The 54,438-nt window shown below is 65.8% G+C and carries 59 protein-coding genes, 1 tRNA gene and 1 pseudogene (1 of these 61 only partly in view); 34 read left to right on the forward strand and 27 right to left on the reverse strand.

Features of this window, described 5'->3' with window-relative positions; all coding sequences use genetic code 11:
• Window positions 1-188: 188 nt before the first annotated feature.
• The 3 genes from hda to ACI2JH_RS09935 are packed head-to-tail and all read right to left on the reverse strand — an operon-like array spanning window position 189 to window position 3,201.
• Window positions 189-899, reverse strand: a complete 711-nt coding sequence (gene hda, locus ACI2JH_RS09925; RefSeq protein WP_042614654.1) for a DnaA regulatory inactivator Hda — start codon at window positions 897-899, stop codon at window positions 189-191.
• On the reverse strand, window positions 896-2,068 hold the full coding sequence (locus tag ACI2JH_RS09930) for an AI-2E family transporter (protein ID WP_042614653.1): 1,173 nt from the start codon (window positions 2,066-2,068) through the stop codon (window positions 896-898). The genes hda and ACI2JH_RS09930 overlap by 4 nt, the downstream gene beginning before the upstream one ends.
• Window positions 2,065-3,201 (reverse strand): DUF2066 domain-containing protein, encoded by a 1,137-nt coding sequence (locus ACI2JH_RS09935; protein ID WP_404736103.1) that lies wholly within the window; start codon window positions 3,199-3,201, stop codon window positions 2,065-2,067. The genes ACI2JH_RS09930 and ACI2JH_RS09935 overlap by 4 nt, the downstream gene beginning before the upstream one ends.
• Window positions 3,202-3,299: 98 nt before the next feature.
• Here ACI2JH_RS09935 and purM point away from each other — a divergent pair, with 98 nt between their 5' ends.
• The 5 genes from purM (at window position 3,300) to ACI2JH_RS09960 (ending at window position 7,145) form a co-directional block, all read left to right on the forward strand.
• Window positions 3,300-4,361, forward strand: a complete 1,062-nt coding sequence (gene purM, locus ACI2JH_RS09940; protein ID WP_349998545.1) for a phosphoribosylformylglycinamidine cyclo-ligase — start codon at window positions 3,300-3,302, stop codon at window positions 4,359-4,361.
• 137 nt (window positions 4,362-4,498) lie between these two features.
• Window positions 4,499-4,936: a hypothetical protein gene (locus tag ACI2JH_RS09945; RefSeq protein WP_157825128.1), complete on the forward strand. Its 438-nt coding sequence runs from the start codon at window positions 4,499-4,501 to the stop codon at window positions 4,934-4,936.
• Window positions 4,933-5,595: a phosphoribosylglycinamide formyltransferase gene (gene purN, locus ACI2JH_RS09950; protein ID WP_404736104.1), complete on the forward strand. Its 663-nt coding sequence runs from the start codon at window positions 4,933-4,935 to the stop codon at window positions 5,593-5,595. The genes ACI2JH_RS09945 and purN overlap by 4 nt, the downstream gene beginning before the upstream one ends.
• Before the next feature lie 66 nt (window positions 5,596-5,661).
• Entirely contained in the window at window positions 5,662-6,459 is a 798-nt protein-coding gene (locus tag ACI2JH_RS09955; protein WP_349998547.1) for a DUF3108 domain-containing protein, read from the forward strand.
• Between the two features lie 2 nt (window positions 6,460-6,461).
• Window positions 6,462-7,145 (forward strand): DUF3108 domain-containing protein, encoded by a 684-nt coding sequence (locus ACI2JH_RS09960; RefSeq protein ID WP_101100818.1) that lies wholly within the window; start codon window positions 6,462-6,464, stop codon window positions 7,143-7,145.
• Window positions 7,146-7,380: 235 nt separating this feature from the next.
• Here ACI2JH_RS09960 and ACI2JH_RS09965 read toward each other — a convergent pair whose 3' ends face one another.
• The 3 genes from ACI2JH_RS09965 to ACI2JH_RS09975 are packed head-to-tail and all read right to left on the reverse strand — an operon-like array spanning window position 7,381 to window position 9,200.
• Window positions 7,381-7,680, reverse strand: coding sequence for an EF-hand domain-containing protein (locus tag ACI2JH_RS09965; protein WP_182657382.1), 300 nt, complete (start codon window positions 7,678-7,680; stop codon window positions 7,381-7,383).
• Window positions 7,677-8,948: a UDP-N-acetylglucosamine 1-carboxyvinyltransferase gene (murA, locus tag ACI2JH_RS09970; protein WP_101100820.1), complete on the reverse strand. Its 1,272-nt coding sequence runs from the start codon at window positions 8,946-8,948 to the stop codon at window positions 7,677-7,679. The genes ACI2JH_RS09965 and murA overlap by 4 nt, the downstream gene beginning before the upstream one ends.
• 21 nt (window positions 8,949-8,969) lie before the next feature.
• Window positions 8,970-9,200 carry a BolA family protein gene (locus tag ACI2JH_RS09975; RefSeq protein WP_005408396.1) on the reverse strand — a complete coding sequence of 77 codons (231 nt, stop codon included), beginning with the start codon at window positions 9,198-9,200 and terminating at the stop codon, window positions 8,970-8,972.
• A gap of 53 nt (window positions 9,201-9,253) precedes the next feature.
• On the opposite strand from ACI2JH_RS09975, the gene ACI2JH_RS09980 reads away from it, so the two are divergent.
• The 14 genes from ACI2JH_RS09980 to ACI2JH_RS10045 all read left to right on the forward strand — a co-directional run bounded on the left by ACI2JH_RS09980 (window position 9,254) and on the right by ACI2JH_RS10045 (window position 20,194).
• Entirely contained in the window at window positions 9,254-10,279 is a 1,026-nt protein-coding gene (locus ACI2JH_RS09980) for a KpsF/GutQ family sugar-phosphate isomerase (protein WP_404736105.1), read from the forward strand.
• A 61-nt stretch (window positions 10,280-10,340) separates the two neighbouring features.
• Window positions 10,341-10,889, forward strand: a complete 549-nt coding sequence (locus tag ACI2JH_RS09985) for an HAD family hydrolase (RefSeq protein ID WP_042614645.1) — start codon at window positions 10,341-10,343, stop codon at window positions 10,887-10,889.
• Window positions 10,886-11,446 (forward strand): LPS export ABC transporter periplasmic protein LptC, encoded by a 561-nt coding sequence (gene lptC / locus ACI2JH_RS09990; RefSeq protein WP_101100823.1) that lies wholly within the window; start codon window positions 10,886-10,888, stop codon window positions 11,444-11,446. Before ACI2JH_RS09985 ends, lptC begins: the two co-directional genes overlap by 4 nt.
• 68 nt (window positions 11,447-11,514) lie before the next feature.
• On the forward strand, window positions 11,515-12,024 hold the full coding sequence (lptA, locus tag ACI2JH_RS09995; RefSeq protein ID WP_042614643.1) for a lipopolysaccharide transport periplasmic protein LptA: 510 nt from the start codon (window positions 11,515-11,517) through the stop codon (window positions 12,022-12,024).
• Window positions 12,024-12,743 carry an LPS export ABC transporter ATP-binding protein gene (lptB, locus tag ACI2JH_RS10000; RefSeq protein ID WP_404736106.1) on the forward strand — a complete coding sequence of 240 codons (720 nt, stop codon included), beginning with the start codon at window positions 12,024-12,026 and terminating at the stop codon, window positions 12,741-12,743. The genes lptA and lptB overlap by 1 nt, the downstream gene beginning before the upstream one ends.
• 82 nt (window positions 12,744-12,825) lie before the next feature.
• Window positions 12,826-14,223 (forward strand): RNA polymerase factor sigma-54, encoded by a 1,398-nt coding sequence (locus tag ACI2JH_RS10005; RefSeq protein ID WP_404736163.1) that lies wholly within the window; start codon window positions 12,826-12,828, stop codon window positions 14,221-14,223.
• Between the two features lie 54 nt (window positions 14,224-14,277).
• Window positions 14,278-14,610, forward strand: coding sequence for a ribosome hibernation-promoting factor, HPF/YfiA family (gene hpf, locus ACI2JH_RS10010; protein ID WP_042614640.1), 333 nt, complete (start codon window positions 14,278-14,280; stop codon window positions 14,608-14,610).
• Window positions 14,611-14,631: 21 nt separating this feature from the next.
• Window positions 14,632-15,084 carry a PTS sugar transporter subunit IIA gene (locus ACI2JH_RS10015; protein WP_042614639.1) on the forward strand — a complete coding sequence of 151 codons (453 nt, stop codon included), beginning with the start codon at window positions 14,632-14,634 and terminating at the stop codon, window positions 15,082-15,084.
• Complete coding sequence (hprK, locus tag ACI2JH_RS10020; RefSeq protein WP_101100825.1) at window positions 15,081-16,031, forward strand: HPr(Ser) kinase/phosphatase; 951 nt, start codon at window positions 15,081-15,083, stop codon at window positions 16,029-16,031. The genes ACI2JH_RS10015 and hprK overlap by 4 nt, the downstream gene beginning before the upstream one ends.
• A gap of 89 nt (window positions 16,032-16,120) precedes the next feature.
• Window positions 16,121-17,002: an RNase adapter RapZ gene (gene rapZ / locus ACI2JH_RS10025; protein ID WP_042614637.1), complete on the forward strand. Its 882-nt coding sequence runs from the start codon at window positions 16,121-16,123 to the stop codon at window positions 17,000-17,002.
• Window positions 17,003-17,162: 160 nt separating this feature from the next.
• Entirely contained in the window at window positions 17,163-17,555 is a 393-nt protein-coding gene (locus ACI2JH_RS10030; protein WP_101100826.1) for a PTS sugar transporter subunit IIA, read from the forward strand.
• Entirely contained in the window at window positions 17,548-17,817 is a 270-nt protein-coding gene (locus ACI2JH_RS10035; RefSeq protein ID WP_042614635.1) for an HPr family phosphocarrier protein, read from the forward strand. Before ACI2JH_RS10030 ends, ACI2JH_RS10035 begins: the two co-directional genes overlap by 8 nt.
• A 2-nt stretch (window positions 17,818-17,819) precedes the next feature.
• Window positions 17,820-19,577 carry a phosphoenolpyruvate--protein phosphotransferase gene (ptsP, locus tag ACI2JH_RS10040; RefSeq protein WP_101100827.1) on the forward strand — a complete coding sequence of 586 codons (1,758 nt, stop codon included), beginning with the start codon at window positions 17,820-17,822 and terminating at the stop codon, window positions 19,575-19,577.
• Window positions 19,578-19,747: 170 nt separating this feature from the next.
• Window positions 19,748-20,194, forward strand: coding sequence for an REP-associated tyrosine transposase (locus ACI2JH_RS10045; protein ID WP_404736107.1), 447 nt, complete (start codon window positions 19,748-19,750; stop codon window positions 20,192-20,194).
• Window positions 20,195-20,284: 90 nt separating this feature from the next.
• Here the strand turns inward: ACI2JH_RS10045 and ACI2JH_RS10050 are convergent, their stop codons facing one another.
• From ACI2JH_RS10050 to ACI2JH_RS10075, 6 genes are all read right to left on the reverse strand, one after another.
• Complete coding sequence (locus ACI2JH_RS10050) at window positions 20,285-21,085, reverse strand: prolyl oligopeptidase family serine peptidase (RefSeq protein WP_404736108.1); 801 nt, start codon at window positions 21,083-21,085, stop codon at window positions 20,285-20,287.
• Window positions 21,086-21,155: 70 nt separating this feature from the next.
• Complete coding sequence (locus ACI2JH_RS10055; RefSeq protein WP_101100830.1) at window positions 21,156-21,422, reverse strand: hypothetical protein; 267 nt, start codon at window positions 21,420-21,422, stop codon at window positions 21,156-21,158.
• Window positions 21,423-21,434: 12 nt separating this feature from the next.
• Window positions 21,435-22,796: a magnesium transporter gene (mgtE, locus tag ACI2JH_RS10060; protein ID WP_042614633.1), complete on the reverse strand. Its 1,362-nt coding sequence runs from the start codon at window positions 22,794-22,796 to the stop codon at window positions 21,435-21,437.
• Window positions 22,797-23,056: 260 nt separating this feature from the next.
• Window positions 23,057-24,007, reverse strand: coding sequence for an aspartate carbamoyltransferase catalytic subunit (locus tag ACI2JH_RS10065; protein WP_182657387.1), 951 nt, complete (start codon window positions 24,005-24,007; stop codon window positions 23,057-23,059).
• 18 nt (window positions 24,008-24,025) lie between these two features.
• A complete protein-coding gene (ruvX, locus tag ACI2JH_RS10070; protein WP_042614628.1) occupies window positions 24,026-24,493 on the reverse strand; it encodes a Holliday junction resolvase RuvX in 468 nt (155 codons plus the stop codon).
• Complete coding sequence (locus tag ACI2JH_RS10075) at window positions 24,486-25,052, reverse strand: YqgE/AlgH family protein (RefSeq protein WP_182657388.1); 567 nt, start codon at window positions 25,050-25,052, stop codon at window positions 24,486-24,488. The genes ruvX and ACI2JH_RS10075 overlap by 8 nt, the downstream gene beginning before the upstream one ends.
• A gap of 76 nt (window positions 25,053-25,128) precedes the next feature.
• On the opposite strand from ACI2JH_RS10075, the gene ACI2JH_RS10080 reads away from it, so the two are divergent.
• Window positions 25,129-26,922, forward strand: coding sequence for a DUF4153 domain-containing protein (locus tag ACI2JH_RS10080; RefSeq protein ID WP_404736109.1), 1,794 nt, complete (start codon window positions 25,129-25,131; stop codon window positions 26,920-26,922).
• Window positions 26,919-27,452: a DNA-3-methyladenine glycosylase I gene (locus ACI2JH_RS10085; protein ID WP_404736110.1), complete on the forward strand. Its 534-nt coding sequence runs from the start codon at window positions 26,919-26,921 to the stop codon at window positions 27,450-27,452. The genes ACI2JH_RS10080 and ACI2JH_RS10085 overlap by 4 nt, the downstream gene beginning before the upstream one ends.
• A gap of 147 nt (window positions 27,453-27,599) precedes the next feature.
• Here ACI2JH_RS10085 and ACI2JH_RS10090 read toward each other — a convergent pair whose 3' ends face one another.
• From ACI2JH_RS10090 to ACI2JH_RS10105, 4 genes are all read right to left on the reverse strand, one after another.
• Window positions 27,600-28,307, reverse strand: coding sequence for a YitT family protein (locus ACI2JH_RS10090; RefSeq protein ID WP_042614624.1), 708 nt, complete (start codon window positions 28,305-28,307; stop codon window positions 27,600-27,602).
• Between the two features lie 299 nt (window positions 28,308-28,606).
• Entirely contained in the window at window positions 28,607-30,331 is a 1,725-nt protein-coding gene (gene pilB / locus ACI2JH_RS10095) for a type IV-A pilus assembly ATPase PilB (protein WP_101100949.1), read from the reverse strand.
• 179 nt (window positions 30,332-30,510) lie between these two features.
• Window positions 30,511-30,798 (reverse strand): CcdB family protein, encoded by a 288-nt coding sequence (locus tag ACI2JH_RS10100; RefSeq protein ID WP_404736164.1) that lies wholly within the window; start codon window positions 30,796-30,798, stop codon window positions 30,511-30,513.
• Window positions 30,687-31,031, reverse strand: coding sequence for a type II toxin-antitoxin system CcdA family antitoxin (locus ACI2JH_RS10105; protein ID WP_404736165.1), 345 nt, complete (start codon window positions 31,029-31,031; stop codon window positions 30,687-30,689). Before ACI2JH_RS10105 ends, ACI2JH_RS10100 begins: the two co-directional genes overlap by 112 nt.
• A 356-nt stretch (window positions 31,032-31,387) precedes the next feature.
• Here ACI2JH_RS10105 and ACI2JH_RS10110 point away from each other — a divergent pair, with 356 nt between their 5' ends.
• Window positions 31,388-31,729: a hypothetical protein gene (locus tag ACI2JH_RS10110; RefSeq protein WP_404736111.1), complete on the forward strand. Its 342-nt coding sequence runs from the start codon at window positions 31,388-31,390 to the stop codon at window positions 31,727-31,729.
• Window positions 31,726-32,313 (forward strand): annotated as a pseudogene (locus tag ACI2JH_RS10115) (zeta toxin family protein); the annotation flags it as partial. The gene ACI2JH_RS10110 and the pseudogene ACI2JH_RS10115, both read left to right, overlap by 4 nt.
• 432 nt (window positions 32,314-32,745) lie before the next feature.
• Here ACI2JH_RS10115 and ACI2JH_RS10120 read toward each other — a convergent pair.
• Window positions 32,746-35,712 carry a fused MFS/spermidine synthase gene (locus tag ACI2JH_RS10120; RefSeq protein WP_404736166.1) on the reverse strand — a complete coding sequence of 989 codons (2,967 nt, stop codon included), beginning with the start codon at window positions 35,710-35,712 and terminating at the stop codon, window positions 32,746-32,748.
• Between the two features lie 323 nt (window positions 35,713-36,035).
• Window positions 36,036-36,437, reverse strand: coding sequence for a pilin (locus ACI2JH_RS10125; protein WP_404736112.1), 402 nt, complete (start codon window positions 36,435-36,437; stop codon window positions 36,036-36,038).
• Between the two features lie 354 nt (window positions 36,438-36,791).
• Between ACI2JH_RS10125 and ACI2JH_RS10130 the strand changes: the two genes are divergently transcribed.
• Genes ACI2JH_RS10130 through coaE form a run of 3 tightly spaced genes read left to right on the forward strand, consistent with a single transcriptional unit; the run spans window position 36,792 to window position 39,532 of the window.
• Complete coding sequence (locus ACI2JH_RS10130) at window positions 36,792-38,051, forward strand: type II secretion system F family protein (RefSeq protein ID WP_404736113.1); 1,260 nt, start codon at window positions 36,792-36,794, stop codon at window positions 38,049-38,051.
• Window positions 38,052-38,054: 3 nt separating this feature from the next.
• Entirely contained in the window at window positions 38,055-38,918 is an 864-nt protein-coding gene (locus ACI2JH_RS10135) for an A24 family peptidase (protein WP_057687384.1), read from the forward strand.
• Window positions 38,915-39,532, forward strand: a complete 618-nt coding sequence (gene coaE, locus ACI2JH_RS10140) for a dephospho-CoA kinase (RefSeq protein WP_404736114.1) — start codon at window positions 38,915-38,917, stop codon at window positions 39,530-39,532. The genes ACI2JH_RS10135 and coaE overlap by 4 nt, the downstream gene beginning before the upstream one ends.
• Window positions 39,533-39,559: 27 nt before the next feature.
• Here the strand turns inward: coaE and ACI2JH_RS10145 are convergent, their stop codons facing one another.
• The 8 genes from ACI2JH_RS10145 to ACI2JH_RS10180 all read right to left on the reverse strand — a co-directional run bounded on the left by ACI2JH_RS10145 (window position 39,560) and on the right by ACI2JH_RS10180 (window position 47,255).
• Window positions 39,560-40,306, reverse strand: coding sequence for a hypothetical protein (locus ACI2JH_RS10145; RefSeq protein ID WP_404736115.1), 747 nt, complete (start codon window positions 40,304-40,306; stop codon window positions 39,560-39,562).
• A 387-nt stretch (window positions 40,307-40,693) separates the two neighbouring features.
• On the reverse strand, window positions 40,694-42,037 hold the full coding sequence (locus ACI2JH_RS10150) for a HAMP domain-containing sensor histidine kinase (protein ID WP_101100953.1): 1,344 nt from the start codon (window positions 42,035-42,037) through the stop codon (window positions 40,694-40,696).
• Window positions 42,030-42,707, reverse strand: a complete 678-nt coding sequence (locus tag ACI2JH_RS10155; RefSeq protein ID WP_057687381.1) for a response regulator transcription factor — start codon at window positions 42,705-42,707, stop codon at window positions 42,030-42,032. The genes ACI2JH_RS10150 and ACI2JH_RS10155 overlap by 8 nt, the downstream gene beginning before the upstream one ends.
• 146 nt (window positions 42,708-42,853) lie before the next feature.
• A complete protein-coding gene (locus ACI2JH_RS10160; RefSeq protein WP_319277727.1) occupies window positions 42,854-43,342 on the reverse strand; it encodes a hypothetical protein in 489 nt (162 codons plus the stop codon).
• 149 nt (window positions 43,343-43,491) lie between these two features.
• The gene (locus tag ACI2JH_RS10165; protein ID WP_404736116.1) at window positions 43,492-43,986 is read right to left on the reverse strand and encodes a hypothetical protein; all 495 of its coding nucleotides are present in this window, start codon (window positions 43,984-43,986) and stop codon (window positions 43,492-43,494) included.
• Window positions 43,987-44,236: 250 nt separating this feature from the next.
• Window positions 44,237-45,115, reverse strand: a complete 879-nt coding sequence (rimK, locus tag ACI2JH_RS10170) for a 30S ribosomal protein S6--L-glutamate ligase (protein WP_042614613.1) — start codon at window positions 45,113-45,115, stop codon at window positions 44,237-44,239.
• A 127-nt stretch (window positions 45,116-45,242) separates the two neighbouring features.
• Window positions 45,243-45,316: transfer RNA gene (locus tag ACI2JH_RS10175), tRNA-Gly, on the reverse strand.
• 124 nt (window positions 45,317-45,440) lie between these two features.
• Window positions 45,441-47,255 (reverse strand): autotransporter outer membrane beta-barrel domain-containing protein, encoded by a 1,815-nt coding sequence (locus ACI2JH_RS10180; protein ID WP_404736117.1) that lies wholly within the window; start codon window positions 47,253-47,255, stop codon window positions 45,441-45,443.
• A 186-nt stretch (window positions 47,256-47,441) separates the two neighbouring features.
• On the opposite strand from ACI2JH_RS10180, the gene thiS reads away from it, so the two are divergent.
• The 4 genes from thiS to ACI2JH_RS10200 all read left to right on the forward strand — a co-directional run bounded on the left by thiS (window position 47,442) and on the right by ACI2JH_RS10200 (window position 51,225).
• Window positions 47,442-47,642 (forward strand): sulfur carrier protein ThiS, encoded by a 201-nt coding sequence (gene thiS / locus ACI2JH_RS10185; protein WP_101100859.1) that lies wholly within the window; start codon window positions 47,442-47,444, stop codon window positions 47,640-47,642.
• Between the two features lie 176 nt (window positions 47,643-47,818).
• Window positions 47,819-48,613, forward strand: coding sequence for a thiazole synthase (locus ACI2JH_RS10190; protein WP_101100860.1), 795 nt, complete (start codon window positions 47,819-47,821; stop codon window positions 48,611-48,613).
• Window positions 48,613-49,347, forward strand: a complete 735-nt coding sequence (gene trmB / locus ACI2JH_RS10195; protein WP_404736118.1) for a tRNA (guanosine(46)-N7)-methyltransferase TrmB — start codon at window positions 48,613-48,615, stop codon at window positions 49,345-49,347. The genes ACI2JH_RS10190 and trmB overlap by 1 nt, the downstream gene beginning before the upstream one ends.
• A gap of 30 nt (window positions 49,348-49,377) precedes the next feature.
• Entirely contained in the window at window positions 49,378-51,225 is a 1,848-nt protein-coding gene (locus ACI2JH_RS10200) for an SLC13 family permease (RefSeq protein WP_101100864.1), read from the forward strand.
• Between the two features lie 98 nt (window positions 51,226-51,323).
• On the opposite strand, the gene ACI2JH_RS10205 is transcribed toward ACI2JH_RS10200, so the two are convergent.
• Window positions 51,324-51,659, reverse strand: coding sequence for a Rieske (2Fe-2S) protein (locus ACI2JH_RS10205; RefSeq protein ID WP_101100866.1), 336 nt, complete (start codon window positions 51,657-51,659; stop codon window positions 51,324-51,326).
• Between the two features lie 181 nt (window positions 51,660-51,840).
• On the opposite strand from ACI2JH_RS10205, the gene ACI2JH_RS10210 reads away from it, so the two are divergent.
• From ACI2JH_RS10210 to ACI2JH_RS10225, 4 genes are all read left to right on the forward strand, one after another.
• On the forward strand, window positions 51,841-52,116 hold the full coding sequence (locus ACI2JH_RS10210) for a hypothetical protein (RefSeq protein ID WP_182657403.1): 276 nt from the start codon (window positions 51,841-51,843) through the stop codon (window positions 52,114-52,116).
• A gap of 123 nt (window positions 52,117-52,239) precedes the next feature.
• Window positions 52,240-52,947: a fumarylacetoacetate hydrolase family protein gene (locus ACI2JH_RS10215; RefSeq protein WP_404736119.1), complete on the forward strand. Its 708-nt coding sequence runs from the start codon at window positions 52,240-52,242 to the stop codon at window positions 52,945-52,947.
• 54 nt (window positions 52,948-53,001) lie between these two features.
• Entirely contained in the window at window positions 53,002-53,415 is a 414-nt protein-coding gene (mscL, locus tag ACI2JH_RS10220) for a large-conductance mechanosensitive channel protein MscL (RefSeq protein WP_404736120.1), read from the forward strand.
• Between the two features lie 187 nt (window positions 53,416-53,602).
• Window positions 53,603-54,438: the 5' portion of a M28 family peptidase gene (locus tag ACI2JH_RS10225; protein ID WP_101100874.1), read on the forward strand. The gene runs 586 nt beyond the window's last position; 836 of the gene's 1,422 nt are visible here — the first part of the coding sequence; its start codon is at window positions 53,603-53,605; its stop codon lies beyond the right edge, outside the window.

Raw genomic sequence — 54,438 nt, forward strand, 5'->3', positions numbered from 1 at the left:
CGGGGTGGCTGTGCAGGACCGTCTTTTCGCATGGATGCGAAAAGCGAGCCTCCATGGACGGATTCACGGCGTGTCCTGCACAGCCACCCCGCCCCGCCAACGCATAGCCGTGCAGGCTGTTGACGTTGCCGTTGCTCCGGCTTGAAAAAAGCAGGCCGCCGGGCTGCAAGCCCGGCATCGTCCACCGCTCAGTAACGCGGCCGGCCGTCTTCCAGTACCTGGCGCAGGAACGGCACGGTGATCCGCCGCTTGGCCGCCAGCGACTCGCGGTCCAGCCAGTCCATCAGCGTGATCAGCCCACCCAGCTCGCGCCCGGAGTGGGACAGCAGCCATTCGATGGAGGCTTCGTCGATGGACAGACCACGGCGCAACGCGCGGTCACGCAGCACCGCCGCACGCCCCTCTTCGTCCAGCGCCTGCAGCACCACGCGCACGCACTGCCCCAACCGTGAACGCAGGTCCGGCAACACCAGCCCCAGCTCGGCCGGCGCCGCCTGCGCGGTGTACATCACTGCCGTACCGGCAGCGCGCGCACGATTGTGGAAATCGAACAGCGCCACCTCGTCATCGCGCCCACCGGCCACCGCGTCCAGCCCATCCAGCACCACCAGATCGCGCTGCTCCAGCCCTTCCAGCACCGCACGCACCCGCCCCACCACCGCGCTCAGCGGCACGTAGGTCGGGGTGCGCCCGGCCTGTTCGGCGTTGGAGCACATCGCCAGGGCCTGGTGGGTCTTGCCGGTGCCGGCCGCGCCTTCCAGGTACACCCAGTCCGGGCTGGCGCCCACGGCGATCGCACGCAGCTGCGCCAGCGCACCATCCGGTGCGCCGATGAAGGTCTCCAGTCGCTCGTCCTGCGGGTAATGCAGGGCCAACGGCAGCTGCGGTACTGCGCTCACTTCGGTTCCGGCCCCTTCGGCGCGCCGTCGACGATGATGACCTGCTTGTCGATGTAGGAATCGAGCACGATCGACGGCTTCTCACCGGCATACAGCTCGCTTTCGCGGTAGCGCTGGTGGGCATAGCGCAGCAGCACGTTGCTCACCGCCGCCACCGGCAACGCCAGCAGCATGCCGAGGAAACCGAACAGCTGGCCACCGGCCATCACCGCGAAGATCACCGCCACCGGATGCAGGCCGATCTTGTCGCCGACGATGCGCGGGGTCAGCACGTAGCTTTCCAGCAGCTGGCCCACGGTGAACACCACGCCGACCAGCAGCAGCAGCTTCAGGTCGAAGCCCTGCGACTGCACCAGTGCAGCGATCACCGCCATCAGGATGCCGGTGGTGGCGCCCAGGTAGGGAATGAAACTGATCAGCCCGGCGATGATGCCGATCAACAGGCCCAGGTTCAGGCCGACCATCGTCAGGCCACCGGCGTAGATCACGCCCAGCGCGATCATCACCAGGAACTGGCCACGGATGAACGCGCCGAGCACATCGTTGGACTCGCGCGCCAGCTGGGTGATCGTGCCCACGTGGTTGCGCGGGATGACCGAACGCACGCGCTCGACCAGCAGGTCCCAGTCACGCAGGAAGTAGAACGCCAGGATCGGCAGCAGCAGCAGGTTGACCACCCAGGTCACCATCGCAAAGCCGGAACGCTGCACATACCCGAAAAACTGCTTGGCCACCCCGCCGGCCTGCTGCCAGTGGCTGCGGATGTACTCCATCACCCGGTCCGAATCCAGCCACTGCATCACTTCCAGGCCGGTCTTCTGTTCGAACCAGGGAATGCCCTTCTCCATCAGCCAGGCCTGGGCCTGCGGCGCGGAAGCGATCAAGGTGCTGATCTGGCGCTCGATCATCGGCACCAGGATCAACAGCAGCGCGGTGATCACCAGCACCATCGCCACGAACACCAGGATCACGCCGGTATTGCGCGAACGCCCGGTGGCCTCGATCCGGTCCACCAGCGGATCGCCCAGCCAGGCCAGCGCCAGCGCCAGCACGAAGGGGGTCAGGATGGGCGCCAGCAGCCAGACCACCCAGCCGATCAGCAACGCGACCGCGACGAACTTGACGCGGCGCAGGAACAGGGCGATTTCCGCCTCCGGAGTGTGGATCATCGCAGGCGGTACTCGTTGCTGGCCGGGGCCGGATTCTGTTCATCACCGTCCAGGGTGATCGCCACCGGGGCGACCGGCACCAGCACGCCGTCCTCGCCCAGCATGCGGTTCAACCCGGCAAGGCCGGTGGTCATTTCAAGGCTCAGTTCCAGCCGGTTGCCCACTGCGCGCAGCGGGATGATGTTGCGCACCACCGGCACCTCGCGCAGGCCGGCGGCCAGCCGCATGTAGTCGTCGGCGCTGTCGATCCCGGTCACCACGATGCGGTAGGTGCCGGCCTGGCCGGTTGCCGCGCCGGGCTTGGCATAACGGCGCACCAGCGCGTCGGCCGCGCCGTCGGCACCGCCGGCCATCGCACGCATGGCGTTGGCATCCTTGGTGGTCCATTTGTTCAGTTCCCGGCCGTTGTCGACGAACACCCAGTCCGCCGTCCAGCCGCCATCCGCGCGCGACAGCTTGCCGATCAGCTGCATCGGCGGGGCGTAACGGGCCGACGCCCGCGCCACCGCGGCGGTGTCCTGGCGCCAGATCGCACCCACCAGCGCCTGTTCGGCCGTACTGCCGGTCGGCAGGCCCAGCTTGAAGCCGCGTTCCACCGCGCGCGCCAGTATCGGGCGCACCGCGTTGGCCTGCTGCACGGTCACCAGCCGCGGGCCGCTGCCGTCGTCGATGGCCAGCCACAGCACCGGCTTCGGGCGCGGCTGCGGCCACAGCGGCAGGCCCAGCGCGGCGACCATCGCATCCACGTCGTCTTCGCGGAAACGGGCGACCAACAGGGTGCGGAAGTTAGGCGCACCACTGGCGCTGGTGCTCTGGTCCTGCTTGTAGTCGTAGCTCTGCACGTAATCCTTGGCATTGCGCAGGGCCTGCACCACGCCCGGACGGGCGGTGATGTTGCGGTCGCCGGACAATTTGCCCAGCACCTCGGCCAGCGCGCGCGACAAGCCGCCGTTGCGATCGGCGTCGCTCTGGCCCCGGACCGGGACCTCGGCCTCGTAGGCGCCGCTGGCGGTGGCCACGTCCCCTTCGGTGCGCAGGCCGCTCTGGGCCAGGGCGGCAAAGGGCAGGCACGCCGCGAGGAGCATGATGAGGAACGTGGTCCTGAGGGGGCTGCGGGGCATCTGGACTTCCATTGGCTCGACGTATCCGGGGAGATTGTTGCCCGAATAGGGTCTTTGCGCCAACGTGGCCTGTTAAAATCGCCGTCTCACCCTTGCCAGCGCCGACGCCCGTGACCAACAGCCCGTCCTCCGCCCCTACGCCCCTCACCTACCGTGACGCGGGTGTCGACATCGATGCCGGCAACGAACTGGTCGAGCGCATCAAGCCGCTGGTCAAGCGCAGCTTCCGCCCTGAGGTAATGGGCGGACTGGGCGGCTTCGGTGCCCTGTTCGACCTGTCCAACAAGTACCGCGAGCCGGTGCTGGTGTCCGGTACCGACGGCGTCGGCACCAAGCTGAAACTGGCCCAGCAGCTGGGCCGCCACGACACCATCGGCATCGATCTGGTCGCCATGTGCGTGAACGACGTGCTGGTACAGGGCGCCGAGCCACTGTTCTTCCTGGATTATTTCGCCACCGGCAAGCTGGACATCGACACCGCCGCGGCGGTCGTGGGCGGCATCGCCAACGGCTGCACCGAGGCCGGCTGCGCGCTGATCGGCGGTGAGACCGCTGAAATGCCCGACATGTATGCCCCGGGCGAGTACGACCTGGCCGGCTTCACCGTGGCCGGCGTGGAAAAGAGCGAACTGAAGGATGGCGCCAGCGTTGCCGAAGGCGACGTGCTGATCGGCATCGCCTCCTCCGGCCCGCATTCGAACGGCTATTCGCTGGTGCGCCGCATCTACGACCGCGCTGGGCAGCCGGCCGATCTGCTGCTGGACGACGGCGTGAAGCTGGTCGATGCGCTGATGGCGCCGACCCGCCTGTACGTGAAGCCGATCCTGGCCCTGCTCAAGACCCACGGCGAGGCGATCCACGGCATGGCCCACGTCACCGGCGGTGGCCTGACGGAAAACATCATCCGCGTGGTGCCCGACGGCCTGGGCCTGGACATCGACGCCCGCAGCTGGACCCTGCCGCCGGTGTTCCAGTGGCTGCAGCGCGAAGGCGCGGTGGCCGATGCCGAAATGTGGCGCACCTTCAACTGCGGCATCGGCTTCGTGCTGATCGTCGCCGCCGACCAGGTCGCCGCCGTGGCCGAGGCCGCCGGCGCACAGGGCCTGCAGCACTGGACCATCGGCAAGGTCGTGCCGGCCGTGGAAGGCGCCGAGCGCGTCCACATCGGCTGACAAGCGGCTCCCTGCCGGTAGCGCCGAGCCATGCCCGGCGAGCGCAGCGGGAGCGTCCAGACACTCCGCCGAGCATGGCTCGGCGCTACCGAAGCCGGGTGTTACCCGGCGCCTGCAAGGCCATCAAAGAGACCTCCATGTCCGCCACGCCTCCCCCCCTGCACGCCCCGCGTGGTTGGACGTCGATGCAGGTCGATTCGCACCTGCACACGCTGAAGATCCTGTTCTATGTGCTGGGGGGTTTCGAACTCCTCCTCGCCGCTTTCCTGCTGCTGGTGACCCTCGCCGGCTATGTCAGCGAGCCGCCCGGCAGTGGTCCGGAGGCCGCCCCGTGGCTGCTGTTCATCGTGATGGGCATCGCTTCGGCGGTGTACGTCGTGCTGGGCGGATTGAGCCTGCAGGCCGCCCGCTGCCTGGGCGCGCGTCGCCGGCACCGGCTGTGCCTGGTCGTGGCGGGGCTCGCCTGCCTGACCGGTGCCCTGGGCATCGCGCTGACCGTCTACGCGCTGTGGGCGCTGCTGCGCCCGGAGGTCGTCGCCAGCTTCCCGGACGGCGCGCCCAAGGTCGCGGCATGACCGCAAGCACGCGCATCGCGGTGCTTGCCTCCGGGCGCGGCAGCAACCTGCAGGCGATCCTGGATGCCATCGCGCAGGGAGAATTGCAGGCCGAGGTGGTGGGGGTGTTCTCCGACCGCCGCGATGCACAGGCCCTGCAGCGCGTACCGGCTGCGCAGCGCTGGGCAGCAGCGCCGCGCGACTTTGCCGACCGTGCCGCCTACGAGGCCGCGCTGGGCGACGCGATCGCCGCCAGCGCGCCCGACTGGATCGTCTGCGCCGGCTACATGCGCATCCTGGGCGAGGCGTTCGTGGCCCGCTTCGATGGCAAGCTGGTCAACATCCACCCTTCCCTGCTGCCCCTGTACAAGGGCCTGCACACGCATGCGCGGGCGCTGGAAGCCGGAGATACGCAGCACGGGGCCAGCGTCCACTTCGTGGTGCCCGAGCTGGATGCCGGCAGCGTGCTGGCGCAGGCGCGCGTTGACGTACTCCCCGGTGATTCGCCGGAAACGCTGGCCGCGCGGGTACTGGCCGTGGAGCACCCGCTGCTGATCGCAAGCCTGCAGCTGCTGGCCAGCGGCCGCGTAACTGAACAGAACGCTCAGCTCCAGCTCGACGGTCACCCCCTTTTCAGCCCGCTGGTCCTAGATTCGGCGCGCATGCTGCAACCTGCCTGAGTTGCTGAACACGCGCTGCTGACCCAGGCGCTGGCATGCTTCCCTTCTCTCTTGTTGCTGGCTGGTATGAAGAACACGACGCTGCTCCGTCCCGCGCTGTTGCTGTCTGCCCTGTTCTGCCTGGCGGCGCTGCCTTCGGCTGCGCAACAGGTACCGGAGCCCGCACCCGCCGCGCCGGCCGTGCCCGCGCTGCCCGCGTTGGCCTGGGAACCGCCCGCACTGGAACCGTTCACCGCCACCTACCAGGCCTTCTACAAGGGCAAGGAAGCAGGCGACGCCACCATGCGCGTCACCCATGCCGGTGGCACGCAGTGGCGGGTGGACATGCAGGTGGTCGGCCGCCGCGGCTTCGCCAGCGTGCTGGGCCTGAACCTGGAACAGAGCACCGTGTTCGAGAACCAGGGCGGCCAGTACGTGCCGTTGAGCCAGAGCACCGTGCGCAAAGGCCTGTTCCTTGGCAAGAAAGTCACCGGCACCTATGACTGGCAGGCCGGCACGGCGCGCTGGACGGGCGATCTGAAAAAAGAACGCACCCAGCCGATTCCGCTGCAGGCTGGTGACCAGAGCGCGCTGCTGTTGAACCTGGCGATCATGCGCGACGCCCGCCCCGGCAGCGCGATGCATTACCGCTACGTCGACGTGGGCCGCGTGCGCCAGCACGATTACCAGTCTGCCAGCGCCACCGAAAGCGTGCAGGTGGGCGAGCTGTCCTACGACGCGCTGCGCGTGGCGCGCACCAATGGCGGCAACGACGAAACCATCCTGTGGATCGCCAACGGCGTACCGACGCCGGTGCGTATCCTGCAACGCAAAGATGGCCAGGACTACATCGACCTGCGCCTCATCGAATACCAAGGAGTCTGAGCATGACCACGTTCCAACGCCCGCTGACCTGGATCGCCGCTGCCGCCCTGTCGGTAGCCAGCCTGCCAGCGATGGCACTGCAGCCGTTCAAGGCCGATTACCTCGCCAGCTACATGGGCATGCAGGCCAACGGCACGATGACCCTGGCCAGCGAAGGCGCCGGCAAGTGGCGTTACAGCCTGAAGGTGAAAAACCAGCTGGCCGACCTGAGCCAGAGCACCGTGTTCGAGGAAGCCAACGGTCGCCTGCGTCCGCTGAGCAGCCAGGACAGTTCCGTGCTGCTGGTAAAGAAGCGCAACGTGCAGGCCAACTACAACTGGACCAGCAACCAGGCCACCTGGACCGGCGACATCAAGCCGGACCGTGCAGGACCGGTGGCGCTGAAGGCCGGCGACATGGATGCGCTGCTGATCAACCTGGCGATCGCGCGCGACCTGGCCGCCGGCAGGCCGCTGAACTACCGCATGGTGGACGAGGGCCGGATCAAGCCGATGAGCTACCGCGTGGTCGGCAAGGAAGCGGTCACCGTGGCCGGCAAGAGCTACGAAGCGACCAAGGTGTCGCGCGTGGATGGCAACAAGGAACTGATCGCCTGGATCGTGCCGGAGTTCCCGGTACCGGCGCGCCTGTTGCAGCGCGAAAGCGGCAAGGACGCGCTGGACCTGACCATCAAGGGTCTGAACTGAACGACATCAGGCGCTGTGGTGGGTGATCAAGCGCTGTGGTGGGTGTGAGGCGCTGTGGTGGGTGTGAGGCGCTGTGGTGGGTGTGAGGCGCTGTGGTGGGTGTGAGGGCTGTGGTGGGTGACGACCGTTGGTCGTCACCGCTTTTCAGTGCGAAGAGCGTGACGACCAAAGGTCGTCACCCACACACCCCACAGTCTTCAACCACACGACCAGCGGCCAGCGGCCGTCACGACCTTTATTCGGCCTGGAACACGGTGCGGCAGTCCACGCGGATCTGCTCGCCGGTGCTGCGCCACACGAAGGTGCGGCACTCGCGGTTGCCATCCTTGGTATCGGTCGCGCCCACCGCGTGGAAGGCCTGGATGATCTCGTCACGGGTGACCGTGCCGTCGCCGTTCCAGTCCATGTCCTTCTGCTCCACGCCCTTGGTGATGGCGATGTCGGCGAACCAGGCATAGCCCAGGTAGGCCAGCATCATCAGCACCAGCGCCAGCAGCGCCTTGCGGCGGCGGGTGAACTTGCCGCGCAGGATCATTGCACGCGCCTGATCGTGGCACCGAGCGCGGACAGCTTCTCTTCGATGTTCTCGTAGCCGCGGTCGAGGTGGTAGATGCGATCGATGGTGGTATCGCCATCGGCCATCAGGCCAGCCAGGATCAGCGAGGCCGACGCACGCAGGTCGGTCGCCATCACCGGCGCGCCGCTCAGGCGTTCGGCACCGCGCACGATGGCCGTGTGGCCTTCCACCTGGATGTCCGCGCCCACGCGCAGCAGTTCGTTGACGTGCATGAAACGGTTCTCGAAGATCGTTTCGTTGATCACGCCCACGCCATCGGCCACGCAGTTGAGCGCCATGAACTGCGCCTGCATGTCGGTCGGGAACGCCGGGTACGGCGCGGTGGTCAGGTTGACCGCCTTCGGCCGCTTGCCGTGCATGTCCAGGGTGATGGTATCTGCGGTGGTGCTGATGGTCGCACCGGCTTCGATCAGCTTGGACAGCACCGCTTCCATGGTGTCCGGGCGCGCACGATTCACCGTGACGCTGCCACCGGTCATCGCCGCGGCTACCAGGAAGGTGCCGGTTTCGATGCGGTCCGGCAGCACTTCATGACGGCCGCCGCCGAGCCGCGGCACGCCTTCGATCACCAGCCGGGCGGTGCCCAGGCCTTCGATCTTCGCGCCCAGCGCGATCAGGCAATGCGCCAGGTCGGTGACTTCCGGTTCCATCGCGCAGTTGTCCAGCACGGTGGTGCCCTCGGCCAGCACGGCGGCCATCAGCACGTTCTCGGTGCCGGTCACGCTGACCATGTCGAAGGTGAAGTGACCGCCCTTCAGGCGCTTGGCGCTGGCCTTGATGAAGCCGTTCTCCACGACGATCTCGGCACCGAGCGCCTGCAGGCCCTTGATGTGCTGGTCCACCGGGCGCGAACCGATCGCGCAGCCGCCGGGCAGCGACACTTCGGCTTCGCCGAAGCGGGCCAGCAGCGGGCCCAGCACCAGGATGGAGGCACGCATGGTGCGCACCAGTTCGTAGGGCGCCACGTGCTGGTTGACCGGGCGTGGATCGACCACGATCGCGCTGCCGCGCGACAGCGTGCCCTGGTCGATGGTGACCTTGGCACCCAGTTCGCCCAGCAGCTTCACCGTGGTGACCACGTCGTGCAGGTGCGGCACGTTGGTGATTTCCACCGGCGCATCGGCCAGCAGGGTCGCGCACAGGATGGGCAGGACGGCGTTCTTGGCGCCGGAGATGCTTACTTCACCGTGCAGCGCATTGCCGCCGGTCACAACGATCTTGGCCATGTATCAGGGTCTTTTCCAGGTTCAGCCGGCTTCGGCCGGGGTCACGGTCTTCAGCGCCAGCGCATGGATAGCGCCGCCCATCAGATCGCCCAGGGTGGCATACACCATGCGGTGGCGGGCCAGCGGCATCTTGCCGGCGAAGGCCTCGCAGACCACGGTCGCTTCGAAGTGCACGCCATCGTCGCCCTGCACGTCGGCGCGGGCGCCCGGCAGGCCGGTTTCGATCAGATTGCGGATGGTGTCGGCGTCCAACGGGCTTTCCTAATAAAATGTCCGCACATTCTACTCTGCTGCGTGGCGCTCGCATGGCTGATCCCACCCTGCCCTTCCCTGCTGCCGGCCTGCCGGCCCGCCTTTCCGCCGACCCGGCCGCGCTGGTGGCCAGCGGCAAGCGCGTGTTCCAGATTGAACGCGAAGCCCTGGACGCGGTCGCTGCCGGGCTGGGCGAAGCGTTCCAGCAGGCCTGCCAGCACATCCTGTCCAGCCGCGGGCGGGTGGTGGCCACCGGGATGGGCAAGTCCGGGCACATCGCGCGCAAGATCGCCGCGACCCTGGCCTCCACCGGCACCCCGGCGTTCTACGTGCACCCGGGCGAGGCCGGCCACGGTGACCTGGGCATGATCACCGAAGCCGACGTGGTGCTGGCGCTGTCCTACTCAGGTGAGTCCGACGAGCTGCTGATGCTGCTGCCGGTGCTCAAGCGCCAGGGCAACCTGCTGATTTCCATGACCGGCAAGCCGCAGTCCAGCCTGGCCCGCGCCGCCAATGTCCACCTGGACGTCAGCGTGCCCGCCGAAGCCTGCCCGCTGGCGCTGGCGCCGACCTCCAGCACCACCGCCTCGCTGGCGATGGGCGATGCGCTGGCGGTGGCGCTGCTGGATGCGCGCGGCTTCACCGCCGACGACTTCGCCCGGTCGCACCCGGCCGGCAGCCTCGGCCGCCGCCTGCTGCTGCACATCACCGACGTCATGCACAGCGGCGATGACCTGCCGCGCGTGGATGCCGGCGCCAGCCTCAGCGAGGCCCTGGTGGAGATGAGCCGCAAGCGCCTGGGCATGACCGCCGTGGTCGACGCCGACGGGGTGCTGATCGGCCTGTTCACCGATGGCGACCTGCGCCGGGCACTGGACAGTGAACTGGACGTACGCAGCGCGAAGATCGCCGAGGTGATGACCCGCAGCCCGCGTACCATCGGCGCCGACCAGCTCGCCGTGGAAGCGGCGCGGCTGATGGAAACCCATAAAATCAATGGCCTGGTGGTGGTCGACGACGCCGGGCGCGCGGTCGGCGCGCTGAACATTCATGACCTGTTGCGGGCCCGGGTGGTTTAACCGAACCCACCCCGCCCCCATTCATCCCTTACCGCACGACAACCCGGATACCTGCAACCCAATGCCCTGGTCCCCCCTGCCTGCCTTCCCTGCCCACCTGCATGCCGCTGCCGCGCGCATCCGCCTGGCGTGTTTCGACGTGGACGGCACGCTCACCGATGGTCAGCTTTACTACGACCGTGAAGGCAACGAGAGCAAGGCATATTTCGTGCAGGACGGCCTGGGATTGAAACTGCTGCAGAAGCACGGCATCCACCCCGTGCTCATCACCGCGCGCAACAGCCAGTCGGCGTTGAAGCGCGGCGCGGACCTGGGCATCGACACCCAGATCGCGGTGGGCGACAAGCTGGCCAGCGTGCAGGCCTTGTGCGTTCAGCACGGCATCACCCTGGACCAGGTGGCGTTCATGGGCGATGACCTGCCCGACCTGGGCCCGCTGTGCCATGTGGGACTGGCCGTAGCCCCGGCCAACGCGCATCCGTGGATCGCCGAACGCGTGCACTGGCAGACCCGCGCCGAAGGTGGCCGCGGCGCCGCACGCGAGCTGTGCGACGTGCTGCTGGCCGCGCAGGGCCGCGTGGACGCCGTGCTTGCAGGGTTCGGCGCATGAACTGGCGCACCGCCATCGGCGTGACCCTGCTGGTCGTGGCCATCCTCAGCGGCTGGTCGCTGCTGCGCAACCGCGACAAGGGGCCGCAGGCCATCGTCGACGATGGCAGCGTGGACTACGTGCTGCACGACTTCCAGATCGTCATGCTGGACGATGAAGGCAAGGAATCGACCACGCTGCGCGCGCCGCGGCTGGAGCGCCTGCGTGCCGACCAGACCCTCACCATCGCCACCCCCGTGTTTGAAATGCCCGGCCAGGACGGCAACCACTGGACGATGCGTTCGGAAACCGGCTGGGTCAGTGCCAAGGGCGATGAAATGCGCCTGCGCGGCAACGTCGCCGGTGACAGCCCGACCGTGGGCAACACCCCGCCGACCACGTTCCGCACCACCCATCTGAATGTTTTCCCCAAGGAAAACCGCGCCCGTACCGATGCGCTGGTGACCATGACCCGCCCGGGCATGGAACAGAGCGGCGTCGGGTTCGAGCTGGATTCCAAGAACAACACGTATCATTTCCTCAGCCAGTCCAAGGGCCGCTACCTGCCCCGGCGATGACCCTGCGGCATGCTGCTTCCCTTTTCCGCCTGGCGTGACCAGGCCACCCTCCGGCAGAAACGGACACGATGAAAATCCACCTTGCAGCCCTTTGTGCGCTCAGCCTGATGTTGCCGCTGCTGGCCAGCGCGAAATCCACCGACCGCAACGAACCGATGAACATCGATGCCGGCGCGCAGACCGGCACCCTCACCGGCGACGGCAAGACGCTGATGTCCGGCGGTGTGGTGATCACCCAGGGCTCGCTTGACCTGCGTGCGGCCAATGCCGAGATCCAGATCAAGGGCGGCGAAGCGGTACGGGCGATCTTCACCGGCAAGCAGGCCACCATGCGCCAGCAGATGGACGATGGCACCTGGATGGATGCCACCGCCGACCGCATCGACTACGACATCACCAGCGAGATCATCACCCTGACCGGCAACTACAAGGTCACCAGCGCACGCGGTACCAACGCAGGCCAGCGCATGGTCTACAACACCCGCAGTGGTGAAATGAACAGCGGTGGCGATGGCAGCCGCGTGCGCACCGTCATCCAGCCCAAGAACAAGGCGCCGGCCGCCGGGAGCAGCAAGTAATGCTCATCGCCAAGGGCCTGCGCAAGAGTTACAAGCAGCGCGAAGTGGTCAAGGAGTTCGGCCTGACCCTGGAGGCCGGTGAAGTGGTGGGCCTGCTGGGCCCGAACGGTGCCGGCAAGACCACCTGTTTCTACATGATCGTCGGCTTGGTGGCCGCCGATGCCGGCAGCATCGTGCTGGACGGCAAGGACATCACCAGCGATCCGATGTACACCCGCGCCAAGCAGGGCGTGGGCTATCTTCCGCAGGAACCCTCGGTGTTCCGCAAGCTCACCGTGGCCGACAACATCCGGCTGGTGCTGGAGCTGCGTGATGACCTGGACCGCGCCGGCCGCGAGCGCGAACTGGCCGGCCTGCTGGACGAACTGCAGCTGGGCCATGTCGCCGAACAGCAGGGCGCCAGCCTGTCCGGTGGCGAGCGTCGCCGCTGCGAGATCGCCCGTGCCCTGGCCGCCCGGCCGCGCCTGATCCTGCTCGACGAACCGTTCGCCGGTGTCGACCCGATCTCGGTCGGCGAGATCCAGCGCATCGTCACCCACCTCAAGCAGCGCGGCATCGGCGTGTTGATCACCGACCACAACGTGCGCGAAACCTTGGGAATCTGCGACCGGGCGTATATCCTCGCTGAAGGTACGGTGCTGGCCCAGGGCGCGCCTGCGGACCTGCTGGAAAATGCAGATGTCCGTCGTGTCTACCTGGGAGATTCCTTCAAGCTGTGAAGGCGGCCGCCGGACCCTTCCTTTTACGTTGGGCGGTGGCATGAAGACGCGGTTGCAGACATCGCTGGGGCAGCACCTGGTCATGACGCCACAGCTGCGCCAGGCGATCCGGCTGCTGCAGATGTCCACCACCGAACTGGACGTGGAAATAGCCGAGGCGGTGGAAACCAATCCACTGCTGGACTGGGCGGAGAACGCCGAACCGGTACCCGGCAGCGACCAGCCCACCGAGCAGCCCTCGCCCGACCAGCAGGTGCGCGACAGCGATGAGCGCACCGGCCCCGGCGACGACGACTGGGCACCGGCCGAACTGGACTGGAGTGGCGGTGCCGGCAGCGGCGGCTCCTTCGATGACGATGACCTGGGCAGCGCTGCCGAGCGTGTCGCCGAGACCGAGACCCTCGCCGACCACCTGCTGTGGCAGCTGCATCTGTCGCATCTGTCATCGCGTGACCGCAGCATCGGCGCCGCGTTGATCGATGCGATCGAAGACGACGGCTACCTGCGCGAGACCTTCTCCGGCATTGCCGAAACACTGCTGCCGGCCATCCACGTCGGCGACGACGAAATCCTGACCGTGCTGCACCAGATCCAGCGCTTCGACCCGGTAGGCGTGGGCGCACGCGATCTGGGTGAATGCCTGCGCCTGCAGCTGGACGTGCTGCCGGCCGACACCCCGGCGCTGGCGCTGGCCCGGCAGATCACCGACGGCCCGCTGGAGCGGCTGCCACGCAGTGGCGTGGCCGGCATCGCCCAGGAACTCAAGCAGCCGGTCGCCGACGTGGAGGCGGCAGTGGCCCTGCTGCGCTCGCTGGACCCCCGCCCCGGCACCCAGATCGCCCCGGTCAGCCAGGACACCTACGTGGTACCGGACGTGGTGATCTGGCGCCAGGCCGGCGTCTGGCGGGCCGCGCTGGCCGGCCATGCCGGGCCGAAGGTGATCATCCACCGCGGCTACGAAAGCATGATCCGCCGCTGCGGCGAAGCCGACGCCGGCTACCTGAAGACCCAGCTGCAGGAAGCGCGCTGGCTGCTCAAGGGCCTGGAGGCACGCGGCGAAACGCTGCTGCGGGTGGTGAACAGCCTGTTGCAGCAACAGGCTGGATTCCTGGAGTTCGGCGCGCAGGCGCTGCGTCCGTTGACCCTGCGTGAGATCGCCGGCGAGCTGGGCCTGCACGAGTCCACGGTGTCGCGCGCCATCGCCCGCAAGCACGTGCGCACCCCGCGCGGCACCATCCCGCTGCGCGCCTTCTTCGCCTCGGGCATCGACACCGAAGGCGGCGGCGAAGCCTCCAGCACCGCCATCCAGTCGATGATCCGCCGGCTGATCGACGACGAAAATCCGCGCAAGCCGCTTTCTGACGCCAAGCTGGCTGACCTGCTCAAGACATCCGGCATACCGGTAGCGCGCCGGACCGTGGCGAAGTATCGTGAAGCCATGAACATTTCCGCCTCGCACGAAAGAGTCCGGATCGCCTGACGCATACCGCGCCCGGCGGAGAGGTTCATTGGCAAATCCAAAAGGAGACACCCGATGCGCATTGAAACGTTTGGCAAAGACGTCGAAGTCACCCCGGCCCTGGAAAAGTACGTGGCGGACAAGCTCGCCCGGCCCGGTAAGCACTTCGTCGGCGAACACTGCGAAACTCGGGTCACGTTGAAGCTGCAGAAGAACGAACACCACGTCGATGCCACCGTGAACATCCCCGGCCAGACCCTGCATGCCGAGGCCAGTGGCCAGACCATGTACGCGGCTATCGACATCCTGGCCGACAAAGTGGACCGCCTGCTGACCTCGGAAAAGGAAAAGAAGCAGCAGAAGAAACAGCAGCACGTCCCCCTGCCGTTGAGCGACAATGAAGTCTGATGACTTCACTTTCCCCCTGATATGCCCCTGACCGATCTGATGGCCGCCGTGCAGACCCAGGTCTGCGCGGCTGCCGACCGCGAGAGTGTGCTGCTGGCAGCGGCCCAGCTGCTGGCCTGCCGCCAGGCCAACACCGAACAGATCCACCGCAACCTGTGCGAGCGCGAAGCGCTCGGCAGTACCGCCATCGGTCATGGCATCGCCATCCCGCACGGCCGCGCACCGGCGCTCGAGCGTCCGCGTGGCGCCCTGCTGAAACTGCTGCAACCGGTGGACTTCGGTGGGGATGAGCCGGTCGATCTGGTGTTCGCCATTGCCGTGCCGTCCCATTACACCCACCAGCACCTGATGCTGCTGTCCGAACTTGCCGAGCTGTTCTCCGAGCCGGGCATCCGCCAGGCGCTGCGCGATGCACCCGATGCCGCCGCACTGCGCGCCATCATCGATCTTCCGCCACCGGCGAGTGCCGCATGAATACCAGCATCACCGCACGCGAGCTGTTCGACCAGCAACGCGACCGCCTCGCCCTGCGCTGGGTGGCCGGGCAGAAAGGCGAAAGACGCGAGCTTGAAGCCGGCAATACCGTATCCCGGCGTCCCTCGCTGGCCGGCTACCTCAACGCCATCTACCCCAACAAAGTACAGATCCTCGGCACCGAGGAACTGACCTGGCTGGATTCGCTGGATTCCCGCCACCGATGGGAAACCATCGAAAAGATCATGCAGTCGCACCCGCTGGCGCTGGTCATCACCCGCAACCAGCCCTGCCCGGAAGACCTGCGCGCGGCAGCCGATGAATCCAACACGCCGCTGTGGCTTTCGCCCAAGCGCGGCCACGAACTGCTCAACCACCTGTCCTACCACCTGGCGCGTACGCTGGCGCCGCGGGTGATCCTGCATGGCGTGTTCATGGAGATCTACTCCATCGGCGTGCTGATCACCGGCGAAGCCGGTTCGGGCAAGAGCGAGCTGGCGCTGGAACTGCTCAGCCGCGGCCATCGCCTGGTCGCCGACGATGCGCCGGAGTTCACCCAGATCGCCCCGGACGTGCTCGATGGCACCTGCCCGGAGCTGCTGCAGGACCTGCTGGAAGTACGCGGGCTGGGCGTGCTGAACGTGCGCGAGATGTTCGGTGACACAGCGGTAAAGAAGAACAAGTACCTTCGGCTGATCGTCCACCTGACCAAGCCGATGACCGAACCGAGCGCTTACGGATACGAACGCCTGACCGGCGACTCCGGCACCCGCCACGTACTGGACCTGGACGTGCCGCTGATCACCCTGCCGGTGATGCCCGGCCGCAACCTCTCGGTGCTGACCGAAGCGGCGACCCGGCTGCATATCCTGCGCACCAAGGGAATCGATCCGGCCGCCATGTTCATCGCCCGCCACAGCAACCTGCTCGAACGCCGCACCCCGTAAGCCCGGTAGTGACGGCCGCTGGCGGTGGGTGACGACCGTTGGTCCTCACTGCTCCCCCAATCATCCGCACCCCCAACCAAGAGTCCGCCATGAACCGCCCTGCCCCGTCCGCCCCGACCCTGATCATCATCAGCGGCCTGTCCGGCTCTGGAAAGTCCGTGGCCTTGAAGACCTTCGAGGACCAGGACTACTACTGCTCGGACAACCTGCCGATCGACCTGCTGCCGGCTTTCGTGCGCGGCGTGCTGGGCGCACCCGGCAGTGCCCCGCGGCGGCTGGCGGTGGGCATCGACGTGCGCGGCCAGAGCGACCTGGGCCAGCTTGAACAATGGCGGCAACTGGCCGACGAAGCCGGCGTGCGCGCGCAGCTGCTGTTCTTCGAAGCCAGCGACGAAACGGTGCTCAAGCGCTATGCCGATACCCGCCGACGCCACCCGCTGAGCCAGCTCGGCCTGTCCCTCCCCGAAGCGATCGCCCGCGAGCGCGAACTCACCGCACCGCTGCGCCGCGCGGCCGATGCGATCATCGATACCAGTACGTTGAACGTGCACCAGCTGCGCCGCCGCATCGTCACCGAGTACACGCTGGGCCACACCACGCCGCTGTCGCTGCTGTTCGAATCGTTCGCCTACAAGCGCGGCGTACCGGCCGAGGCCGACTTCGTGTTCGACGCCCGGGTGCTGCCCAATCCGCACTGGGATCCGGAACTGCGCCCGCTGAGCGGCCGCGAAGGCGGGGTGCGTGACTACCTGGAAGCGCAGCCGGAGGTGCAGCGTTACGTCGGCCAGCTGACCGATTTCCTGGACACCTGGCTGCCGAAGCTGGGCAACGACACCCGCAGCTACGTCACCGTGGCCTTCGGTTGCACCGGCGGCAAGCACCGTTCGGTCTTCCTGGCCGAGCGGCTGGCCCGGCATGCCCGCGAACAGGGCTGGAAGGACGTCGCGACCTACCATCGCGAACTCGACTGAAAAAAAGGGGACGGAGGGGATTAAGTCGCATCCGACACCTGGAGTGCCAGATGCGACTTAATCCCCTCCGTCCCCTTTTTGGTTCTGCAGATGAATACGGAACACTGAAGGGCTCTGCGCCCGCTATCGCAGCGTCATGCCGACCTGTTAACGTTCGAGCATGACCTGTGGCATTCTCCTCGTAACACATCCTGGCGTCGGATCGGCCCTGCTTGAGGTGGCGACCCGGCTGCTGCGGCATCTGCCGCTGAAGACTGAAGCGTTCGACGTACCGTTCGATGCGGATCTGGATACCCTGCTCCCGCTCGCTTCGGCCGCCCTGCGGCGGGTGGACGGGGGGGACGGGGTGCTGATCCTGACCGACCTGTACGGTGCCAGCCCCAGCAACCTGGCCGCCCAACTGGCCAGACTGGGAACGCCGGCGCGTCGGGTTGCCGCACTGAGCCTGCCGATGTTGTTGCGTGTGATGAATTATCCGGAACAGGGACTGGATCAACTGCCCGCCACTGCGGCGGCGGGCGCGCGCAATGGAGCGATAGTCGACGATGCTTGAGAAAGAACTCACCGTTACCAACCGCCTGGGCCTGCATGCCCGCGCTACGGCGAAGCTGGTGCAGGAACTTGCACCCTTCCGCTGCAACGTGACCATGGCCGCCAAGGGCCGTGAGATCAACGCCAAGAGCATCATGGGCGTGATGCTGCTGGCCGCCGGCCAGGGCACCCCGGTCACCATCCGCATCAACGGCGAAGACGAACAGGCGGCGATGGATGCCGTGGTCTCGCTGTTCGAACGCCGCTTCGACGAGGACAGCTGAGCATGCCGCGCGCCCGTGCTGGACTGGCACCCACCGGCCTGCGGCCGGTGCAGCTGCTGTCCGGCCACGGCGCGTCACGCGGTACCGCGCTGGGGCGCGCACGGGTGCGCCTGGCGCACGCGCTGGAAGTAGCCGAACAGCGCGTGGCGCCGCAGCACGTGGACAAGGAGCTCAAGCGCCTGCACGTCGCGCTGGATGCCGCGCGCAAGGAAATGCACGACCTGCGCCAGCGCCTGCAAGGTGCGCTGAACCAGGAAGCCGGCGAGTTCCTCGACCTGCATGCACTGCTGCTGGATGATCCGGAACTGTTGTTCGGGCTGGACGAGCTGATCCGCAGTGGTCCCTACAGCGCCGGCTATGCGCTGCGCCTGCAGCGCGACCGCCTGGCCAAGGTCTTCGACGGCATGGACGATGCCTACCTGAAGAGCCGCATGGACGACCTGGACCATGTGATCGGTCGCATCCACGCCTTCCTGCAGCCGGTGCTGCCGCCGGCGGTGAAAGGCCTGGCCGGCGAAATCCTGGTCTGCGACAACATCGCCCCTTCGGAGATGGCCCAGCTGCAGTCGCAGGGCGTGGTGGCCATCGTCACCACGGCCGGCAGCGCGCTGTCGCACAGCGCGATCCTCGCCCGCAGCCTGCACCTGCCGCTGATCGTCAACGTGCCCGGGCTGCTGCAGAAAGTCAGCGATGGCGACGTGCTGATCGTGGATGCCAGCGATGGCAGCATCACCGTCAATCCGCAGGCAGAGAACCTGCGCGACTACCGGGTGCGGCTGAAGGAACATGCGCGCGAACAGCGTGAGCTGGGCCGCCTGCGCAGCAAACCCAGCCGCACCCGCGACCAGGTCGACATCGCCTTGCTGGCCAACGCCGAATCGCTGGAAGACGTGACCCAGGCGCATGCGTTCGGTGCGCAGGGACTGGGCCTTTACCGCACCGAATTCCTGTTCCTGCAGCGCAACGAGCTGCCGGACGAAGAAGAACAGTTCCAGGCCTACCGCGATGCCGCGCTGGGGATGGCCGGCAGGCTGGTGACCATCCGCACGCTGGACCTGGGCGCGGACAAGGCCGACCGCACCGGCCTGACCCTGAGCAACGAAGACAACCCGGCGCTGGGCCTGCGTGGCGTGCGGCTGTCGCTGGCGCGCCCGCTGGTGGCCGATACGCAGCTGCGTGCGATCCTGCGGGCCAGTGCCTACGGCAAGGTGCGCATCCTGATCCCCATGGTCAGCACGCGCGAAGAACTGTTGGCCGTGCGCCGGCGCATGACCCGGTTGACCACTCAGCTGCGCGCCGAAGGCCACGCCGTCAGCGAACGTGTGCCGCTGGGCGCGATGATCGAAGTGCCGGCCGCCGCGTTCGCACTGGAAAGCTTCATCGACCTGGTCGACTTCCTGTCCATCGGCACCAACGACCTGGTGCAGTACCTGCTGGCGGCCGACCGCAACAACGAAGCGCTCGGTGAACTGTATTCGCCCCTGCATCCGGCCGTGCTGCGGCTGCTGAAGCTGGTGATTGAAACCGGCCAGCGCCATCAGATTCCGGTGGCGGTGTGCGGAGAAATCGCCGGTGACGCGCGCCTGGCGCCGATGCTGCTTGCACTCGGCCTGACCGAGTTCAGCCTGCATCCCGGCACCCTGCTGGAAGTGCGCCGCGCGATCCGCGAAAGCGACCTCGGCGAACTGCGCGCCCGCGCCCCGAAGCTGCTCGCCGCCCGCGACCGCCGCAGTATCGAACGCTGGATCAACGGCAACTGACCCCGCCATGCTGTGGTGGGTGACGACCGTTGGTCATCACGCTCTCGCCCTGTGGCTGTCCTGCTTCGGTGGGTGACGACCGTTGGTCGTCACGCTCTTGCCTGGATTCCCACCAGCAGCACGGGATTGCCCTGATTCCAGTCCACAGTCAACGGGATCACGTTCTTCCCATGAGCAGCCATCGACTCCGCAACGGCAGGCGCAGCATCATCGGACAGAGCTACATCCTCACCTTAGTGTGCCACGACCGCCACCGCTGCTTCGATTCCCCAGACGCCGCGCGCATCGTCATCGAGCAGATCGCAGTGATGGAGGCTGGAGTGCTTCTTTCATCCTACGCCTGGGTCGTCATGCCCGATCATGTGCACTGGATGTTCGAACTTATGGATCAATCATTGGGTTACCTGGCCCAGCGATTCAAATCGAGCACGGCCCTGCGTATCCGCCGCGAATGTGGGCATCCTGGTCTGGTCTGGCAAGCGGCATATCATGACCATGCGATACGTTCGGACGAGTCACTGCAGCGCCATGCGATGTATGTCGTGGCCAACCCTGTTCGCGCGGGATTGGCGGAATCGCTCGGAGAGTATCCGTTTGCCTGGGGTCGATGGTTTTAATTCGAAAGCGTGACGACCAACGGTCGTCACCCACCAAAACAAAGCACGGGCGTCACCCACCAGAAGCAGCACGGTCGTCGCCTGCCAGGGTCAGCGCTTCTGCGCCAGCAGCCAGGTCCACATCGCGGTATCGGCATAGGTGGCGTCCCAGGCGTTGTGGTTGCCGTCGGGATACTCGGTGTAGCGTGCATCGGTCGCACCGACGGCCTTGAATGCCGCATGCAGCTTGCGGTCATCGTCGGGCAGCACGACATCATCTTTCGCACCATGGAACATCCAGATCGGCACGTTCTTCAGGCGCTGGGCCAGCGCGGCGTAGGGGTCTGCTTCGTTGGCGACGGCGGCGACGAACAGGGTCTGGCGTTCTTCGCGCGGGGCGATCACCGCGCCACATACCGGCACGATGGCTGCGAACCGGTCCGGCGCGGAAAGCGCGATGTTCCAGCTGCCATAGCCGCCCATCGACATGCCGGTCAGGTACTGCCGCGACGGATCCGCCGAAAATTCGGCCAGCGTGGCATCCAGTGCCGCCAGCGCGACGCGGTTGTTCAGGCCGTCCCATTCCTGGCGGTTGGGCACCTGTGGCAGCACCACCAGCGCCGGGAAGGTGCTGGCGTGCTCGCGCAGGTACGGTCCGATGCCCGCCTTGGTCTGCTTCATGCCGTCGCGGCCACGCTCACCGGACCCATGCAGGAACAGCACCACCGGCAACGGCCCGGCCGCGCGCACGGCATCGGCGGGCACGAACACCTGGTAACGGGACACGTGACCGTCCACGGTAACGCTGCGCGATTCAAATCGCCCAGCCGTGGGGTCCGGTGTGGTGGCACAACCGACCAGCAACATCAGCAGGGTGGCGGCAACGGTGAAGCGCAGCAGCAGGCGATGCATGGCGGATCCTGACAGGATGAAAACGCTTCCATCCTAGCGGCCTGCGCAATCGGCGGCATCGTGCAGTGCATCAGTCCGGGCGCGGGAAACTGGCGATGATCTCCAGCTGCTGCTGGGCTTCTTCATTGCCCGCTGCCGCAGCGGCCTGCACCTGGCCAATATCCGGATGGACCACGATCAGCAGCGGGTTCTCGCAGACCGGGCAGTCGTACTCGGTCACGTCCTCGGCCAGTTCCATCACCATCGCGCGCGAGCTGCCTTTCCACTCGCAGGCTGCGCAGGTGTGCTGCTGGTCGCGCCAGCCGGCCTGGAAATAGTTGTCTACGGTGGTGGCCATGGTCGGTACCGGTCAGTGCAGCAGGATGAGGGTGGCCAGGCCGAGGAAGCTGAAGAAGCCCATGACATCGGTCACCGCCGTCACCACCACGGTACCGGCGACGGCCGGGTCCACGTTCATGCGCTTGAGCATCAGTGGCAGCAGCACGCCGGCCAGTGCGGCGGCACAGAAGTTGATCATCAAGGCCAGGGTGATCACGATCGACAGCAGCCAGCTGTGGAACCAGACAAAGGCGATCAGGCCGACCAGCAGGCCGATCAGGGTGCCGTTGATCATGGCCACCCGCAGTTCTTTCCACAGCAGGATCCTCGCATTGCTGGGGCCCACCTGGCCGAGCGCGATACCGCGCACCATCAGGGTCAGCACCTGCACCGCGGCATTGCCGCCAACGCCGGCGACAATCGGCATCAGCACCGCCAGCGCGACTACTTTCTGCAGGGTCAGTTCGAACTGGCCGATCACGCTGGCGGCGAGGAACGCCGTGCACAGGTTGATGCCCAGCCAGACCACGCGGCCGCGCACGGCGCGCTTGATCGGAGAGAACAGATCTTCTTCTTCGTCCAGGCCGGCCGCGCCAAGTGCCTGGTGCTCGGCCTGCGAACGGATGATATCCACCACGTCATCGATGGTGATGCGGCCGAGCAGGATGTTGTTGTCATCCACCACGGGCGCGGAGACCCAGTCATGATCGGAGAACTGCCGCGCCACTTCATCGGCACTCTCGCCGACGTCGATGGCCGGCTGCTCGTCGTCGATCAATCGGTTGATCGGCGTGGTGTCTTCGTGGGTCACCAGTGCCGCAAGCGAAAGCCGCCCCAGGTACTGATGCCGGCGGCTGACCACGAACAGATGATCGGTGTGGTCGGGCAGTTCGCCGCGCAGGCGCAGGTAGCGCAGCACCACGTCGACATTGACGTCGGCGCGCACGGTCACCACGTCCGGGTTCATCAGGCGGCCGGCGCTGTCCTCGGGATAGGACAGCACCTGTTCCAGCCGCTCGCGGTTTTCGCGGTCCATCGACTTGAGGACTTCGTCGATGACGGTGTCCGGCAGGTCTTCGACCAGGTCGGCAAGGTCATCGATGTCCAGGTCTTCGACCGCGGCGATGATCTCGTCCGGGTCCATGTCCGCCAGCAGGCTTTCACGCACTTCATCGCCGACGTGGACCAGCACCTCGCCGTCGTCTTCCGGGTCCACCAGGCCCCACACCACTTCGCGCTTGCCGGGTGGAAGCGATTCAAGCAGGTTGCCGATTTCGGCCGGGGCCAGCGTGTTGACCAGGCGACGTACGGGGCCCAGTCGACCACTGTCCAGCGCATCGGAAAGCAGGCGCAGCTGGCGCGCGGTCTTGTCGTGGCGTACGGCCTCGGCCATCGGAACTCCCGCAGGAAAGAAAAGGCTGCGATCCTGGAGAGGATGCGGCATGAGGGGTGGTCAGCGCGTCATTATCGCCTGCGTGTGTGAAAAGCAGAAGCTGATCGCGGGTTGGACCGAGCGGGGAGAGCGTGACGACCAACGGTCGTCACCCACCAAGGGCACCGCGGTCGTCACCCACCAAGGGCACCGCGGTCGGCATCTACCACCGGTGGTCCGGCCGTCACTACCAGGCTGACGGCCAGCGGCCGTCACTACCTTCAGCCGAGCAACGTTTCCAGTACGGCCATGCGTACGGCGACGCCATTGGCGACCTGGCGCAGCACCCAGGATTGCGGGCCGTCGGCTACTTCGTCGGTGACTTCCACGCCGCGGTTGATCGGGCCCGGATGCAGGACCGCGGCGTCCTTGCCGGCGCGGGCCAGGCGGGCGGCGTGCAGGCCGTATTGCTGGTGGTACTGCTCCAGCGATGGCACCAGGCCTTCTTCCATGCGCTCGCGCTGCAGGCGCAGCATCATCAGCGCATCGACGCCTTCCAGCATTTCGTCGAAGTCCTCGCCGACCACGCAGCCTTTCAGCGTGTCATCGTCGGGCAGCAGCGACTGCGGGCCGCACACGCGGATCTCGCCCACGCCCAGCGTGCGCAGCGCGTGCAGGTCAGTGCGGGCCACGCGCGAATGCTTTACGTCGCCGACGATCACCACCTTCATCTTCGAAAAATCACTGCCCTTGGCCATGCGCAGGGTCAGCATGTCCAGCAGGCCCTGGGTGGGGTGCGAACTGCGGCCGTCGCCGGCGTTGATCAGCGCGGTGCCCTCGCCAGCCGCCGCGGCCAGCGCCGCCACCGCGCCGTCGTCCGGATGGCGCACCACGAAGCCGCGTACGCCCATCGCTTCCAGGTTGCGCAGCGTGTCGGTCGCGGTTTCACCCTTGCGGGTGGACGAGGTGGACGCATCGAAGTTCAGCACGTCCGCGCCCAGCCGCTGCGCGGCCAGCTGGAACGAGCTGCGGGTGCGCGTGGACGGCTCGAAGAACAGCGTGCACACCGCCGAACCGGCCAGTACCGCGCGCTTGTTGCCGACCCGTCCGACTGCCGCATCGCGGATCTGGCCGGCGCGGTCCAGCAACTGCAGCAGGGTTTCGCGTGGCAGGCCCTGCAGGGTGAGCAGGTGGCGCAGGCGTCCGGATGAATCGAGTTGCGAGGCAGTCATGGGCAGGCGGTCGGCAGGTCAGGGAATGGGGGTGGCGTCGTCCGGTGAAGACAGCCAGCGGTCGATGATCACCGCAGCGGCCACCGCATCCAGGGCAGCGGCATCACGGCGGCGCTTGCGCCCTTCGGCGCGCTCGACGGCAAACCGGCGCGCGGCTTCGACCGAACTGGAGCGCTCGTCGATCATCGCCACCGGCAGTTTGAAACGTTCCCGCAGCTGGCGGGCAAAGCCCTGCGCGCGCTTGCGGTTGGGCTGGTCCTGGCCGTCCAGGGTGAGCGGGTCGCCCACCACCAGGCCGTCCGGGCTCCACTCCTTGATCAGGCGTTCCACCGCGCCCCAGTCCGGGCCGCTGCCGTGCACGTCGATCACCGCCACCGCGCGCCCATGCGCGGCGAAGGCACTGCCGATGGCCACGCCGATCCGGCGCGAGCCGACGTCGAAGCCGAGCACGGTGCCGTCGCGGCGGATGGCCGCCGGCTCAGACATGGCCGCTGTAATCGGTCAGCCGGAACAGGTCCACGCCGATGCGCGCGGCCGCTCCCTGCCAGCGCTGCTCGTACGGGGTGCGGAACAGCAGGTCGGCGTCGGCCGGCACGGTCAGCCAGCTGTTGTCGGCCAGTTCGCCTTCCAGCTGGCCTTCGCCCCAGCCGGCGCAGCCCAGGGTGACCAGGGCATTGGCCGGACCCTCGCCGCGCGCCATCGCTTCCAGGATGTCGCGCGAGGTGGTCAGGTACACGCCTTCGCCGACCAGCAGGCTGGACTCCCACGCACGCGCATCGTCATGGATGACGAAGCCACGTTCGGGGTGCACCGGGCCGCCGTTCAGCACGGGCCGCTGGCGCAGTTCGTCGTTGTCGGTGGTGATGTCCATCTGCGCCAGGACTTCACCGATGGTGTAGTCCGAGGGCTGGTTGACCAGCACGCCCATGGAACCGTTCTGGTCGTGCTGGCAGATCAGCGCGACGCTGCGGGCGAAGGGCTCGTCGGCCAGGGAGGGCAGCGCGACCAGCAGGTGATGGGCAAGGGAAGTCGAAATCTCGGACATGGCTGCATTCTAACCGCTGGGCCGTGTGCAGGCGCGTGAGACGGTAGGATGGCGGCCACCGAGCAAGGAGCCTGCGATGTCCCCCAGCACGACGCTGCCCCCATCCACCCGAAGTGCCATCGTGTTGATCGCCCTGCTGCAGGGGCTGCTGTTGTATCTGGCACAGCAGCTCGACGGCAGCTGGCCGCTGCAGGATGTCGGATCGCGCTATCGCTGGTATGCGTGGGTGCTCAGCGTGCCCAGCGCCATCGCGCTGACCGTGGTGGACCTGCGTGACCGCCGGATGTGGCTGCACGCGCTGCTGGCGTCGGTGGTGGTACTCGGGCTGGCCAGCTGGATCGGCTGGAACCTGGAAGGCGAACCCGGCCTGCGCTCGGAACCGCTGCGCATGCCGTTCTCGCTGGCGATGGCGATCGCCACCTTCATCAGCCTGCCGTGGTGGCAGCACCGCCTGCAGCACGGCCACTGGCGCGCCAGCTACGATGCGCTGTTCGAACGCGCCTGGCAGAACGGCCTGACCCTGGCGCTGGCGCTGCTGTTCACCGGCCTGACCTGGTTGCTGCTGAGGTTGTGGGCGTCCCTTTTCGGCCTGCTGCAGATCACCTTCTTCACCGAATTGTTCCGCCAGGATGCCTTCATCGCGTTGGCCACCGGCACCCTGGCCGGCTTCGGCATCCTGATCGGGCGCACCCAGCAACGCGCCATCCAGATAACGCGCCAGGTGCTGTTCGCGGTCTGCCGGGGGCTGCTGCCGCTGCTGTCCTTCATCACCGTCATCTTCACCCTGAGCCTGCCGTTCACTGGATTGCAGCCGCTGTGGGAAACCCGTTCGGCCACCTCGCTGCTGCTGGTGCTGGCGCTGCTGCTGGTCACCTTCACCAACGCGGTGTACCAGCATGACAACGACCAGCCGCCCTACCCGCGCTGGCTGCGTCGGTTGGTGGAAGCCAGCCTGCTGGCGCTGCCGGTGCTGTCGGCGCTGGCGCTGTACGCGGTGTGGCTGCGCATCGGCCAGTACGGCTGGACCCTGGAGCGTTTCTGGGCGTTGCTGATCGCGGTGCTGGTGACCGGCTATGCGCTCGGCTATGCACTGGCCCCGTTCGGCCGCGGGCGTTGGCTGCAGCGGTTGGAGCCGGCCAACCGGATCATGTGCTGGGGGGTGCTGGGCGCGGCGCTGCTGGCCAGTTCGCCGCTGTTGGATCCGATACGGATCAGCGTCGCCAGCCAGCAGGCGCGGCTGTTGGCCAACCCTGATGGCATCACCACGGCGGACGCGATGATGCTGCGCTTCGACCTGGGCCGGCGCGGCGTGGCGACACTGCGCGACCTGCAGCAGGATCCCCGTTTCACTGCCGATGCGCGGGCGGCCAGCGTGGCCACCCAGGCCTTGGCGCGCACCGCGTACTGGGGCGGCGGGGAGCAGGTGATCGACGACGGCATCCGCGACCTGGCCGCGCTGCGCAAGCGGCTGGTACTGGCCGAAGGCTCCGCCACGCCCCCGGACAGCTGGTGGGACGCGATGGTGGCGCGCGAGGTGGAAGCAGGCGGCTGCCTGGAGGCCAACGCGCGCTGCCTGGTCACCACCCGTGATTACGATGGCGATGGCCAGGCCGACGTGCTGCTGTGTAGTCTCATCACACGCTCCGGTGCTTACTGCCAGCTGCACGCACCTGGTGCGGCCGGCTGGTGGACGGCGGGCTCCTATGCGTTCCTGCGCGAGAAAACCGATACGCAGGCCGCCGCCATCGAGGCGGCCCTGCGCAGTGGCCGGTTGACGCTGAAGGCGCCGCGCTGGCCGGAACTGGTAGTGGAAGGCAGCGCCCCAACCAGTATCGGCAACCTGGCCAAAGAACCTCGAGAAGCACCATGAGCGAATACTGCAGCATCGCCCCGGGCCACCCGGTGCACGGGCATTACCACGACCACGAATACGGCTTCCCGCAGCGCGCAGAAGCCGAGCTGTTCGAACGCCTGTTGCTGGAAATCAACCAGGCCGGGCTGAGCTGGGAAACCATCCTGAAGAAGCGCGAAGGCTTCCGCCTCGCCTACGATGGCTTCGACGTGGACACCGTGGCCGCCTACGCACAGCCGGATATCGACCGCCTGCTGGGCGACGCCGGCATCATCCGCAACCGGCTGAAAGTGCTGGCCGCCATCCACAATGCGCAGGTCATCCAGGGCCTGCGCGCCAGCCACGGCGGCTTCGTGGAATGGCTGGACGCGCACCACCCGCTGGACAAGGCCGGCTGGGTGAGACTGTTCAAGAAGACCTTCCGGTTTACCGGCGGGGAGATCACCGGCGAATTCCTGATGAGCCTGGGCTACCTGAAAGGCGCCCACGCCGACGACTGCCCGGTGCAGCAGCGGATCCTGCGACTGAAACCAGCCTGGTCCCGGTAACGACGTTGACGGCCAGCGGCCGTCACTACCCCGGCACCGCGACCCACCCGGTAGCGCCGAGCCATGCTCGGCGGCCTTTCGCCCCGGCACCGCGACCCACCGGTAGTGACGGCCGCTGGCCGTCAGATTTGCCGCGCGATCGTTGCCTCAGACGCCCATGTACCGGCCCGGGCGGTGGTTGAACATCAGCACCAGGCTCAGCACCACTGCGCCGATGGCCGAATACATCACCTGGATCGGCGACAGCACGCTGAACGCCACCAGCATCAGCATCGCATCGAAGCTCATCTGCACCTTGCCGGCGCTCCAGCCACGCGTGCGCTGCAGGTACACCGCCAGGATGCCGATGCCGCCCAGGCTGGCGCGGTGGCGGATGAAGAACAGGATGCCCAGGCCGGCCAGCGCGCCGCCCACCAGCGCCGAATACAGCGGCGCGATATGCGCAAAATCCGCCCAACGCGGCAGCAGGTCGGTCAGGATGCCGCAGGCGGTGACCGCCGCGAAGGTCTTCAGGGTGAACTCCCAGCCCATCCGGCGCACGCCCACCCAATAGAAAGGCAGGTTGACCAGCACGAACACCAGGCCGAAGTTCCAGCCGGCGGCGTAGTGGATCAGGAAGGCCAGCCCGGCCATGCCGCCGATCATCAGCCCGCCCTTGGCGAAGATGGCCAGGCCGAGCGAGGCCACCAGCGTGGCCAGCACCATGCCCTGCACGTCTTCTGCATGGGAATGGCGCAACGCGCGGTCGTCCTGCGGGGTACCGGCGATATCCGGCGGCGGCGTCAGCGGGCCAGCGGTGACGAGGTGGCCGTCAGCGTCGTCGCACGGCGCGGGGCCATGGGATTGGAGGGACATGAGCGTGGGGTGTCACGGTGGGGAGTCGTATTAGACACGATCCCGATGACAGTTGCAGGTGAAATCATTCAGCTGGAGACGGACGGCGGATGTTCGGTGGGTGACGACCGCTGGTTCGGTGGGTGACTGCTGTGGGTTCGGTGGGTGACTGCTGTGGGTTCGGTGGGTGACGACCGTTGGTCGTCACGCTTCTGAGTCCAAGCAAGAGCGTGACGACCAACGGTCGTCACCCACCAGAGCTCGGCTCATCCACCCACCAAGGTTCGGCGCGTCACCCACCGGCATCCTGAATCAGCCCATCAATCCTTGGTGACGCGGTTGATCTCGGCCAGGCTGGTGACGCCCTTGCTTGCCTTCACCAGCGCCGACTGGCGCAGGTCGTTCACCCCGATCGCCTGGGCGGCTTCGGCGATCTGCAGCGCATTGCCGCCGGCCAGGATGATCGTGGAAATCTCATCGGTCATCGGCATCACCTGGTAGATACCGGTACGGCCCTTGTAGCCCTCGGTGCATTCATCGCAGCCAACGGCTTCATACAGCTCGATACCCGCATCCAGCTGGGCCTGGGTGAAGCCTTCGGCCAGCAGCGCGTGGGCCGGCAGCTCGGTGCGGCGCTTGCAGTTGTTGCACAGCCGGCGCGCCAGCCGCTGGGCGATCACCAACGTCACCGAACTGGTGATGTTGTACGGCGCGATACCCATGTTCATCAGGCGCGCGATGGTCTGCGGTGCATCGTTGGTATGCAGCGTGGACAGCACCATGTGGCCGGTCTGCGCGGCCTTGATCGCGATCTCGGCGGTTTCCAGATCGCGGATTTCGCCGACCATGATGATGTCCGGATCCTGGCGCAGGAACGAACGCAGTGCCGCGGCGAAGGTCATGCCGCGCTTGTTGTTCTGCTGCACCTGGTTGACGCCGGGCAGGCGGATTTCCACCGGGTCTTCGGCGGTGGAGATATTGCGCGTTTCATCGTTGAGGATGCCCAGCGCGGTATACAGCGAAACCGTCTTGCCCGAACCGGTCGGGCCGGTCACCAGCACCATGCCGTACGGCTTGTGGATGGCGTCCTTGAACAGCTTCTCCTGGTCCGCTTCGTAGCCCAGCTTGTCGATGCCCAGCTTGGCCGCGCTGCCGTCCAGGATACGCAGCACCACCTTTTCACCGAACAGAGTCGGCAGGGTGCTGACGCGGAAGTCGATCTGCTTGGTCTTGCTCAGGTTGAGCTTGATGCGCCCATCCTGCGGCACGCGCTTTTCAGCGATATCCAGCTGCGCCATGACCTTCAGGCGCGCGGCGATGCGCTGGTTCAATTTCACCGGCGCACGCGCCACCATCTTCAACAGGCCGTCGATGCGCAGACGCACGCGGTAGTCGTCTTCGTAGGGCTCGAAATGGATATCCGAGGCGCCCTTGCGGATCGCGTCCACCAGCACCTTGTTGACGAACTTCACCACCGGGGTGTCATCGCCCTTGGCGTCGATACCCGAATCACCGGCGCTGTTGTCGTCGTCGGTACCGATTTCCAGGTTGGCCATGCCCTCGTCGTCGTCGCCCATCTGCGAGGACATCGAATCGTGGCTGGTCTGCCATTGCTCCAGCGTGCGGCGGATCTGGTCTTCATCCACCAGGATCGGTTCCACCACCAGGTTGGTGTGGAACTTGATTTCATCCAGCGAATGGGTCGGGTCGCTGGTGCCCACGTACAGCTTGCCGCCGCGCCTGAACAGCGGCAGCACGTGGTGCTTGCGCAGCAGCTCTTCGCTGACCAGCTTGATCGCGCTCTGGTTGGCATCGAACACGCCGACATCGAACAGCGGCATGCCGAATTCGAGCGAATTGGCGGCGGCCAGCTGGGCGGCGGTGACGACCTTGTTCTGCGCGAACCACTGCGGCAGCGGCAGCCGCGCGGCGGTCGCCTTGGCCATCGCATCGCGCGCGCCGGCTTCATCCAGCGCCCCGTCCTGGACCAGCCGACGGGCAATACCGGTGATACCGACGAGATTTGCGGTGGCGACTGCGTTCATGCGGTTCCTCATTGTGTGCCGCCCGGCGCATCCCGCCCCGTACAGCTGCATATTGGTCCGCTGCTGGCTCCCCCTGCAGCAGGCTCCATCTTACCCTGAGACCGCCGATTTCACCGCGCCCACCGTAGTGTCGAGCTTGCTCGACATCCCATCGACAGCTCCCCCTGCGCCCTGCCGGCTCAACCGAAGGCCTGGGTAAACAACTCCTCGAGCGCATCCATCACCTGCTGCCCTTGCTTCTTGAGTGAGCCCACCCGCTGCCTCAACGCGGAAACCGGTACCGACGTCGTTTCCAGTGACTGCAATATCACCCGCCTGCCTGCCACCTCGAACTCAGGCGTCACCCGGGAAGGCGTCAGCCGGGCTGCCGTGATTGCAACCAGCGGCACCACCACCCGGCGCGGCGCCGCTTCGAAAACGCTGGACCGGACGACCACCACGAACGGAATGTTGTGGTTCGAGCCCACGTTGGCATACACATCAAACTGGCGGACCACAGGGTGGAGAACTCGTCAGCAAGCGAGCCGTGGGTTTCCACGAATGCGCCCCATTCTTCGGCTGCGCGCGCCAGCTCCCGTCTGCGGGCGCCTTGAAGCTCGTGTTCGCTGGCCACGAACTCCGCAAGCAGGGCTTCCACCTTGCCGGAAAGATTACCGGTGAGCGCCTTGGCCTGTGCAACCAGATCGGAATTGAGGGTCAGGTTGACGGCTCTTTTCTACGCGCTTGGATCGTAGCCAGCGGTCATGTGGATCGCCGGGCAGTTTATGCGCATGGTATGCGCATGCCAGACACGGTGCAAAGTGCGTACTACCCGACTCCACGGCACCAGGTGCCAGCCCGAAGGCGCAACACATCGTGGCGTGTCAGAAACGTCGTACCGCCAGCTAACACTTGGCCGATGCGCGTGATCTGCCTCACAGCAGCGGTCGATCAGCGCTATCTATACTCAGCCCACAGACCAGCTATCTCCGCCCAAGGCCACTACGGCCATCAAGCTCTGCCAAAAAAATCGTACTTCCTCGCTTATTCACGCCATTTCGTTAAAAGGTATCGCCTATGCCTCTGCCCGGCCCCCCGGTCCCCGCCAAGCTGCGCGAGATGCTCCAGGACTATCCGGAGCATATTGAAAGGCTGCAGGAGGCTCTGAATCAGGCAGTCAAGGATTCCCAGGAAGTTCCGCTCATGCCATTCGATGATGCGATCTCAGCGCTGGAAGGACGGCTGGGAACCTTCATCAGCGAAGCACGTGCTGAACTTGTTAGCGCCCAGATTTCGGGTGATTCTGAAGCGATTGCGCGAGCTATTGAGAAAGAACGACTAATGTTTAGCGCGTCCTTCAAACGGCACTGGCTGAACGATGAGCCTCTCTACAACTACTTTATGGCGATCGGCGGATGAACGATCTCGATAGCCGGCTGGATCCTGAAGTACACGCAAAGCGATTCCTCGAAAACGTACTCCCCGCAAGCGGATTGCAGGAAGCAAGCCCCCGAGGCAGTCCTAAAGCGATCCTACTAGCGGGACAACCGGGAGCGGACAAAAGCGGATTGACAAAGTCAGCGCTGAATGAACTTAGCGGAAATGTTGTACCGATCGATCCGGACGAACTACGCAATGCGCACCCCGACGTCGAGCGACTGCGCCAGCAGTATCCTTACACCTGGGCTGGCCATACCCACCACGATTCAAGCCAGTGGGCCAAGGAGCTGCGTGCAGCCGCAGTTGAAGGACGCAGGAACATCATCCTCGATACCACCCTGGGCAATGGTGACAGCGCCGTCACCCTGATCAAGGACCTCCAAGCCAAAGGCTATCAAGTCGAGATTCGCGGCGTCGTTGCACATGAGCTGGAAAGCGAACTCGGTGTAGACAGAAGGTTTTCCAGAAGTCTGGATGCCAATGGCTATGGTCGTTACGTCCCCGAGGAAGTACGCACTCAGGTGTATGGAGCGCTCCCTGGAAACCTCGACAACGTCCATGCCGAGACCGGCATCCCCATCCGTCTTTACGACCGTGAGGGCGCTCAGGTCTACGATAGCCACAGCGCCGCACGGCTACCAGGGGCAGCGCTGGAGCAAGAACGCCAAGAGCGCCTGAAGAATCCCCACACCACTCTCGCTTCCATTGATTATGGCTCTGAGATGTCTACGAAATCCTGGCCGGTCCACTGCTCTACGGTAGTGGCGGCCGCTGGCCGTCAGCTCTTGGCCTCGGTGGGTGACGACCGTTGGTCGTCACGCCTTTGCCTCTGCCTTTGCCACTGCCCTCGCCGAGCACGGCTCGGCGCTACCTGCTCCACGGTAATGACGGCCGCCGGCCGCCAGCACCTGCCTCGGTGGGTGACGACCGTTGGTCGTCACGCCTCTACCTTTGCCTTTGCTCTTGCCGCTGCGCTCGCCGAGCACGGCTCGGCGCTACCGCTCCTGCTTTCCCAACGCCGCCATATAGGTCAGCAACCTCAACCGCCCGCTGGCCCGCGCATCAGTTCCCAGCGAGTTCCAATAGCGATCCGACAATGCGCGCGCCAGCGCCGTATCACCGCTCGCCCACGCCGCATACTGCATCGCCCCGAACAGGTAATAACCCGATCGCGCATCGGCCAGCAGGCCAACACTGTGCGGCCCGTCCAGCAGGCGCTGGCCGCTTTCCAGAACCTGCGCGTGATCATCCGTGGCCGCCGCAGACACCAGCGCCAGCGCATCGATGACCGTAGGATCGCGCAGCGGACATGGCCGCCACGTCGGCCGCACCCACAGGGCCTCGCGCTCGGCAGGCGCCAGGAACGGCACGGTTTCACCGGCCAGGAAAAACACCAGCCCGGCCGTTTCCAGCGGGGTGATTTCCAACTCACAGCGCTCGCCTAGCGCACGCAGCGCATCGGCCAACGCGTGGTCGCCACCACCGGGCAAGTCCGCGCCGTGCTGCAGCCGCTGCGACAACAGATAGGCAGTACTGCGACGTTGCAGCACCTGCAGGTTCAGCTGGGTGCCCTCCGCCGGGGGTAGGCGCGGCTCAGGCCCGCCCCACGCACGGGTCAGCGGCCAGGGCGCGGTCATGATCGATTCCACGTCCCCCACATACCCCTGCTGGAAACGCGCCACCGGCGCGCGCAGGGTGAGGATCGGGTGGTAATCAGAATGACGCGGCGAAGGATAAAGCGCCGGGTAAGCACGCAGCGCGGCATCCCCCATCGCGTAGGTGTCGCGCAGGTCGTCCAGGCCGTGCACGCCCACGCGCGCCAGTTCGGCACGCAGCGCCGGATGTTCGAAAACACCCGCATTGAGTTCGGGTAGCTTTCCCTTCGGCGTGGCCACGATGATCAGGTCCGAATCATTCGCCAGATACGCACGCACATCGCTGAAATGATCGACCAGTCCGTCCAGCACGGAGGACACCAGTTCAGGGGTGATTTCATACAACTGCAGCCACTGTACGAACAGACCGCCGTCGTTGAGCTGGCCGGGCACGAACGCGTAGAACTCATCGCTGAACAACGACGCCGTACCGCCCACCCATGGATTGGAGGGCTCGGAAATGATCAGGTCGTAGCGGCGCCCACTGCCGGCAAAATGCGCCTTGGCATCATCGATGACGATGTGCGAACGCGGATCGGTATACGCGCGCGAAACGCGATCACCGAACAGCTTTGCGCCCTCCACCATGGCCGGTTCGATCTCTACCGTATCCACCTGGCCGACGCGCGGATCGCCCAGCAGCGTATGCGTGGTCAACCCGGAACCGAAGCCGATCACCCCCACCCGCTCGAAGCCATGGCCGAGCGCCAGCGGCAGCGCGCCGAGCAGCACCATGGTGGATTCATCACCGCTCGGCTCTTGGTCTACGCTGACCGCCATGCCCGCGTCCACCTTGCCGTTGGTGGCAATGGAGCGCACCGGCCCGGCCCCGCGATCGGTCTCGAACACCGACACCGTGGCGGTCTGCCCGTCCTTGAAGAACAGCATCTTCGCGCTGTCATGCAGGCGCGCACCCCCATGCCGGTACACCGAAGAACTGAGCACCAGCGGATCAAACCGCACCAGCGCCACCGCCGCGATCACGCCGGCAACTCCCAGCGCGATCGCAAGCGCAGCGCCCTTGTGGGTGGCAGCCTGCTCTTGCTCTTGCTCTTGGTGGGTGGCGACCGTTGGTCGCCACGCTTTTGATCCTGCTCCTGCCCCCACAACCCCACCAGGCCACAGCAACCAAACCCCCAATCCCACATCCACCACCGCCGCCACCAGCAACGCGTACTTCAGCCCCAACATCGGCATCAGCACATGCACCGCCGCCAGCACACCCACAATCGCGCCCACCGTATTGAACGCATACACCTGCCCGATGACCTTCTCACCGCGCCCCTGCCGCAAAAGCGCCAGCGTCAACAGCGGCAGCGTCATGCCCGCAAAGAACGCAGCCGGGAACATCACAAGTACCGCAATCACCGCACTGGCCACGCTGTACATCCCGTAGCCCTCCGCACTGCGCACGATCACCCGCATCAGCCAGCCGACCCACTCAAACGCCTGCGCATACACGAACATCGACGCCAGCGCAGCCAATCCCATCAGCACTTGCACCCACCCCGCCGCCCGCAGCGGCGAGACCATGCGGTCCGCCCGATGGCGCAGCCACAGCCCACCGAACGCAATGCCGGCAATGAACGCGGCGAGCATCAACTCAAAAGAATGAAGCGTAGTGCCGAGCGCAAGCGACAGCATGCGCACCCAGGTAATTTCATAAACGAACGAACTGGCCCCGGTAAGCAGTGCAATGCAAAGCACCGCCACCACCGTCCAATCTCGCCCCTCGGGTAATGTCGAGTTAGCTCGGCACCCGCCCTCAGAATCCCCCACCCCACCGGGTAGTGTCGAGCTCGCTCGACACCCAACACCCGACTCCCCATCCCGCGCCAACGGATAAATCAGCACCGCCACCAACACATTCAATGCACCCGCCACCATCACCGCACCCGGCAACCCCAGCGCCGGCAACAACAGATACGTGGACGCTAGCGCTCCCGCCGCCGCGCCAATGCTGTTGGCGAAATACAACCCGGCCAACACTTCCCCCTGCGCCTGCGGCTGCACACGCAGGTAACCAGCGCTCATCAGCGGGAAAGTGGCCCCGAGCAGGATGCACTGCGGCAGCACCAGCACGGTGGCGATCGTCCAGCGCAATGCCGTGGCGCCCTGCCCTTCAAGGCCGGGCAGCAGGTGGGCGTAGGCCCAGCCGGTGACGCCTTGAAAGATACCGTCGAAGGCGAGGCCGAGCAGGCCGATCAGAAGTTCGATGGCCCCGTAGGCGAGCAGCGGGTAGCGCCAGTCAGTGCTGCGGCGGCTGGCCCACCACGCGCCGATGGCCATGCCGCCCATGAAGAGCATCAGGACCAAGGACTGAGCGTGAGACGAATGGCCGAGGAACAGGCCGAGGTACTGGCTCCACAGGGACTGGTAGATCAGGCCTGCGAAGCCGGAGAGGATGAAGATGGGGAGGAGCCAGAGGGCTGTGGTTCGCCGGGTTTCCAATGCATCTCTCGCTGATTTGTCGATAGCGTACAGTTCAGTTTAGTCAGCGAATCCGCTCAGCCGGGCTGAGCATCACGCAAGATCGAAGCGACACACTCCAGAAGCATAAAAAAGGGCCCTGCATGGCAGGACCCTTCTTTCGATCGCAAGTCCGCAGCTAAAGCTGCAGAATCAATCAATTAGCGGCATTCAGCCGGCAGGTACTTGTCGTCACTGGCCGAGGAGCAAGCCCAGTTGGTACCAGCTGCTACCAGCGTCGGGGTGTAAACCAGCACAACGCCAGCAGCCTTCGTCGTACCGGTCACGGTCACAACGCCATCGGCGCAAGCCAGCGATGCGGTGTTGTTGGTAGCGGTGTTGAAGGTCGCGACGCCACGGCAGGCATTGGTGTTAATCGCATTCTCACTGGCGATGTTTTCGCCAATGGTTGCCTTCGCACCCGACGCCAGAACGGCCATTTCCGAGACGCGCGAGCGAATGGTGTAATCCTGGTAAGCCGGCAGAGCAATGGCGGCCAGGATGGCAATGATCGCAACGACGATCATCAGTTCAATCAGGGTAAAGCCCTTCTGGTTCTTCATTTTGTACATCCCCAAGGAATTAGGTGGTGTGGAAAGGACTGCTGCCGGAGCCGGTGGTCCCACCGGTTAAGCGGGCCGCAGCACCTTGCAGAGGAAGACTACGCAGATTGCGTGCCAACTTCCCCGGCACGGCCTCCTCATCTCCCCGGCGGCAATGATGCCAGCATTTCCCGGATTGGGAAGCCCTGATTCCGGGTTCTGCGATGGGTCCAGCAATGTGACGCAGCGCGTCACCTTTGGCCCACACCGACCTCCCGACCGCGTCACCCAAGTGCCGGACTGCCCACGAGGTCAGGAATCCGCTAGCATCTGCGGCTAGATGCCTGCTGGGGATGGCAGGCCGGGGAGCTCAAAATGTCAGCAAGTCGCAGTGCTATGAAAAAGCAGCCCGTGGCGCGTAGCACCATGGACCTGGCGCCGTTTGTCTGGGAGGGGACCGACAAGCGCGGCGTCAAAATGAAGGGTGAGCAGTTGGCCAAGAATGCCAACCTACTCAAGGCTGACCTACGCCGCCAAGGCATCACACCCAAGGTAGTAAAGGCGAAGGCCAAGCCGTTGTTTGGCCAAGCGGGCAAGCCGGTATCGGCCAAGGACATCGCTTTCTTCAGTCGTCAGATGGCGACGATGATGAAGTCGGGCGTACCCATCGTGTCATCATTGGAAATCATTGGCGGGGGCCACAAGAACCCGCGGATGAAGAAAATGGTCGACACCATTCGCGCTGATATCGAAGGGGGCTCATCCCTCCACGAGGCGATCAGTCGCCACCCTGTGCAGTTCGATGAGCTGTACCGGAACCTAGTGCGTGCAGGTGAAGGTGCGGGCGTTCTTGAAACCGTGCTGGACACGGTCGCAAATTATAAAGAGAACATTGAAGCACTCAAGGGTAAGATCAAGAAGGCGCTCTTCTACCCTGCAATGGTCATGGCCGTCGCGTTGATCGTTTCCTCAATTTTGTTGCTATTCGTCGTTCCGCAGTTCGAAGAAGTATTTGCCGGCTTCGGCGCGGAGCTTCCCGCTTTCACTCAGATGATCGTCAACATGTCGCGCTTCATGACGGCGTGGTGGTGGCTGATTTTGATGGTGCTGATCGCATTGATAGTAGGTTCAATCATGGCCTACAAACGCTCACCAAAGATGCAACACGCCATGGATCGCCTGATCCTGAAAGTGCCAGTGATCGGCCAGATCATGCACAACAGCTCCATCGCCCGCTTCGCCCGCACCACGGCGGTGACCTTCAAGGCGGGCGTGCCGCTGGTGGAGGCACTCGGCATCGTCGCTGGCGCCACCGGCAACAAGGTCTACGAAGAGGCCGTGCTGCGCATGCGCGATGACGTGTCGGTCGGTTACCCGGTCAACATGGCGATGAAGCAGGTCAACATCTTCCCGCACATGGTGGTGCAGATGACGGCCATCGGCGAAGAGGCCGGCGCGTTGGACACGATGCTGTTCAAGGTGGCCGAGTACTTCGAGCAGGAAGTGAACAACGCCGTCGACGCGCTAAGCAGCCTGCTGGAACCGATGATCATGGTCTTCATTGGCGTGGTCGTTGGCGGTATGGTGATCGGTATGTACCTGCCTATCTTCAAACTCGGCGCGGTGGTTGGATAACACATGGCATTTCTAGACCAGCATCCGGTCCTCGGCTACCCCGCCGCGGCCGGCCTGGGGTTGCTGCTCGGCAGCTTCCTCAACGTCGTCATTTTGCGCCTGCCCAAGCGGCTGGAATGGCAGTGGAAGCGCGACGCGCACGAGGTGCTGGAGCAGGAGGACATCTACGAGCCGCCGCCGCCGGGCATCGTGGTGGAGCCTTCGCACTGCCCGCACTGCAAGCACAAGCTGTCGTGGTACGAGAACATTCCGCTGTTCAGTTGGGTGATCCAGGGCGGAAAGTGTCGCCATTGCAAGGCGCCGATCTCCATCCAGTACCCGCTGGTGGAGCTGCTGACCGCCGTGCTGGTGCTCGCCAGCGTGTGGCAGTTCGGCTTCGGCTGGCAGGGCTTTGGCGCTATCGTGCTGTCCTGTTTCCTGGTGGCGTTGTCGGGCATCGACATGCGCACCCAGCTGCTACCGGACCAATTGACCCTGCCTTTGATGTGGCTAGGGTTGATCGGCGCGGTCGACAATCTGTACATGCCGGCCAAGCCTGCCCTGCTGGGCGCGCTGGTGGGCTATCTGTCGCTGTGGTCGGTGTGGTGGATCTTCAAACAGCTGACCGGCAAGGAGGGCATGGGCCACGGCGATTTCAAGCTGCTGGCCGCGCTGGGCGCGTGGTGCGGGCTGAAAGGCGTGCTGCCGATCATCCTGCTCTCTTCGGTGGTGGGTGCCGTGGTCGGTTCCATCTGGCTGTACAGCCGGGGCCGTGACCGCGCCACGCCGATTCCCTTCGGGCCCTACCTGGCCATCGCCGGCTGGCTGGTCTTCATGTGGGGCGAGCCGTTGATTGACGGCTACCTGAGATACGCCGGCCTGCGATGAGCCGGTTCGTCGTCGGCCTGACTGGGGGCATCGCCTCCGGCAAGAGCGAGGTGACCCGGCGCTTCGAGGCGCTGGGGGTGACCGTCGCCGACGCCGACCTGGCCGCCCGTGCGGTAGTGGCGCCGGGCAGCCCGGCGCTGGCGATGATTTCCGAACGATTCGGGCCCGGCATGCTGCTCGGCGATGGCGCGCTGGACCGCGCGCGGCTGCGTGCCCACGTGTTCGCCGATGTGGCCGAACGCAAGGCGCTGGAAGCCATCACCCACCCCGCCATCCGCGAGCTGCTGCGCACGCAATGCGAGCAGGCGGAAGGCCCCTATGCCATCGCCGCGATTCCGCTGCTGACCGAGGCCGGTGGGCGTGCGGCCTATGGCTGGCTGGACAGGATCCTGGTGGTGGACGCGCCGGAGGCCCTGCAGCTTGCCCGGCTGATGCAGCGCGATGGCAATGATGCGATGCTGGCACAGCGGATGATCGATGCGCAGGCTAGTCGGGCACAGCGGTTGGCGTTGGCCGATGACGTAGTGGCCAATGATGGGCACCCGGATGCGCTGCAGGCGCAGGTGGAGCGGTTGCATGGGGCTTATTTGAAGCTGGCGCTGACCGGCCAGTAGTCGGCCGCGCCCACTTTCGGCTGGGCTTCAATCCAGCGCCTGCATACGTACGATGACGCGCACGACGGAATCGATCTGCGCCCTTATCGCGAGTTCTCGATCACCAAGCTCACCGGGCTGGACAATCAACTCCTCGAAACTACGGTCGCTGCAGTGGAAAGCGTTGAGGCAGAGTTCCAGCATGACCTCCCCGCCAGGTTGGCAGGCCGCTCCCATTCTGCACGCGACAACCGACATGACCGCCAAGGCGTCATTTGGCTTGACCACAGCGCCAAGGCGGCGGGTGAAGCCCGCACTGTCTTCGCTGCCCAACAGGGCATGCAGGGCGCGCCCATCGGCCGCCCGCAATGCGCGCTCCCACGCGGCAGCAATACGCTCCGGTCTGCCTTCGTCCGACGACCGGAACGCCGCCATCGCCTGCGCAGGCACATCCCCGCGCGCTGCCGCAGCATCGAGCCAGAGCGCGGCTGCCTCTGCAGGAACGCGCTGCCCCAGTGACTGGCATTGTTGGAGACGAAATTGTGCAGCCCCGACGAGCAGTGCGCGTTCTTCTGCAGTCGAGAGATTCGCTGCCATGCTGCGCGCGCTTCGCAGGTAGTCGTCCGCTGGGCTCGCAAGCGCTGGAAAGCATCGCTGGTACGCTTGGCCGAGCTCACGCTGGGCAATCGCATTGCCTTGGTCAGCCTGCCATTGCAGGGCCGAAAGGTCTGCTGACTGCTGGCTGCGCCAGAATGCGGTAGCTCGGGATTCGGCCACGGGAGTCGGGCCGTTCACTGCCGGCATTTCATGCGGCGGTTCGGGTACGCCTTTCGTCGGAGGTGATTCGGCTGCGTTCAGCGAGGGCGTTCTGGAGGAAGGTTCTTCGTGGTGTAAGCGCCATGCAACAGCACCTGATGCTATTACACAGGCCAGTGCCACGGCTGCTGCTTTCCAGCGCATCCTGCCTCCTGTTTCAGTGCTCTTGGCCTGAAGCGTACGGCAGGCGCACACGCTATGCGAGCTGGTAAGAAATCGACGGTCGATGGAGCCGCCGCCTGGAATGCGCCATCACTCTCTGCCGGGACGGCGCAAAGGGTAGCGCCGAGCCGTGCTCGGCGAGCGCAGCGGCGAGTGATGGAGCAACAGCGTGACGACCAACGGTCGTCACCCACCAGACGCGGGTCAGCCGAGCAGTTTGGGGGCGAAGGTCAGGGTGGCCACTACGCCGCGGTCGCCGCCGGGGCGCACGCTTACCTGCCAGCCGTACAGGTCGCACAGGCGGCTGACGATCGACAGGCCGATGCCGCCGCCCTGCGAGTGGCCGGCATGGGTGCCGCGGTAGCCGCGCTGGAACAGCTTGGCGGCATCTTCTTCGCTCAGGCCGGGGCCGCTGTCGGCCACCGATACGGCATTGTTGCCGACGTTGACCCGCACTTCGCCGTCCTGCGAATACTTCACCGCGTTGCCGATCAGGTTGCCCAACGCCACCGACAACGCAGATTCCGGCGCGTCCACGATCACGTCGCGGGCGCCTTCCAGGGTCAGCGTGATCGGCTTGCCACCCAGCTGCGCACGGTGCGAATCAAGCAGCTGTTCGGCCACCCGCGCCACATTGCTGGTGCCCTGCCCGCGCTCGTTGCGCGACAGCAGCAGCAAGGCGCCAATCAGATCGCTGCACTGCTGCTCGGCACGCTGGATGCGCTGCAGGCGCTGTAGTACTTTTTCGTCCAGCCCGGGCCGGGTGAGCAGCAGTTCGGTGGCGCCACGGATCACCGCCAGCGGGGTGCGCAGCTCGTGGCTGACGTCGGCGTTGAACTCGCGGTCGCGCTGCACCACTTCGGTCAGCCGCGACGAATAATCATCCAGCGCCTGCGCCAGCTGGCCGACTTCGTCGTCCGGGAAGCGCGGGGCCAGCGGTTCGGGATCACTGGTGCCGCCACGGTAGGCGCGCAGCCGCTTGGCCAGGTCCGATACCGGCTTCATCACTTTCGATGCCGACCACCAGCCCAGCACCAGCGACAGCAGGCTGAACACCAGCACGGACAGGAACAGCGCGCGGTTGAGCTGTGTCTCCCCGCGCAGGCTCTCGGTCATGTCATACGCAAGGAAGAACCACGCCTGGGGCGTCTTACGCACCGCAAGCTTGTACGAGTACGGCTGGCCGCTATCATCGGTGCCACTGACGCTGTGGATGCCGTCGGTGAATTCGTACCAGTCGGGTTCTTCCTGGCGCAGCGCTTCGAAGCGGTCCGGCTTGACCAGCCGGGCGAACATCTGCTGCACGGGAAGATCGGGATTACGGCTGGAATCGGACGCGAAACGCCGCGCATATTCGTCGATATTGCGATTCATCACGTCTTCGACGAGCTGGTTTTCCACCCGCATGCGCGCCCAGTTGGTGGCGAACGCAAACAGCGTGGTCAGGCAGAAGCCCAACAGCACGAAGGAGACGATGATGCGGCTGCGCAGCCGGCGACGGTACGGTCCGCGCCGGCGTGCCCGCCTGGGTGCTGCGTTTTCAGGCATCCGGCGCGGCGATCCGGTAACCGATGCCATGGCGGGTCTGGATCATCGGCACTTCAAACGGCTTGTCCACCACCGCACGCAGGCCATGGATATGCACGCGCAGCGAATCCGAATCCGGCAGTTCCTCGCCCCATACGCGGGTTTCCAGCTCCTGGCGGGTCACTACGGCCGGCGAGGCTTCCATCAGTGCCTGCAGGATCTTCAGTGCGGTCGGGTTGAGCTGCAGCAGCTTGCCCTGGCGGCGCACTTCCAGCGTATCCAGGTTGTATTCCAGGTCGCCGGTTTCCAGCACGCGGGTCTGCACGCCCTTGCCGCGGCGCGAAAGCGCATTCAGGCGCACTTCCACTTCCTGCAGCGCGAACGGCTTGATCAGGTAGTCGTCGGCACCGGAATCGAAACCGGCCAGCTTGTTGTCCAGCGAGTCGCGCGCGGTCAGCATCAGCACCGGCGTCTGCTTGCGCGCTTCGTTGCGCAGCTTGCGACAGACCTCGATGCCGTCCATGCCGGGCAGGTTGAGGTCCAGCACGATGGCGTCGAACTCGTGCACCACGGCCAGGTGCAGGCCGGTCACACCGTCGGCGGCGAAGTCCACCGTGTGGCCGCGGTCCTCGAGGTAATCGCCGAGGTTGGCGGCAATATCACTGTTGTCTTCGATGACGAGAATTCGCACTGGGACCTCTGTTTCATGATGGGGTGCCGGGGTCGGCATGGCCGCAACCCGCAGGTTGCGACCCGGGGGCTGTTGCCGGCTGACGCCAACCATACAGACCCGGGCATTAACATTTCACACGAAACCGCGCGCAGGTAGCGTCAAGGTCACCGATTGGTGTGCTGGAAGCGACGCAGGCCTTCCTTGGAATCTTCCTGCATCTTGCGACGCTGGGCCACGGTCAGGCACACCCGCTCCGGCCGGTTGCTGCCGGTGGCACGCTCGCGGCGGCAGACCATGCGGCTGTCCGCATGGGCCCGGCTGAGAATGGTGTTGACCACCGCTTGGTCATTCAGGATGTCGGTCTGGGCCTGCGGGGTGGTCTGCTCGACGCTGTCGTGGTTGCCCAGCCGGGTCCGGATGCGGTTGATCGCCGCGCTGACCTTGCTCTTGTCTTCCAGGCTCACTTCGCTGTAGTGCTCGCTGTACAGCGCGCGCTCCACACCGGCCAACTGCTCCTGGGCGGACACCTTCACGTTGAGCTGGACCGGCGCCCGGGTATTGCCGGCCGCCGATTCGGACTGCACATAGGCCTGGGCTGACAGGCTGGTCAGGCCGAGGGCGATGGCAAAGGCCACGGTGTGAAGCGTTTTCATCCTGGTCTCCTCCTTGAAAGATCCCTGACTGTAAGAGTCATGTGAGGAAGGAATCAAGGGAGGAAAGTACCGCAGCCGCGCAGGCAAGGAGCCCAACACCGGCACAGGCGGATTCCCGTGCACCGGTGTCGAGCCCCGTTACGCGACGCTCAGCGATTAGCGTCGTACGGATTGACGCGGTTGTAGTTGCGTAGCGCCTCTGCGCCGTTGTTGCGGGCATCACGACGCTGGGCAACGGTCATGCACACCTGGGTCTGGCGGTTGCTGCCGGTCAGGCGCTCGCGCTGGCAGACCATCTTGCTGTCGGCATGGGCGCGCGTCAGGATGGTGTTGATCAGCTCCTGGTCGTTGTAGATCGCCGTGCGGGCCTGCGGATTGGCCTGCTCCACGGTCTCGTACTCGCCCAGGTTGTCGCGGATGCGTGCGAGGGCGGCGCTGACCTTGCTCTTGTCCTCAACGCCGATCTCACTGTATTGCTCGCTGTGCAGCGCCCCTTCCACGCGGGCCAGCTGCTGGGCGACGGATTCTTCGACATCCAGCTGCACCAGCGCGGAATCGCGGGCGGGCTTGGAATCAATCTTGGCGTGGGCGACACCGGCCACGCCGAACGCAACAGCGAATGCTGCAATCAGAACTGACTTCATAGTTGCTTCCTCCATGAACGAAACCCAACTGTACGAGCGATGGGCGGGTCGATCAAGCGAGGCGCTGGCGGCGTGGGCGGTCGCATAAAAAAGACCCGGACGTCTCCGTCCGGGTCTGAAGTTTCATATCCCGATACCGATCCTGCTGATGAGGCAGAGCTGCGGTTTGATGGACATTACGTCAGTGCCGATTAAAGGGTCGTTAAATCGGCGTCTCACGAGAAAAGAGAAAACTCATTTACGCTTATATTCAACGACTTACGATTTTTTCGACATGCTGGATGATGCGTCCGGCGATATCGACCTTGCACGCTCCTTCAACCCCTTCCAGCCCCGGCGTGGAGTTCACTTCCAGCACCAGCGGACCGCGCGCGGAGCGGATCAGGTCCACCCCGGCCACGCTCAGCCCGAGCGCCTTGGCCGATCTCACCGCGACCTGCGCCTCGGCTCGGCTGGCCTTGGCCGGCTGCGCGGTGCCACCGGCATGCAGGTTGGAGCGGAAGTCGCCCTCCGGCGCTTGCCGCTGCATGGCCGCCACCACGTGGTCGCCGACCACCAGACAGCGCAGGTCGGCGCCTTGGGCTTCGCCGATGAACTCCTGCATCAGGAAGTTGGCATACAGGCCGCGCAGGGCATCGACGATGCCGCGCGAGGCACTGGCCTTCTCGGTCAGGATGACCCCCCTGCCCTGCGTGCCTTCGTTGAGCTTCACCACGTGCGGTGGCGGGCCCAGCATGGACAGCAGGTCGACGGTGTCATCCGGGTTGTCGCCGAACACGGTGATCGGCATGTCGATGCCCTTGGCTGCCAGCAGCTGGTGCGCGCGCAGCTTGTCGCGCGAACGCAGGATGGCATCGGAGGGATTGGGGGTACGCGCGCCCATCAGTTCGAACTGGCGCAGCACGGCGGTGCCGTAGCGGGTCACCGAGGCGCCGATGCGCGGAATCACCGCATCCACCCCGGTCATCGGCCGGCCCTTGTAATGCATGCTGAAACCGTCGGCGGCGATGCGCATGTAGCAGCGCAACGGATCGAGCACGCGCACCGTGTGGCCCCGGCTGCGCGCGGCCTCCACCAGGCGGCGGGTGGAGTACAGCTTGCTGTTGCGCGAAAGGATGGCGAGTTTCATCGGGGCCGGGCCGTGCGGAAGCGCGAAGCATAGCGCGCGGCACGTAAAAGGGGACGGAGGGGATTAAGTCTTATCTGGCAGCATGGCCATTAACGACTTAATCCCCTCCGTCCCCTTTTTCATGCGATGGAGCGGGTGAAGGGAATCGAACCCTCGTCAGTAGCTTGGGAAGCTACAGCTCTACCATTGAGCTACACCCGCAATGCAGGGCGACAGTGTAGGCGGCGGGCCATGGAAAGCGCAATCCGCCGCAGCGCGGGAGGTGACGACCAACGGTCGTCACCCACCATGGCGATGACGGTCAGCGGCCGTCACTACCCTACCGTCAGAACGCGCCGCTGAAGCTGGCGAAGATCGAGGTGTCCATCGCCTTCTTCTGCATCGTGGTCGCGCTCAGGCCGATGTTGCTCTGCAGGCCGAACAGTTCCATGCGCGCACCCAGGATGGCGGTGGCGTAGTCCTTGTCGAACTTCAGGCCCGGCACGCGGTAGCTGCCCACGCCCGGCAGGCTCTGCAGGAAGGCGCTGCCTTCCTGGCGGTCTTCGAACTCATGGTCGTAGGTGACCTGCACGTACGGCTTGATGCTGCCGCCGTCCAGGCGTGCCTGCCAGCCGAGGCGGCCGACGGTGGAATCGGCGTCCTGGTCGCTGTAGCCGAGTGCGGTGCTGCTCGGATTGCTTTCCAGGTAGCCGTCCAGCTTGACCTTCTGCCAGATCACCGCGGCCACCGGACCATGGCGGAAGCTGCCTTCCTCGCCGAATTCGTAGCCGGCGTTCAGCGCGGCGGTCAGGTTGCTGCCTTCCGGCGAGCCTTTGTGTTCGCGGGTGGCCGGGCCGAGGTGCACCTTGCGGGTGACGTCGTAGTCCAGCCAGCTGTAGCTGACCTGGCCGTTCACCCAGGCGCGTTCGCCATACCAGCCGGCGAACAGGCCTACGGTAGTGTCGGACTGGGTGAAGTCGCCCTGGCTGTTGCCGAAATCGGCATCCATGCGGCCATAGCCGGCGAAGCCGCCGACGACCATGCCATCACGCGCCCAGTCGATGCCGAACAGGCCGGCCGGGGCCAGGCCGTCGTACAGGTCGGCGTGGTCGTACCGCTGCATGTCGCCACGCACGCCACCCCACCACGACAGGCCATCGGCCGGGGCGCCGCCCAGGTGCAGGCTGACCTGGTCAGCGCGCGAGCGACCGACCGTCTGTGCCGAATGCGTCAGCACCTGCTGCAGGCGCGGGGCTTCCAGCACCGAAACGGCGTACTGGCCGAGCATCTGGTGGGTGGCCGCGGAGGGATGCACGCCATCGGCGAATACATAGGCGTTGGCGGCATCCGGGGCGACCAGGCTGGTCGGGTTGCAGGTCACCGACGAGGCCGAGGTGCAGGCCATGTCGGTGACGTTGCGGAAGCCGTAGGTGGTCGGACTGGCGACGATCTCACGCAGGATGGTGAAGGTGTCCAGCGGGATGAACTCGATGCCGGCCTGGGTCAGGCCGCCATACAACGCATTGTTGTAGGCCGTGGCCACGGCGGTGTACTGCGCCATGGCTGCCGGGCCACCGGCGCGGGCCATCGGGGTCAGGCCGATGTCCGGCAGGTTCGGCACCAGCACGTACTTGGCGCCAGCGGCCTGCAGGCTGCCGACGATGCCGATCTGGTTGGTCACCGCTGCCCCGATCACCGCCGGCGCCTGGCCCGGGTTGGTGATGCCGAACAGATCGTTGGGACCGCCCCACACGGTGTACAGGGCGTTGCCATCGGCCTTGCCGCCATTGGCCGCCAGGTAACGGGCCGCCTGGGTCTTCAGCGACGGCGTCGGTCCGAGTGCGCCGACCAGGTCGGTGGCTACGGTGGCACCACCGGCGGCATAGTTGTCACCGCTCTGGCCGTTGCCGTTCGGGGTGGCGTTGGTGCCGTAGTAATCGGCTACGTGCTCGGCCCATACCCACGCCGGGTTGGTGGTGAACTTGCCGGTCACCGGCTGCACCGAAGGCGGCAGCAGCGGACGGAAGTAGCCGCTGTCGGTCAGGCTGTCGCCAAAGAACACCGTGCGGTTGAAGGCCGGATCGGCGGCCATCGCCGGCAACGCGGCAAGCGCGAGCGCCGCAGCGATAAGAGTGCGGACGGGACGTTTGCTGGACAACATGGGGAACTCCTGTGGGATCAAGCGCCGGCAATACGCCAGCGCACGGTGCAATGGTTTCATCAGCGCAGGCAAAGTCACGCTGCGCCGCGGCATGCAGTGTCCCCTGGCGTCCCTTGAACACAACACCTGAGCGCTGGATGACAGATTGAACCTGCCTGCCATGGCCGTATCAGCGACAATAGCGACATGAACATCCAGCTCAACGGCCAATCCCGCACCCTGCCCCCCGGCGCCACCGTCCACGACCTGCTGCAGCACGAGCAGCTGCTCGAACGTCGCGTTGCGGTGGAAGTGAACAGCGAGATCATCACCCGCAGCCTGCATGCCACCCATGTGCTGGCCGACGGCGATGTGGTGGAGATCGTGCACGCGCTGGGCGGTGGTTGACGCTTGCCCTCGGCAGCGCCGGGCCATGCTCGGCGAGCGCAGCGGCAGGCTGAAGCATGACGACCAACGCTCGCTCCCCCGAAACAGAAGCAGACGGCCAGCGCGTGACTACCGGGCGCGTCAACGCCCGCGTGCGGCGAGCCCCGGCGCCGGTTACCCCATGCGATAATCGCGTCATGAACCATCACGCCCCCTCTGATTCGCTGGTCATCGCCGGCAAGACCTACGCCTCGCGCCTGCTCACCGGCACCGGCAAGTTCAAGGATCTGGAAGAAACCCGCGCGGCCACCGAAGCCGCCGGCGCGCAGATCGTCACCGTCGCCATCCGCCGCACCAACATCGGCCAGAACCCGGGCGAACCGAACCTGCTGGACGTGCTGCCGCCGGACCGCTTCACCATCCTGCCCAACACCGCCGGCTGCTATACCGCCGAAGACGCGGTGCGCACCTGCCGGCTGGCGCGGGAGCTGCTCGATGGCCACAACCTGACCAAGCTGGAAGTGCTCGGCGACCAGAAGTCGCTGTATCCGGACGTGGTCGCCACGCTGAAGGCGGCCGAGATGCTGGTGAAAGACGGCTTCGAGGTGATGGTCTATACCTCCGACGACCCGATCCTGGCCAAGCGCCTGGAAGAGATCGGCTGCGCGGCGGTGATGCCGCTGGCCGCGCCGATCGGATCCGGGCTGGGCATCCAGAACAAGTACAACCTGCTGCAGATCATCGAAGACGCCAAGGTGCCGATCATCGTGGACGCCGGCGTGGGTACGGCCTCCGATGCGGCCATCGCGATGGAGCTGGGCTGCGATGGCGTGCTGATGAATACCGCCATTGCCGGCGCGCGCCACCCGGTGCTGATGGCCAGCGCGATGCGCAAGGCAGTCGAAGCCGGCCGTGAAGCCTTCCTGGCCGGCCGCATCCCGCGCAAGCGCTATGCCAGTGCCTCTTCCCCCATTGATGGATTGATCGGCTGATGACCGACCCGTTTTCCAGTAACGGCTCCAAGGCTCCGGCCAAGCCGTTCACCGTCCACGAAGGACGCCGCGAGATCCGCAGCTTCGTGCTCCGCCAAGGCCGCTTCACCCCGGCGCAGCAGCGTGCATTCGATGAGCGCTGGCCGCGTTTCGGCCTGGATTTCAGCGGTGAAGTGCGTGATCTTGCCGCAACCTTCGGCCGCGATGCGCACAAGGTGATGGAGATCGGCTTCGGCAATGGCGTGGCACTGCGCTTCGCTGCCCAGCAGGATCCCAACCGCGATTACATCGGCATCGAAGTCCACGCCCCCGGTGTGGGCAGGCTGCTGAACGCGCTGGCCGACGACGATGTCGACAACGTGCGGCTGTACCACCACGACGCGGTGGAAGTGCTGGAAAAGGAAATCGCCGACGGCGCGCTGGATGAAGTGCGCATCTATTTCCCGGATCCGTGGCACAAGAAGCGCCACAACAAGCGTCGCCTGCTGCAGCCGGCGTTCGCCGAACTGCTGGTGCGCAAGCTGCGCCCCGGTGGTCGGCTGCACTGCGCCACCGATTGGGAAGACTACGCCGAGCAGATGTGGGACGTGCTCGACGCCACCGCCGGGCTGGTCAACCGGGCCGGCCCACGCGGCCAGGTACCGCGTCCGGAATGGCGGCCGCAGACCCATTTCGAGACCCGCGGCCAGAAACTCGGCCATGGCGTCTGGGACCTGTTGTACGACCGCACCTGACCCCCTGACACCGACCGGATCGCGCCCCCCATGGAAACCGCGCTGACGCTGACCACCGATATGAAGCTCGTCCTCGGGCTGGTCGGTTTCACGATGGCGATGTTCCTGTTCGAGCGCATCCGCGCCGACGTGGTCGCGCTGGTGGTGCTGGTGGTGCTGGGCGTCACCGGCCTGATCGCGCCGGAAGAAATCTTCGGTGGTTTCTCCGGTAACGCGGTGATGAGCATCATCGCCACCACCATCCTGGGCGCGGGCCTGGACCGCACCGGCGCACTGAACCGGCTGGCCGCCTGGCTGCTGCGACGCGGCCACGGGGTGGAACAGCGGCTGCTGATCATGACCACCGCGATCGCCGGCTTGAACTCCTCGTTCATGCAGAACCCTTCGGTGATGGCGCTGTACCTGCCGGTGGCCTCGCGGCTGGCCGCGCGCACCGGACTGACCCTGCAGCGCCTGCTGCTGCCGATCGCCGCGGCCATCGTGATGGGCGGTGCGCTGACCATGGTCGGCAACTCGCCGCTGATCCTGCTCAACGATCTGCTGGCTTCGGCCAACAACAACCTGCCTTCGGGCCTGGCCACCATCGAACCGCTGCGGATGTTCGCCCCGCTGCCGATCGGCGTGGCCCTGCTGGTGGCCGCGCTGCTGTACTTCCACTTCTATGGCGACCGCAAGCTGGTGGAAGAGGAAACGCTGGCCAATGACGGGGTGACCCCGGCGCGTACGGAGAGCTACTTCGCCAAGACCTACGGCATTGAAGGCGATGTCTTCGAACTGGTGGTCACCGCCGAAAGCCCGATGGTCGGCATGACCCTGGGCGAGGCCGAAACCCTGCACGATGCGCCGCTGCTGCTGGCGCTCAAGACCGGCAACGACACCCGCCTGGCGCCGCCGGCGGAGATGCGCATCTGGGTGGGCAGCGTGATCGGGGTGATGGGGTCGCGCCAGCTGGTCAGCGATTTCGCGCAGAACCAGTTCCTGCGCATGTCCTCGCGGCTCAAGCACCTGGGCGACCTGTTCAACCCCAGCCGTGCCGGTATTTCCGAAGCGGTGGTGCCGCCGACGTCGGACGTGATCGGCAAGAGTGCGGCCGAACTGCGCCTGCGCAAGGAGCGCGGCCTGAGCCTGCTGGCGATCAACCGCGACAAGCAGGTGATCCGCGAGGATGTGCGCGATGTGCAGCTGCGCGCCGGTGACATGCTGGTCTTCCACAGCATCTGGACCGACCTGGCGCAGGCAGCGCGCGGCCGCGAGTTCGTCATCGTCACCGACTACCCGAAGGGCGAACAGCGCCCGCACAAGTTCAAGATCGCGATGAGCATCTTCGCGCTGACCATCCTGATCGCGCTGACCTCCAAGCTGCCGGTGGCGCTGACCCTGATGACCGGCGTGGCCGGCATGCTGCTGACCGGCGTGCTGCGCATGGACGAGGCCTACGCATCGATCAACTGGAAGACCGTGTTCATGATGGCCGGGCTGATTCCGCTGGGCTGGGCGATGGATTCCAGTGGCGCGGCCGCCTGGGTGGCCGGGCACACCATCGACAGACTGCCCGAAGGCATCCCCTTGTGGGTGCTGGAAGTGGCGCTGGCGCTGCTGACCACGGCGTTTTCGCTGGTGATAAGCCACGTTGGGGCGACCATCGTGATGGTGCCGATCGCGGTCAATCTGGCGTTGGCCGCCGGCGGCAATCCCACCGCATTCGCCTTGATCGTGGCGCTGTCAGCGTCCAACAACCTGATGACCGCCTCCAATCCGGTGATTTCGATGATCACCGGCCCGGCCAATTACACCCCGCGCGAGCTGTGGCGGGTCGGCGCACCGTTGTCGCTGGTCTATACGATGGTGGTGGTAGCGATGATCAACATCATGTTCTGAGGCGGCGGTGCTGACGGCCTGCCCTGGTGGGTGACGACCGTTGGTCGTCACGCTGTCGCGAGCCGGTAGCGACGGCCGCTGGCCGTCATCCCCCGCGCTCAATCCGCCAGGAACACCTGTCCATCACGCACCTGCAGCGGCACCGCACGCAGCCGATCACCCTTGCACGGTCCGGCTACGCATTCACCACTGTCCAGTGCAAACGAGGCGCCATGCGCGGCGCAGACCAGATGGCCTTCACGGCTTTTCAGGAACTGTCCCGGCGCCCAATCCAGCCGTCGGCCGGCGTGCGGGCAGATGTTGAGGAAGCCGCGCACGCTGTCACCGTCACGATGGATCACCAGCGATTCCGCGTCACCCTCGATCAGCACCTCAGTCTCGGCGAAGCCGCCGTCGGCAACGGTTTCGAGGGCGATCAACGGCTGGTCGGTCATTTCTGACTCTGCTTTAGAAAGAACTCCGATTGTCGCACGCCTGTGTTTGTGGCTGGATGTCACATGAACGCAAGTCCTTGATCTGCAATGAACAGCCCTGCGGATTAACGATTTTTTCACTCAGTGGAAGAGTCCCGCCGCGATACTGGTTGCTCGCTGATTTCAGCCTGGTGAGTTACCGATGATCAACCGCACCTTCCAGTTCGGCCAGTTCCGCACCCTGTTTGCGCCGCGCAAGCCGCGTCATCCGTTGGTGCGCGTAGCGGTGGGTCTGCTCGGCGTCGCCATCCTGGGCGTGATGGTGTTCGTTGGTGTGTTCGTGGGTGCGGCGATGATCATGGCCGGCCTGGCCTGGAAGCTGCTGGCACAGCGCAAGACGCCCGCACGGGCGGTTGACGCCAACGTGGTGGAAGGCGAGTACCGCGTTGTGCGCAAGCCGGCGTTGCCGACGCACTGATCCGTTGGGTGGTAGGTGGTAGGTGGTGGGTGACGACCGTTGGTCGTCACGGCTGATTACCGCTGCGCTCGCCGAGCATGGTGCGGCGCTACACTGCGACGACCTGATCGTTAGGACGTGCGCATGACCGATGTAATTCCTGCCCAGCCCATCCCCCGCATCCCGGTAGTGGGCGGCGGCACCTTTCCGGTGCACCGCATCTACTGCGTGGGCCGCAATTTCGCCGACCACGCCAAGGAAATGGGCGCGGCAGTGCCGGACGCAGCGGCACGCGGCAAGCCGATGTTCTTCAGCAAACCGGCCGATGCCATCGTGGTCGGCCACGACGATGTGATCCCCTACCCGCCTTCCACCACTGACCTGCACCACGAGGTGGAACTGGTGGTGGCCATCGGCGTGGATGCGCCCGAAGGCGTGCTGCCGGTCGAACAGGCGCTGTCGCTGGTGTACGGCTATGCCGTCGGCCTGGACCTGACCCGCCGCGACCTGCAGGCCGCAGCCAAGCAGAAGGGCCATCCGTGGGATACCGCGAAGGGCTTCGATGCCTCCGCACCGATCAGCGAGATCGTGCACGCCGGTGAAGTGGGTGACCTGGCCGCACTCAACCTGTCGTTGGAAATCAATGGCGAAGTGCGCCAGCAATCGCTGCTGGACCAGATGATCTGGACCGTGCCGGAGATCCTGCACGAGCTGTCCCAGCTGTGGCAACTGCGCGCCGGCGATCTGGTGTTCATGGGCACCCCGGCCGGTGTGGCCGCTTTGCAGCCGGGCGACCTTTTCAGTGCACGCCTGGAGAACGTCGGCGAGCGCCACGGCGTCATCGCGGGCTGACGTCGGCTGCGTTAGCCTTCAACGCGAACACCCCACTTTTTTCAGGAGATCTCAATGGGATTCATCACTGAGTTCAAGGACTTCGCCACGCGTGGCAACGTCATCGACCTGGCCGTCGGTGTGGTCATCGGCGCGGCCTTCGGCAAGATCGTCACCGCGCTGGTGGAGAAAATCATCATGCCGCCGCTGGGGTGGGTGATCGGCCAGGTGGATTTTTCCGACCTGGTCTGGACACTGGCGCCGGCACGCATCGCCGCCGATGGCGCGGAGATCCCGGCCGTGGTGATCGGCTACGGTGATTTCATCAATACCCTCATCCAGTTCGTGATCGTGGCCTTCGCGATCTTCCTTGTGATCAAGGGCATCAATCGCCTGTCGAAGAAGAAAGAATCCGCGCCCAAGGGCCCGAGCGAAGAAGTGCTGCTGCTGCGCGAAATCCGCGACAAGCTGTCCGGCCCGCAGGCCTGATCGGCTACCGGGTGCGACACGGGGTCAGGTTCCTTTGCGCGACAGAGGAACCTGCCCCGTTCTGCAGGTCCCCTTTGCGCCATCTGTCCGGTTCTGCTCATTTCCGATGGACATGACCTAGGGCCCATGCACCCGGCAACGACGCTGCTAAGCTCAGACGCTTATGCCCCCTGCCGGAGTCCTCTCCATGCGCCGCCGCGTTCTCGCCATCGCCTCTTCCCTTGCCCTGCTGGCCTCACCGGCGTTCGCTGCGCCACGCATCACCACCCTGCCCCCGGCGTCGCTGGACGCCGCAGCCCAGCTGCGCGAACAGGCCTTGGCCGACGACACCGGCTGGAAGGTAGTGGAATCGCTCACGACGGAAATCGGTCCCCGCATCGCGGGCAGTGAGGCCGATGCCCGTGCCGTGGCCTGGGCCGAAGCACGCTTCAAGGCACTGGGTTTCGACAAGGTCTGGAAGGAACCGGTGACCTTCCCCAAGTGGGAACGCCGTAGCGAACACGCCGCCGTGGTGGGCGCGCATGCGCAGCCGCTGGCGATCACCGCACTGGGCGGCAGCCCCGGCGGAAAGGTGCAGGCCGAAGTGGTGCGCTTTGCCGACCTGGCCGCGCTGCAGGCCGCACCGGCCGGTTCGTTGCAGGGCAAGATCGCCTTTGTCGATTACCAGATGCTGCCGTTCCGCGATGGCCGCGACTACGGCCGCGGCGGCGCGATCCGCAGCAAGGGACCCTCCGAGGCCATCCGCAAGGGCGCCGTTGGCTTCCTGATGCGATCGGCCGGCACCGATTCCCACCGCGTCCCGCATACCGGCATCACCCGCTATGACGATGGGCTGACTCCGGTGCCGTCGGCCGCCTTGTCCGTGCCCGATGCCGACCAGCTGGCGCGCCTGGTCGCGCGCGGCACCACCACCGTGAGCCTGGCGCTGGATTGCGGGTGGGATGGCACGGCGACGTCCTACAACGTGATCGGCGAGATCACCGGGCGCACGTTGCCCAAGGAAGTCGTGGTGATCGGCGGCCA

This window comes from Stenotrophomonas sp. NPDC078853 (genome assembly GCF_044901215.1).
Taxonomy (GTDB): Bacteria; Pseudomonadota; Gammaproteobacteria; order Xanthomonadales; family Xanthomonadaceae; genus Stenotrophomonas; species Stenotrophomonas lacuserhaii.

Bases quoted from the DNA above. Each gene is read 5' to 3' on its own strand.
- ACI2JH_RS09930 (WP_042614653.1), bottom strand. From the start codon at position 2,068: ATGATCCACACTCCGGAGGCGGAAATCGCCCTGTTCCTGCGCCGCGTC.
- ACI2JH_RS09935 (WP_404736103.1), bottom strand. From the start codon at position 3,201: ATGGAAGTCCAGATGCCCCGCAGCCCCCTCAGGACCACGTTCCTCATC.
- ACI2JH_RS09945 (WP_157825128.1), top strand. From the start codon at position 4,499: ATGTCCGCCACGCCTCCCCCCCTGCACGCCCCGCGTGGTTGGACGTCG.
- purN (WP_404736104.1), top strand. From the start codon at position 4,933: ATGACCGCAAGCACGCGCATCGCGGTGCTTGCCTCCGGGCGCGGCAGC.
- ACI2JH_RS09955 (WP_349998547.1), top strand. From the start codon at position 5,662: ATGAAGAACACGACGCTGCTCCGTCCCGCGCTGTTGCTGTCTGCCCTG.
- ACI2JH_RS09960 (WP_101100818.1), top strand. From the start codon at position 6,462: ATGACCACGTTCCAACGCCCGCTGACCTGGATCGCCGCTGCCGCCCTG.
- ACI2JH_RS09965 (WP_182657382.1), bottom strand. From the start codon at position 7,680: ATGATCCTGCGCGGCAAGTTCACCCGCCGCCGCAAGGCGCTGCTGGCG.
- murA (WP_101100820.1), bottom strand. From the start codon at position 8,948: ATGGCCAAGATCGTTGTGACCGGCGGCAATGCGCTGCACGGTGAAGTA.
- ACI2JH_RS09980 (WP_404736105.1), top strand. From the start codon at position 9,254: ATGGCTGATCCCACCCTGCCCTTCCCTGCTGCCGGCCTGCCGGCCCGC.
- ACI2JH_RS09985 (WP_042614645.1), top strand. From the start codon at position 10,341: ATGCCCTGGTCCCCCCTGCCTGCCTTCCCTGCCCACCTGCATGCCGCT.
- lptC (WP_101100823.1), top strand. From the start codon at position 10,886: ATGAACTGGCGCACCGCCATCGGCGTGACCCTGCTGGTCGTGGCCATC.
- lptA (WP_042614643.1), top strand. From the start codon at position 11,515: ATGAAAATCCACCTTGCAGCCCTTTGTGCGCTCAGCCTGATGTTGCCG.
- lptB (WP_404736106.1), top strand. From the start codon at position 12,024: ATGCTCATCGCCAAGGGCCTGCGCAAGAGTTACAAGCAGCGCGAAGTG.
- ACI2JH_RS10005 (WP_404736163.1), top strand. From the start codon at position 12,826: ATGACGCCACAGCTGCGCCAGGCGATCCGGCTGCTGCAGATGTCCACC.
- hpf (WP_042614640.1), top strand. From the start codon at position 14,278: ATGCGCATTGAAACGTTTGGCAAAGACGTCGAAGTCACCCCGGCCCTG.
- ACI2JH_RS10015 (WP_042614639.1), top strand. From the start codon at position 14,632: ATGCCCCTGACCGATCTGATGGCCGCCGTGCAGACCCAGGTCTGCGCG.
- hprK (WP_101100825.1), top strand. From the start codon at position 15,081: ATGAATACCAGCATCACCGCACGCGAGCTGTTCGACCAGCAACGCGAC.
- rapZ (WP_042614637.1), top strand. From the start codon at position 16,121: ATGAACCGCCCTGCCCCGTCCGCCCCGACCCTGATCATCATCAGCGGC.
- ACI2JH_RS10030 (WP_101100826.1), top strand. From the start codon at position 17,163: ATGACCTGTGGCATTCTCCTCGTAACACATCCTGGCGTCGGATCGGCC.
- ACI2JH_RS10035 (WP_042614635.1), top strand. From the start codon at position 17,548: ATGCTTGAGAAAGAACTCACCGTTACCAACCGCCTGGGCCTGCATGCC.
- ptsP (WP_101100827.1), top strand. From the start codon at position 17,820: ATGCCGCGCGCCCGTGCTGGACTGGCACCCACCGGCCTGCGGCCGGTG.
- ACI2JH_RS10045 (WP_404736107.1), top strand. From the start codon at position 19,748: ATGAGCAGCCATCGACTCCGCAACGGCAGGCGCAGCATCATCGGACAG.
- ACI2JH_RS10050 (WP_404736108.1), bottom strand. From the start codon at position 21,085: ATGCATCGCCTGCTGCTGCGCTTCACCGTTGCCGCCACCCTGCTGATG.
- ACI2JH_RS10055 (WP_101100830.1), bottom strand. From the start codon at position 21,422: ATGGCCACCACCGTAGACAACTATTTCCAGGCCGGCTGGCGCGACCAG.
- mgtE (WP_042614633.1), bottom strand. From the start codon at position 22,796: ATGGCCGAGGCCGTACGCCACGACAAGACCGCGCGCCAGCTGCGCCTG.
- ACI2JH_RS10065 (WP_182657387.1), bottom strand. From the start codon at position 24,007: ATGACTGCCTCGCAACTCGATTCATCCGGACGCCTGCGCCACCTGCTC.
- ruvX (WP_042614628.1), bottom strand. From the start codon at position 24,493: ATGTCTGAGCCGGCGGCCATCCGCCGCGACGGCACCGTGCTCGGCTTC.
- ACI2JH_RS10075 (WP_182657388.1), bottom strand. From the start codon at position 25,052: ATGTCCGAGATTTCGACTTCCCTTGCCCATCACCTGCTGGTCGCGCTG.
- ACI2JH_RS10080 (WP_404736109.1), top strand. From the start codon at position 25,129: ATGTCCCCCAGCACGACGCTGCCCCCATCCACCCGAAGTGCCATCGTG.
- ACI2JH_RS10085 (WP_404736110.1), top strand. From the start codon at position 26,919: ATGAGCGAATACTGCAGCATCGCCCCGGGCCACCCGGTGCACGGGCAT.
- ACI2JH_RS10090 (WP_042614624.1), bottom strand. From the start codon at position 28,307: ATGTCCCTCCAATCCCATGGCCCCGCGCCGTGCGACGACGCTGACGGC.
- pilB (WP_101100949.1), bottom strand. From the start codon at position 30,331: ATGAACGCAGTCGCCACCGCAAATCTCGTCGGTATCACCGGTATTGCC.
- ACI2JH_RS10110 (WP_404736111.1), top strand. From the start codon at position 31,388: ATGCCTCTGCCCGGCCCCCCGGTCCCCGCCAAGCTGCGCGAGATGCTC.
- ACI2JH_RS10120 (WP_404736166.1), bottom strand. From the start codon at position 35,712: ATGCTCTTCATGGGCGGCATGGCCATCGGCGCGTGGTGGGCCAGCCGC.
- ACI2JH_RS10125 (WP_404736112.1), bottom strand. From the start codon at position 36,437: ATGAAGAACCAGAAGGGCTTTACCCTGATTGAACTGATGATCGTCGTT.
- ACI2JH_RS10130 (WP_404736113.1), top strand. From the start codon at position 36,792: ATGTCAGCAAGTCGCAGTGCTATGAAAAAGCAGCCCGTGGCGCGTAGC.
- ACI2JH_RS10135 (WP_057687384.1), top strand. From the start codon at position 38,055: ATGGCATTTCTAGACCAGCATCCGGTCCTCGGCTACCCCGCCGCGGCC.
- coaE (WP_404736114.1), top strand. From the start codon at position 38,915: ATGAGCCGGTTCGTCGTCGGCCTGACTGGGGGCATCGCCTCCGGCAAG.
- ACI2JH_RS10150 (WP_101100953.1), bottom strand. From the start codon at position 42,037: ATGCCTGAAAACGCAGCACCCAGGCGGGCACGCCGGCGCGGACCGTAC.
- ACI2JH_RS10160 (WP_319277727.1), bottom strand. From the start codon at position 43,342: ATGAAAACGCTTCACACCGTGGCCTTTGCCATCGCCCTCGGCCTGACC.
- ACI2JH_RS10165 (WP_404736116.1), bottom strand. From the start codon at position 43,986: ATGAAGTCAGTTCTGATTGCAGCATTCGCTGTTGCGTTCGGCGTGGCC.
- rimK (WP_042614613.1), bottom strand. From the start codon at position 45,115: ATGAAACTCGCCATCCTTTCGCGCAACAGCAAGCTGTACTCCACCCGC.
- ACI2JH_RS10180 (WP_404736117.1), bottom strand. From the start codon at position 47,255: ATGTTGTCCAGCAAACGTCCCGTCCGCACTCTTATCGCTGCGGCGCTC.
- thiS (WP_101100859.1), top strand. From the start codon at position 47,442: ATGAACATCCAGCTCAACGGCCAATCCCGCACCCTGCCCCCCGGCGCC.
- ACI2JH_RS10190 (WP_101100860.1), top strand. From the start codon at position 47,819: ATGAACCATCACGCCCCCTCTGATTCGCTGGTCATCGCCGGCAAGACC.
- trmB (WP_404736118.1), top strand. From the start codon at position 48,613: ATGACCGACCCGTTTTCCAGTAACGGCTCCAAGGCTCCGGCCAAGCCG.
- ACI2JH_RS10200 (WP_101100864.1), top strand. From the start codon at position 49,378: ATGGAAACCGCGCTGACGCTGACCACCGATATGAAGCTCGTCCTCGGG.
- ACI2JH_RS10205 (WP_101100866.1), bottom strand. From the start codon at position 51,659: ATGACCGACCAGCCGTTGATCGCCCTCGAAACCGTTGCCGACGGCGGC.
- ACI2JH_RS10210 (WP_182657403.1), top strand. From the start codon at position 51,841: ATGATCAACCGCACCTTCCAGTTCGGCCAGTTCCGCACCCTGTTTGCG.
- ACI2JH_RS10215 (WP_404736119.1), top strand. From the start codon at position 52,240: ATGACCGATGTAATTCCTGCCCAGCCCATCCCCCGCATCCCGGTAGTG.
- mscL (WP_404736120.1), top strand. From the start codon at position 53,002: ATGGGATTCATCACTGAGTTCAAGGACTTCGCCACGCGTGGCAACGTC.